This window comes from Vreelandella songnenensis (genome assembly GCF_003002925.1).
GTDB lineage: Bacteria > Pseudomonadota > Gammaproteobacteria > Pseudomonadales > Halomonadaceae > Vreelandella > Vreelandella songnenensis.
Map to the genome: position 1 here is coordinate 1 of NZ_PVTK01000009.1, position 57671 is coordinate 57671.

Below are 57671 nucleotides of genomic sequence, written 5' to 3' on the forward strand. Positions count from 1 at the left end.
AACAAAAGCGGATCAAACTTGGCTCAAGGTTCAAACGAATTATACTGTGATACTCCGAAGAGTATCGCTGTGTTCGTCTGCCTTGATATTTGGTGACTTGTCACCCTCATCGGCAAACGCCCACATGAATTACCTGATCAAATTGTTAAAGAGCGGTTTCGCTTGAAGAAAGTATCGACTCGATGACCGGAGCCGCTTGCCTCAGCGAGGAAGGCGTATTCTACGCATTTCCTGGTGTTTGTCAAGGGCGTTGTTTTCGATGTAAAACCTGCCACATCCAAAACCGCTAACTACCTGACAAACCGAAGGTTTTCACCTTCGTGCACCGCTGGTAACGCTTGGCGTCCCCGGCAGCGGATGCGTACTTTACGGATTCGCCGCCGGTTGTGCAAGGCCTTTTTGCAAACAGGCTGAAAAAGTTTCAGTTCTTCGGCTTGGCCTTACGCATGGCTGCATAGACGGGGCCTGAAAGCACATAGGCACCAAACAGCAAAAGCAGCATTACAGACGGCTCAACCGAGATCATGACGAAACCGAGCACCACCGCCAGCAGCACAACAAAGGGTACGGGCTTCTTGAAGTCGAGATCCTTGAAGCTGTAGTAGCGGATATTGCTGACCATCAGAATGCCCGCGGCGGCCACGACGACCAGCATCAACAGTTTGAAGCCAAACGCATCGGCATCGAAGCTGTGAAAGGTCCATACACTGGCCGCAACCAGTGCCGCTGCTGAAGGGCTGGGCAGGCCGATAAACCACTTCTTGTCGGTACTGCCGATCTGTACATTGAAACGCGCCAACCTGAGCGCGGCGCAGGCCACATATAGAAACGCCACCACCCAGCCGGTCTTGCCGATATCCTGAAGTATCCAGGTAAAGGCGACCAACGCCGGGGCCATGCCAAAGGAAATCATGTCGGCCAGGCTATCGTACTCGGCACCAAAGGCGCTTTGGGTATTGGTCATGCGCGCCACGCGTCCATCCAGACCATCAAGCACCATGGCAATAAAGATAGCGACCGTGGCCGAGGTAAACTCGCCATTGATACCCGCTACAACGGCAAAGAAACCTGAAAACAGTGCCGATGTCGTAAACAGGTTAGGCAGCAGGTAAATTCCTTTACGTCGAATCTTCTTGCCATCTTCCAGGGCTTCTTCGACGACTTCTGTATCACGTAAGAAAGCAGCCGCCAGATCCTCGTTACCGACTTCATGATGGCCGTCGTTAGTTTCCGGCAAGGAAGGTTTGGCGTGCTCTTGATCGCGAGCGTCCTGAGTCATAGATGTCATCCGTTTGATATAGAGTCACACATAGTGAACACTTTCATTCTACACGGTGAGTCTTGCTCAGCCAGTCAATTGCATCAGGAAGCGTAAATTGAATACCGCTGGCAGCACATAAACAAACGGGGCGCGCCAAAGCGCACCCCGTCGAGCTACATAGATATTTTATTGTTATTAAGTTGATTCGTTGCAAAGCGTGTCAGCGCTGATGGCCACCTGCGCCGTCTCATGCAGCGTTAGGTAAGGCGTAAAGCCACTTTACGCCAGGAGCCACTTTGCGTAAAACGCCATATTTGCAATACACTGTTTCATCATATGAAATGACGATACTTGCATGGATTTTCGCCTACTCAAACATTTTGTGGTGCTTTCCGATACGCTGCACTTTGGGCGTGCCAGCGAGCTTTGTCACGTCAGCCCTTCGACCCTGAGCCGCTCGATCCAACAGTTGGAGAGCGAGCTTTCCACCCTGTTGTTCGAGCGTGACAACCGCCACGTAACGTTGACAGCCCACGGCCTTGGCTTTCAGCACTATGCCCGCGAGACGCTGGAACAGTGGGAGATGACCAAGCGCCGCCTGGCCAATACCGCACAGCTTAGTGGCGAAATCAGCATCTACTGCTCGGTAACGGCAAGCTACAGCTTTCTCTACGAGCTATTGAGCGATGTGCGTACGCGCCATCCGGGTATCGAGCTGAAACTGCATACCGGCGACCCCGCCGATGCCATGAAAAGAGTGATGGAGGGCGACGATGACATGGCCATCACGCCGCGCCCACGCATTCCCCCCAACGCCCTGGCGTTTAAATCGCTCACCCGCTCGCCGCTGGTCTTCATCGCCCCCACAGAGCCCTGCGAATGGCTGCCCGCCAGCCCCGAGAGCTCGACCGCCGGGCAGTGGCAGCAAGTGCCCATGATTCTTTCTGAAGCGGGATTATCGCGGGAACACGCCAATACCTGGTTCAAGGCGCTGGGTGTGAGCCCGCGTATCTATGCCCAGGTTGCGGGTCACGAGGCTATCGTGAGCATGGTGGGGTTGAGCTTTGGCGTAGGCGTGGTGCCTAAAATCGTGCTGGACAACAGTCCGCTCGCCAACCGGGTCAGAGTATTGAACGTGAAGCCCGAACTCCCCCACTACGATGTCGGCCTGTGCGTTCTCAATCGGCGGCTGAAAAATCCGATTATCGATGCGCTGTGGACGGCGATTAGCGAGCGCTGAGCCAAACCCGGAAAAGAAAGCCATAAAAAAAGCGCCACCTCAAAGAGGCAGCGCCTTAAGTACTCACTCAATAAAAACCCACGGATGGCTTAGAGCGAAAGCACCTTATCTCCCCGCGCGATGCCAGACACCCCGGTACGCGCCACTTCAAGTATCCCTACCGGCGCCATGGCCTGCAGGAAAGCGTCGAGCTTGGCGGCGTCGCCGGTAATCTGCACCGTGTAGAGGCTTGGCGTCACGTCGACGATCTGCGCGCGGAAGATATCCACGGTGCGCTTCACCTCGTCGCGGGCCGCGCCCAGCGCCTTGACCTTCACCAGCATCAGCTCGCGCTCGATGTGGTTGCCCTCGGTAAGATCGACCAGCTTGACCACATCGATCAGCTTGTTGAGATGCTTGGTGATCTGCTCGATCACCCGGTCATCGCCTACCGTGGTCACCGTCAGCCGCGAAAGCGACGGGTCTTCGGTGGGCGCCACGTTCAGCGTTTCGATGTTGAAATTGCGCTGAGAAAACAGTCCGACCACACGCGACAGCGCACCCGGTTCGTTTTCCAACAGAATCGAGATGATATGTCGCATCAGGTACGCTCCGTTTTAGACAGCAGCATGTCGCGCATGGAGCCAAGCGGCACCTGCATCGGGTAGACGTGCTCAAAGGGATCAACCTTCACGTCGAGGAACACAAGCTCGTGCTTGTCGGCAAACGCGCGCTCAAGCGCGGGTTCGAGTTCCTCTTTCGTAGTGACGGTAATGGCGGTAAATCCGTACGCCTCGATCAGCAGATGGAAATCCGGCAGCGACTCCATATAGGAGTGCGCGTGGCGCGACTTGTAGTTCAAGTCCTGCCACTGGCGCACCATACCCAGCGATGCGTTGTTGAGGTTGAGGATCTTGACGCCCACCCCGTACTGCTTACAGGTCGACAGCTCCTGCATCATCATCTGGAAGCTGCCCTCACCGGTCACGCACACTACATCGTCGTCCGGGAAGTTCTGCTTGATGCCCATGGCGGCCGGGAAGCCAAAGCCCATGGTGCCAAGCCCGCCAGAGGTAATCAGACGATTGGGCTTGTCGAACTTGTAGTACTGCGCGGCAAACATCTGGTGCTGGCCGACATCCGTGGTCACGTACGCTTCACCGCGGGTGATGCGACACAGCGCTTCGACCACTTCCTGAGACTTCAACGCCTCGCCGGGCTTGGAAGGCTCATACAGCTTGCCGTGACGCTCGGCGCGCCAGCCGTCGATTTTTTCCCACCACTCTTTCAGCGCTTCAGGATGCGTGATCGGTTGCCCCTGCACCAGGCTGATCATCTCGCTGATGACGCTGTCCGCCGGGCCCACGATGGGCACATCAGCACGCACCGTCTTGGAGATCGAGCTTGGGTCCACGTCCACGTGAATGATCTTGGCCGTGGGGCAGAACTTGGACGTGTTGTTGGTCACACGATCGTCAAAGCGCGCGCCAATGGCAATGATCAGATCCGCATGGTGCATGGCCATGTTGGATTCAAAAGAGCCGTGCATGCCAAGCCAGCCAAGGCTCTGCTGGTCGCTTTGCGGGTAGGCACCAATGCCCATCAAGGTAGTGGTAATCGGGAAGCCCAGCTTCTTGACCAGATCGGTCAAGCCTTCGCTGGCCTTGCCGGTCACCACGCCACCGCCGGTATAGAACACCGGGCGCTTGGCCTTGAGCATCAGCTCGACGGCTTTCTTGATCTGCCCGGTATGACCACGCGTCACCGGGTTGTAGGAGCGCAGCTTGACCTTTTTCGGGTAGATGTACTCGTAGCGCTCGGTGGGGGCGGTCATGTCCTTGGGGATATCCACGACCACCGGGCCAGGACGGCCGGTAGACGCAAGGTAGAACGCCTTCTTGAGCACTTCAGGAATTTCTGACGGATGACGAATCGAGAAGCTGTGCTTCACGATCGGGCGCGTCACGCCCACGATATCGGTTTCCTGGAAGGCATCTTCACCGATCAGATGACTCATTACCTGGCCGCACAGCACGACCATGGGAATGGAGTCCATGTAGGCAGTGGCAATGCCGGTAACCGCATTGGTAGCGCCAGGACCGGAAGTCACCAGCACGACGCCGGGCTTGCCCGAAGCGCGGGCGTAGCCGTCAGCGGCGTGGGTGGCGGCCTGTTCGTGGCGAACCAGGATGTGTTTTACCTTGTCCTGACGGAAGAGCGCGTCATAGATATGCAGCGCTGCGCCGCCGGGGTAACCATAAATGTATTCGACGCCCTCATCTTGCAAGAAGCGGGCAATCATATCTGCGCCGGAAAGCAGTTCCACTGTGTTTCTCCCCTGGAGGTCTCGAGTGCGATCCGCAGGACATCCTGCGGTGTCGAGTGCGGCGGTATGCCGCTGCCGGCCCATGCCGGCACCTGATGCCAAACCCTGGCATACGGCCCGGTTAGGGCCTGCACTCTCTGAGAGCACCGGCTCATGTTGATATGAGCCGGCAACTCCCTATCACGGCGGATTGCCGCGTCGGGGCGTTGGCCAGGTCGAGCGGTTAGCCCAAGCCCGGAAGTCCTTCGGCGGGTAAAGGCGCTTGCCTACCCTTCGCGCGGTAAATAGGGGTTACCCGTCAGGTCCGCGCCCGCAAATCAGGAACTGTTAAGATTCCATTAGCATCCAAGCATGTCAACCTCCAATGCCCCATGAAGGGGCAAAGCCTGGGCATAAGCGCAAAAAAAGCCCCGCTGGCGAGGCCAAGCGGGGCGTATCGAGTCATAAAAGCTTATGCAGTAAACACAAGCTTGCCCTCTTCAGCGCTGATATGAATGGTATCGCCCGGCAGGAACTTGCCGGCCAGCAGGTCCTGGGCCAGCGGGTTTTCGATGCGGCTTTGAATGGCCCTCTTGAGCGGACGCGCGCCGTATACCGGGTCAAACCCCACCACCGCCAGCTGGGCCATGGCATCGTCGCTGATCTCAAGGCTCAGGCTGTGCTCGGCCAGACGAGCCTTCAGGCGCTGGAGCTGAATACCGGCAATCGCCTGAATCTGCTCCTGGCCCAGCGCGTGGAAGACCACCACTTCATCGATGCGGTTGATCAGCTCCGGGCGGAAGTGGTTACCCACCACCTCCATCACCGCATTTTTCATCAGCTCGTAGTCGCTGTCCTGATCATCGCTGGAGTTACCGCCCATGCGCTGAATGATGTCCGACCCCATATTGGAGGTCATCACGATCACGGTATTACGAAAATCCACCGTGCGGCCCTGGCCATCGGTCAAGCGGCCATCTTCCAGCACCTGCAGCAAGATGTTGAACACATCCGGATGCGCCTTTTCCACCTCATCGAGCAGCAGCACCGAATAAGGCTTGCGGCGCACCGCTTCGGTCAGGTAGCCGCCCTCTTCATAGCCCACGTAGCCCGGGGGGGCACCGATCAGCCGCGCCACGGAGTGTTTTTCCATGAACTCCGACATGTCGATACGCACCATCGCATCAATGGTATCGAACAGGAAGTTGGCCAGCGACTTGCAAAGCTCGGTCTTGCCCACCCCGGTGGGGCCGAGGAACAGGAACGAGCCGTTGGGCCGGTTAGGGTCGGAAAGCCCGGCCCGCGAGCGGCGTACGGCGTTGGCCACCGCTTCCACCGCCTCGTTCTGGCCAATCACCCGCTGGTGCAGCGCCTCTTCCATGCGCAGGAGCTTGTCGCGCTCGCCTTCCAGCATCTTGGATACCGGAATGCCGGTCCAGCGCGAGACCACTTCGGCGATCTCTTCTTCGGTGACGTTGGAGCGCAGCAGCTGGTGGCTGGCGGTATCCGCCTCGCCTTCGCCGCTTTCCGCAATCTTCTTCTCGAGCTCGGGAATCTTGCCGTACTGAATTTCCGACATGCGCCCCAGGTCGCCCTGGCGGCGGGCCTGCTCCAGATCGATCCGCGCCTGCTCAAGCTCCGCCTTGAACTGCGCTGAGCCCTGAATGCTGGCCTTCTCTGCCTTCCATATCTCGTCGAGATCGGCGTACTCGCGCTCCAGCTCATGAATTTGATTGCTGAGCGCCTCAAGGCGTTTTTTGGTCGCCTCGTCGGTCTCCTTCTTGAGCGCCTCGCGCTCCATCTTGAGCTGAATCAAGCGGCGGTCGAGGCGGTCCATGGATTCAGGCTTGGAATCGAGCTCCATGCGAATCCGCGAAGCCGCCTCGTCGATCAGGTCAATCGCCTTGTCCGGCAACTGGCGGTCGGTGATGTAGCGGGTGGAGAGCTTCGCCGCAGCAATGATCGCCGAGTCGGTGATATCCACTCCGTGGTGCACCTCGTAGCGCTCCTTGAGGCCGCGCAGGATGGCCACGGTATCCTCTTCACTGGGCTCATCGACCAGCACCTTCTGGAAGCGGCGCTCGAGCGCCGCATCCTTCTCGATGTACTTGCGGTACTCGTCCAACGTGGTGGCGCCCACGCAGTGCAGCTCGCCGCGCGCAAGCGCCGGCTTGAGCATATTGCCCGCGTCCATGGCGCCTTCGGCCTTGCCGGCGCCCACCATGGTGTGCAGCTCGTCGATGAACAGGATGACTCGCCCTTCTTCCTGGGAGAGTTCCTTGAGTACCGATTTCAGGCGCTCCTCGAACTCGCCACGGAACTTGGCGCCGGCCAGCAGCGAGCCCATGTCCAGCGAGAGCACGCGCTTGTCTTTCAGACCTTCGGGCACTTCCCCGTTCACGATGCGCTGGGCCAGGCCCTCCACGATGGCAGTCTTGCCCACACCCGGCTCGCCGATCAGCACCGGGTTGTTCTTGGTACGCCGCTGGAGCACCTGAATAGTGCGGCGAATCTCGTCGTCGCGGCCAATGACCGGGTCGAGCTTGCCGTCCAGCGCCCGCTGGGTGAGATCAAGCGTGTACTTGTTGAGCGCCTCGCGCTGGTCTTCGGCGTTGGCGTCGTCCACCGTCGCGCCGCCGCGCAGGCTGTTGATGGCCGCTTCGAGGCTTTTACGGCCAAGTCCTGCACCTTTCAGCAGTTTGCTTACCGCGCCGTTCATTTCAAGCGCGGCCAGCAGCACAAGCTCACTGGCGACAAACTGGTCGCCACGCTTTTGCGCTTCGCGGTCGGTCAGGTTGAACAGCTTGATGAAATCCCGCGAGGGCTGCACTTCGCCGTCGAACTGGCTCACCTTGGGCAAGTTGTCGAGCTCTTGTACCAGCGCTTCGCGCAAGCGTGTGCTGCTGCCTTCGGCCTTTTCGATCAACGCCTTGATGCCCGTGTCTCGGGTATCCAGCAGCGCCAGCAGAAGATGAGAGGGTTCCAGCTGATGATGGCCGCGGCCAACGGCCAGGGATTGTGCTTCGGCGATGGCCGCCTGAAGCTTGGCAGTAAACTTGTCAAAACGCATAGCGCTCCTCCTGGGGTAGCCCTGCGTTCGGACGCACGGCGTGGCCCAATAAAGTCGTTTAACGTGCTAATGACGATTAGCTTGACAGGTTAAATGGCGCCGTTTTGCCGATTTTCAAGAGGTGAAGCGCTTATCCCGACTAATGCTTGATCCAGATCACGCTGGCCATGCGGCCGGTCTTGCCGCCATCGCGCCGGTAGGAGTAAAAGCGCGACTCGCAGGCGGTGCAGAAGTGTCCGCCGCTGATGTTCTCGATACCCAGCGCTTCCAGACGAAACCGCGCCAGCCGGTAAAGGTCGGCCATGTAGTGGCCCATGCGGTAGGGGCTATGATCAAACGCTTCGGCGGTTTCCGGGTGCACGGCCACAAAGGCGCCGTACACTTCAGGGCCTACTTCAAACTGGGCGTTGGAAATCGCCGGGCCCAGCCAGACCAGGATGTCATCGGGTTCGCAGTTCATGGCGGCCACGGCGGCTTCCAGCACACCACCCGCCAGGCCGCGCCAGCCGGCATGGGCCACGGCCACCTGGGTGCCGGCGCGGTTGCAGAACATCACCGGCAGGCAGTCGGCGGTCAGCACCACGCAGGCGTAATCGGCAGAGGTGGCCATCGCAGCGTCCGCCTCCGGCACATCCGCCTGGTAGCCCTGCTGTACCCGCGCCCCGTGGGTCTGGTTCAGCCATAAAAGCGGGCGCTCGTCGCCGATCTCCTTTTGCAGCAGACGGCGGCAAAGCGCGACATGGTCCGGGTTATCCCTGACGTGAGCGGCCGGGTTGAAGGCGGCAAATTCACCCTGGCTCGGGCCGGTTTCGCGTGTGGTAACAAAGGCACGCACACTGTCAGGCGCCGGCCAGTCAGGGATCAGTAGTGTCGGCCGTAAATCGATGGCATCACTCATTGCATGGTCTCGTTGTCTTCGCGCAGATAGTCCAACAACATTAGTAGATCATCGGGCAGGTCGGCATGAAACGTCATGGTTTCACCGCTTACCGGGTGCACAAAGCTCAACTTGCGGGCGTGCAGCGCCTGGCGCGGGAACTCACGCAGAATCTCCTTGAGCGGGCCGGCGGCACCCGGCGGAAGCTTGGCCCGGCCGCTGTAGAGCGGGTCGCCAATCAGCGGATAGCGGGCATGAGACATATGCACGCGAATCTGGTGGGTACGCCCGGTTTCCAGCTGGCAGCGCACGTGGGTGTGGGCGCGAAAGCGCTCGACCACCCGAAAGTGAGTCACGGCGGGCTTGCCCGAAGCGGTCACCGCCTGGCGCTTGCGATCCTTGGGATGGCGGCCAATCGGGGCATCGATAGTGCTGCCCGACACGGGCTTGCCGATCACCACCGCGTCGTACTGGCGTGAAACGCTGCGCGCCTGGAGCTGCTCGACCAGCACCGTTTGCGCCTGAATCGTCTTGGCCACCATCATCAGGCCGGTTGTGTCCTTGTCCAGACGGTGCACAATGCCCGCCCGAGGCACCTCGGCAAGCACCGGATGATGATAGAGCAGCGCATTGAGCAGCGTGCCGTCCCGGTTGCCCGCCGCTGGGTGAACCACCATGTTGGTAGGCTTGTTGATCACCATCACCGCGTCATCTTCATAGACGATGTCGAGCGGAATATCCTGAGCCTCAAAGCGCAGGTCTTCTTCGATGGTGGCGTTGAGCTCAAGCACTTCATGGCCGTGCAGCTTTACCCTGGGCTTGACCTTGACGCCATCCACGGTCAGTTCGCCGGCGTTGATCCATGCTTTCAGCCGTTCGCGGGAGTAATCGCTGAACAACTCGGCGGCGGCTTGGTCCAACCGCGCACCTGCAAGCGTCGCTGGCACACGCTGCGTGGCTTCAACTATCCGGGACATGACGTTACTTCCTTTGACGACACCCGACAAAACGTTGCTAAGCCTGCGTTTTGTGTCGAGGTGATTTATAGTGGGCTGATTGCGACCTATTCTACCATTTCTACTTATGGCCATCGTCGCTTTTCGGTGATTGAGGCTTGCTTGCAACGAGGATGATGATGCGCGTTTTTTCTGCTGCCAACCGCTTTGGTGCCCTTGCGTTGAGCCTTGCCCTTTTGGCAGGCTGCGCCAGTAACGACACGACCCCGGAAGAGGAAGACGAGTTTGCCGGCGTACAGGAGCGCGAACTCTACGAACTGGCGCGTACAGCGCTGGACAGCAACCGCTACCCCATTGCCATCGAGCGCTTAGAGGCGCTGGATACCCGCTACCCGTTTGGCCCCCACGCTGAACAGGCCCAACTGGAGCTGGTATACGCCTACTACGAAAACGGTGACTGGGAAGAAGCGCGTGCCGCCGCCAGCCGATTCATTCGCCTGCACCCGGACCACCCCCAGGCCGACTACGCCTACTACCTGCGCGGGCTTTCCGCCTGGCAGGCGGGCCGATTCAGCCTGGAGCGCCTGCGCCTGATCGATATTTCCAAGCGCGACCTGGGTGCCTCCCGCGATGCCTACAACGACTTCCGCGAGCTGATTCAGCGCTTCCCGCAGAGCGAATATGCCCCGGACGCCCAGCAGCGTATCGTCTACCTGCGCGACCTGCTGGCACGCCATGAGCTGCACGTGGCCGATTACTACCTGCGCCGCGGCGCCTACCTGGCCGCGGTCGAGCGTGGCCGTTGGGTGGTAGAGCACTACCCGGAGTCCAGCGCTACGCGCGATGCCCTGGCCACCATGATCGAAGGCTACCAGGGCCTGGGCATGGATGACCGTGCGGGCGAAGTGCTGGCCGTGCTGCGCGAAAACGCCCCGGACCACGAGCAGCTTCAAGGCGGGCGCTTCGTACCCAAGCATCTCGACTGATCTCGATATCGCGGCGTACGTAACGCCTGGTTTATCCAGCGCGCTACCTCTTCTGAAAACCACGCTTCGGCGTGGTTTTTTACTTTAGCGATATATAGCAAAAATTAATTGATACAATAATTGTACAAAAAATAGATAGCGTATTAGTATCCTGAACGCCTCCCAGTAAAAGCGTCTCCCCCCGCGCTCAAGGAACTGATTATGTCCACGTTAAACGCCCGATTTGCCGGCGCCAAGATAAGCACGCGCCTGATACTCGCCTTCTCTACCCTGCTGGCGCTATTGATTGCGCTGACGGCCGTCGGTATCTATCAGGTAAACCAGATTGACCGTGGGCTTACTGCCATCAACGATATCAATGGCGCCAAGCAGCGTTTCGCCGTAGACATGCGTGGCAGCGTGCACGACCGAGCCATCGCCCTGCGCGATATCGTCATGGCAAATGACAGCAGCCGCCAGAGCGCTCTGCGTGGCGATATTCAGCGCCTGCAGGATGATTACCAGACCGCCACGGCGGGCATGCAGGCAGTCATTGGTCAGTACTCGACAACGCCCAGCGAACAGAACCTGCGTGAGCGCATTGAAAGCCAGGCGGTGATTGCCCGCGACCTGACCCGGCAGGTCATCGACGCCCACGATACAGGCCCTGATGGCCTTGACCGGACGCTGATGCTCGACCAGGCAGGGCCGGCCTATAGTGAATGGCTGAGCCGCATCAATCAGTTCATTGACCTGCAAGGCCAGATCAACGACGCCAGTACGGCTGAAGCGCGCGCAACCGCATCAGGCTTTCAGATGCTGATGCTCGGTTTGACGCTGTTTGCACTAGTGGTAGGCGGCGTAATTGCGATGTTTCTCTCCCGTCAGCTACTGCGCGAGCTGGGAGCCGAGCCGCATGAGGTCAAAGCGTTTGCCGAGGCTATCGGCCGAGGCGAGCTGACCACGAAGGGGCAGCTCAAAAAAGGCGACACGCGCAGCATCATGGCGTCTCAGGTCGCCATGGCCCAGCAGCTGCAAACTATCGTTACCCAGGTACGCGCGTCGGCTGAGGCCGTGGCGTCCAATAGCGAGCAGATTGCCGAGGGCAACAACGACCTGTCGGCGCGCACCGAACAGCAGGCCAGCGCCCTGGCGGAAACCGCCTCTGCCATGGAGGAGCTCAACAGTACGGTAAAACTCAATGCGGAGAACTCGGTGCAGGCGAGTCAGGAGGCACAGAGCGCATCGCACATCGCCACCAAAGGCGGTAATGCGGTGCATCAGGTCGTGGATACCATGAACGAGCTGAACCAGAGCTCCCAGGAAATCGCGGGCATTACCTCGACCATCGACTCCATTGCCTTCCAGACCAACATTCTGGCGCTTAACGCCTCCGTCGAGGCCGCACGCGCCGGCGAGCACGGCCGCGGCTTCGCTGTGGTGGCCGAAGAGGTGCGCAACCTTGCCCAGCGCAGCGCGGAAGCCGCGCGGGAAATCAATCAGCTGATCGCCAGCAACCTGGAGCGCGTCAAGCACGGCAACCAGCGTGCCGAAGAGGCAAGCAGATCCACCGAAGAGATCGTGGCGGCCATTGATCGCGTGACCACCATCATGCAGGAGATCAGCAACGCCAGCGCCGAACAGAGTGCCGGTGTACAGGAAATCGGCCAGGCCGTGACCGAAATGGATCAGGTGACCCAGCAGAACGCGGCACTGGTGGGGCAAAGCGCCAAATCTGCGTCAAACCTGCGCCACAATGCCCGTCAGCTTCTGCAAATGATGGAAGCCTTCAAACTTCCTCAAGCGACGCAAAGCTCTGTTCAACCGGCGACTCAACACCCAGCGCCCGCCACCGCCACCGCGCCTGCTGCCCGCCAGCCGGCGCTGAGCCCTGCCCAGCGCCAGCCGGAACCCGAGTGGGAAAGCTTCTGACCCGTTGCTGCCGCAATAACAAAAAGGCTCCTGACATCAGGAGCCTTTTGCGTTGGGCATGGCGAACGTGCTATTCGCCGGGCTGCCAGCCGTTGACGATCGGGTAGCGCCGGTCGCGCCCGAAACCGCGTGGCGTTACCCGCACACCTACCGGCGCCTGGCGACGCTTGTATTCGCAGCGGTCGACCAGCTTGACCACCTTGTAGACATCTTCTTCGTCAAAACCGGCCGCAATAATCGCCTCAGCGCTCATATCGCCTTCGATATAGCTCAACAGGATGGCGTCCAGCACGTCGTAATCCGGCAAGGAGTCGCTATCCTGCTGGCCGGGCGCCAGTTCGGCGCTTGGCGGACGCTCGATTACCCGCTCGGGAATTGCCGGCGACTGCGTATTGCGCCAGCGGGCCAGCCGATATACCCAGGTCTTGTAGACATCCTTGAGAGCATTGTAACCACCCACCATGTCGCCGTAGAGCGTGGCGTAGCCCACCGCCATTTCGCTCTTGTTGCCCGTCGTCAGTACCATCAGGCCCTTCTTGTTGGACAGCGCCATCAGCAGCACACCACGACACCGCGACTGCAGGTTCTCCTCGGTGGTATCACGCGCGGTGCCGGCAAAGCTTTCCGACAGCGTGGCCATGAACGCCTCCACCATGGGTTCGATGGGCATCACTTCGTAATGTACGCCGAGCATCTCGGCCTGCTGGGCGGCATCCTGCCGGGAGATATCAGCGGTATAGTGATACGGCATCATCACCGCCTGCACCCGCTGCGGGCCCAGAGCGTCCACGGCAATCGCCAGGGAAAGCGCCGAGTCGATGCCTCCGGAAAGCCCCAGCACCACGCCTTCAAAACCGCTCTTGTTGACGTAGTCGCGCACGCCGGTCACCAGCGCGCAGTAGAGGCTCTCTTCGGGGTCCACGTCCGGTTCGATCTCGCCAGCCTGAGGCTCCCAGACGTTCGCGCTGGTCTGCAACAGCTGCACCGGCATCAGCCCCGCCTGCCAGTAGGGTGCCAATACCTTGAGCTGCCCCTTGGCATCCACGCATTTGGAACCGCCGTCAAACACCAGCTCGTCCTGCCCGCCGATGGTATTCACGTACACGATCGGACGGTCCACCTCTTGAGCGCGCTGTTCCAGAAGCCGCAGGCGCTCGCCGGGCTTGTTCTGATGGTAGGGCGAGGCGTTGAGGCTGATCAGCACTTCGGCGCCGGCGGCCTTGGCCGCCTTGACCGGCGCGCCTTCCCACAGGTCTTCGCAGATCAAAAGCCCAAGGCGGGCGCCCTTGTGCTCGTACACCAAGGGTTCGGTGCCCGAAGTGAAGTAGCGCTGCTCGTCGAACACCTGGTAGTTGGGCAGGGCCTGTTTGGCGTACTCGGCCTCCCACTGACCGTTGTAAAGCACCCCCGCCAGGTTGTAGCGCTTGCCTTCGCGCACGCCCGGATAGCCAATGATCACCAGGACATCACGGGCGACCTTTTCGGCCATTTTCGCCCGCGCTTCGCGCAGACGCGTTTCCATGGAGGCACGCAGCAATAGATCTTCCGGCGGATACCCGGAGAGAAACAGCTCAGGGAAGATAACGATATCCGCCCCATGCTCAATGCGCGCTTCGCGCACGGCTTCGATAGCGCGCGCCGCATTGCCGGGAATATCCCCGACAAGCGGGTCAAGTTGGGCCATTACCAGCGTTAAATCTTGCATGGGCGTTAAAATCTCTTGAGAATCTTGAACATTGTCACCTGCATCAATGCATTGTCCCGCAAGGGCCGCCCGCTGGCAAAGCCTGCACCGCATTGAACGCTTTCATCTCCGTACCGGAGGGCCTACAAGGATGAACCTTTTGATCATTCGTCTGATTATTTTTGCCGTGGTGTTTTACGCGGGCCTGAAACTCTACAGCATGTACCGCCAGCACAAACTGGCCCGCGACGCCGAACACCAGGCGTTGAACCGCCATGACGGCGGCCAGATGGTGCGCTGCCGCTGGTGCGAGGTGCACGTGCCGGAAACCGAAGCGCTGCGCGACCACGAACAGTGGTTCTGCTCAAGCGCCCACCGCGACCGCTTTGCTCAGGAGCAAGCGGACAAGAACGGCGGCGTCTAGGCGTGGCTCATTAACCGGACTGGTTCAGCCTTTCAGACGTAGGCAAGAACGGGGCGGGGTCGATCAGTGGCGTTCGCGCCAGCAGCTGATCGGCCAGCAAGTGCGTAGAGGCAGGCGCCAGCACCAGACCGTTGCGGTAGTGCCCGGCGTTGATAAACACGTTGGGCCTTTGTGGCAAGGCACCCATGAATGGAAGGCCCGCAGGCGACCCCGGACGCAGCCCCGCCCAGTGGTAGGCTACCGGGCACTTCTTGAGCGCAGGCACGATACGCTCGGCGCTCTGCTTTAAAGAGGCCAGCGCGGCGTCATCGGTGGTCTTGTCGAACCCGGTTTCTTCAAGGGTGGAGCCTACCAGCAGCAGGCCGTCGCTTCTGGGGATGACGTAACGGCCATCTTTCAATACCACGCGCTGCACCAGGCCCAACGGGGCTTGATAGGCAATCATCTGCCCTTTTACCGGGCGCACCGGCAGGCGCACCTCCAGCATGGCCAACAGCCTCGCCGTCCAGGCGCCGCCGCAGATGACGAGCCGCTCGGCTTCAAGTACTCCCTGCGCGGTATTCACGCCGGTAACCTGCGCGCCATGCTGACGAAAGCCCTGCACCTCGCACTGCTCGCGCAGCGTTACGTTGGGCATGGTTAACAGCTTGGCGCGCAGCGCCTGGCCAAGGCGTGGGTTGCGCACGCTGCCCAGCGTCGGCATCCATAGCGCGTTTTCATGGGTAATCGCCACGTCGGGCTCTTTCTGGCGCACGAAGTCGGCCGCCACGCGTACCAGTGGCTTGCCCATCTGGCGCGCCCAGCCAAGCGCACTTTCCTCGTCATCCACATTCAGGTACAAAAGACCTTTCTGGCGGTACTCGGGGTCGATACCGGTCTCTTCGAGCAGGCGCAGAGCCAGAGTCGGGTAGGCGCCTTCTGACCAGCGCGATAGCTGCGAGATAGGCTCGGCATAGCGCCAGGGGTAAAGCGGCGACACGATGCCGCCACCGGCCCAGGAAGCCTCTTTTCCGCAGATGCTGCGCTCCACCAGGATGACCTGCTGGCCGGCATCGGCTAGCTGCAGCGCGGTCATCATGCCGATGACACCGCCGCCAATAATTAGAACATCGCTCACTCGGGTTGCCTGCTCTGGCTGACTGGATAACCGGCCAAGGCCGGATGGGGACACAGAGGATAGCGAGCCGGCTGAACAGGTCAAGCAATCGGGAGCGTGTCATGCCCTACCCCACTAGCGTCAGATACCCGGCACCAGGATTCACCCTGCTGGAACTGCTGGTGGTGCTGGTGCTCATCGGCGTGCTGGCCGCCTGGGGCGTCCCCAGCTTCAATGCGCTGGGCGAGCGCACCGCCGTGACCAGCGAGATAAACCGGCTGCAGTCAGCGCTTTCGCTGGCGCGCAGCGCGGCGATCACCCACCGCGCGCCGACCACCCTATGCCCGGCCAACCGGGACCGCACGGCCTGTGCCAGCGACTGGAGTGGCGAGCTGATGCTGGTAAGTGCCGACAAGCTGCGTGGCATTGCGCAAGGCGAGATAGTGCGGGTATTTCCGGCAACCTTTGGGGTGAGCGTTGCCAAGAACGGCCATGACCGTATCAGGTACACCCCGCTTGGCCATGCCACGGGGTTCAACAGTACTTTTTCCATCTGCCCGGCCAGCCGCCAGACCAGCGCTCAAGGCGCCAGCCTGGTGCTCAGCACCCTGGGTCGGGCACGGGTGGAGGGCGCACCGAAGGGCTGCTAAGCCCTCGTTACTCGGTCGAAGCCTCAGGCCAGGCAATGCCGTCCAGGTAGCGCTCGGCATCCAGCGCGGCCATGCAGCCGCTGCCCGCCGAGGTAATCGCCTGACGGTAGATATGATCCATGACATCGCCACAGGCAAACACACCGGGCACGCTGGTCGCGGTGGCGTTGCCTTCAAGCCCGGAGTTCACCTTGATATAGCCATCGTTCATGCTCAGCTGGCCTTCGAAGATCCCCGTATTGGGGCTGTGGCCGATGGCGATAAACAGCCCCGGCGCGTGCAGCTCCTTGGTGCTGCCATCGCGGGTTGACTTCAAACGCACGCCGGTAACCCCGGTGTTATCACCCAGCACTTCGTCGATTTCCTGGAACCACTCGAGCGCCATGGTGCCCGCAGCCACTTTTTCAAACAGCCTGTCCTGTAGAATCTTCTCAGCGCGCAGCGTATCGCGGCGGTGCACCAGGGTTACCTTGGAGGCAATATTGGAGAGATACAGCGCTTCTTCCACCGCCGTATTTCCCCCGCCCACCACGATGACCTCCTGGTTGCGGTAGAAGAATCCATCGCAGGTCGCGCAGGCCGAAACACCCTGACCCATGAACTGCTGCTCGGTGGGCAGGCCGAGATAGCGGGCGCTGGCGCCGGTAGCCACGATCAGCGCATCACAGGTATAGGTCGCGCTGTCGCCTTTCAGGGTAAAGGGTTTTTCACCCAGGCTGACCTCGTTGATATGATCAAACAACACCTCGGTGTTAAAGCGCTCGGCATGAGCCTTCATGCGCTCCATCAGCTCCGGGCCCTGAACGCCCTCGGCATCGCCCGGCCAGTTATCGACGTCTGTCGTGGTGGTCAGCTGGCCACCCGCTTGCATTCCGGTAATCAGCAGCGGCTTCAGATTCGCCCGCGCTGCGTAAACGGCCGCTGTGTACCCCGCAGGGCCGGAACCAAGAATAATCAAACGTTCATGACGCGTTTCCATGACACCACCTTGTAAATGTCTAGCTGATAAAGTCGCACTAACGGACTATGCGTAACGGACTATGCGTAAAGGACTAAGAGTCGCCAAGAGTCTGCCTGAAATGGCGCCAAGTACAAGCTATTGCAAGGGTTGACCTTCGCTATTAGGCGAAGACACCTTGAAACGGCCTTTATAAACACGCATGTACTACTACTATGTAGGTCATACTAAAAGGAAAACAGTGACCGTCGCGTTGCGTTAGACGCCGCACAATGAAAGGAGAAAGGCATGAGCAGCACACCCGACACCCTCCAGACACTTGATGTAGGCAGCAAGCAGTACCGCTACTACAGCCTCCCCAAGGCAGCCGATGCGCTCGGCAATATCGACCGGCTGCCCAAGTCACTCAAGATTCTACTCGAAAACCAGCTGCGCTTCGCCGATGACGAAAGCGTTGACCAGGAAGACATGCAGGCGCTGGTCGACTGGCAGAAAGAGGGTAAATCGAGCCGTGAGATCGGCTACCGCCCCGCCCGGGTATTGATGCAGGATTTCACCGGCGTGCCCGGCGTGGTGGACTTAGCCTCCATGCGCGCCGCGGTGGAAAAGCTCGGCGAAGACCCGGCCCGCATCAACCCGCTCTCCCCGGTCGATCTGGTCATCGACCACTCGGTGATGGTCGACAAGTTCGGTAACGCCGCCGCGTTTCAGGAAAACGTGGATATCGAGATGCAGCGCAACCGCGAGCGCTACGAGTTCCTGCGCTGGGGCCAGCAGGCCTTTGACAACTTCAGCGTGGTGCCGCCCGGCACCGGCATCTGCCACCAGGTAAACCTTGAGTACCTGGGGCGCGCGGTCTGGACCAAGGATGAAGATGGCGCCACGTTCGCCTACCCCGATACCCTTGTAGGTACCGATTCTCACACCACCATGATCAACGGCCTGGGCGTACTGGGCTGGGGCGTGGGCGGCATCGAGGCGGAAGCCGCCATGCTGGGCCAGCCGGTGTCCATGCTGATTCCGGAAGTGATCGGCTTCAAGCTGACCGGCAAGCTGCGCGAAGGCATTACCGCGACCGACCTGGTACTCACCGTTACCGAAATGCTGCGCAAGAAGGGCGTGGTAGGCAAGTTCGTCGAGTTCTACGGCGATGGCCTGAAAGACCTGCCGCTGGCCGACCGTGCCACCATTGCTAACATGGCCCCGGAATACGGCGCCACCTGTGGCTTCTTCCCGGTGGATGACGAAACGCTCAACTACATGCGCCTGACCGGCCGTGAAGATGACCAGGTCGCGCTGGTGGAAGCCTACAGCAAGACCCAGGGCCTGTGGCGCGAGCCGGGCGACGAGCCGGTATTCAGCGATACCCTGCACCTGGACATGACCGAAGTGGAAGCAAGTCTGGCAGGCCCCAAACGCCCGCAGGACCGCGTTGCGCTGAAAGACATGACCGCCGCCTTCGACAAGATCATGCAGGACGATGCCAAGGCGCAGCCCACTACCGAAAAGGGCAAGTTCGACTCCGAAGGTGGCCAGACGGCGGTGGGTATCGACCGCAGCCTTGAAGGTGATTTCAAGCACGCAGACAGCCAGGACGTCACCCTCGGCGATCACTCCTTCAGCCTCGATCCGGGGGCCGTGGTAATTGCCGCGATCACATCCTGTACCAACACCTCCAACCCCAGCGTGATGATGGCCGCTGGCCTTCTGGCCCGCAAGGCGCGTGAAAAAGGCCTCACCACCAAGCCCTGGGTAAAGACCTCGCTGGCGCCGGGCTCCAAGGTGGTGACCGACTACCTGGCCGCCGCCAAGCTGGACGGCGACTTGAACGAACTGGGTTTCAACCTGGTGGGCTATGGCTGCACCACCTGTATCGGCAACTCCGGCCCGCTGCCGGAAGCCATCGAAAAAGCCGTCAACCAGGGCGACCTGACCGTGGCCTCGGTACTTTCCGGTAACCGCAACTTCGAAGGCCGCGTGCACCCGCTGGTGAAAACCAACTGGCTTGCCTCGCCGCCCCTGGTAGTCGCTTACGCCTTGGCCGGTAACGTGCAGCGCGATTTGACGAAGGACCCGCTGGGCGAAGACGAAAGCGGCAACCCGGTCTACCTGAAGGATATCTGGCCTTCCCAGGCCGAGATCGCCGAGGCGGTGGAAAAGGTCAATACCGAGATGTTCCGCAAGGAGTACGGCGAGGTCTTTGAAGGCGACGAGACCTGGCAGGCCATCAACGTCTCCGAGAGCCAGGTATACCAGTGGCCCGACTCCACCTACATTCAGCATCCGCCCTTCTTTGAAGGCATGGGCCGCGAGCCGGATGCGATTGAAGATGTACACAACGCCCGCGTGCTGGCCATGCTGGGTGACTCGGTGACCACCGACCACATTTCACCGGCAGGCTCGATCAAGCCCGATAGCCCCGCTGGCCGCTATCTGCAGGAGCACGGCGTCACGCCGGTGGATTTCAACTCCTACGGCTCTCGCCGGGGTAATCACGAAGTGATGATGCGCGGCACGTTCGCCAACGTACGTATCAAGAACGAGATGCTGGACGGCGTGGTGGGCGGCGAAACCCGCTACGTGCCAAGCGGCGAGCAGATGTCGATTTATGACGCGGCCATGAAGTACCAGGACGCCGGTACGCCGCTAGTCGTGATCGCTGGCAAGGAGTATGGCACGGGGTCCTCACGCGACTGGGCCGCCAAGGGTACACGGCTTCTGGGCGTGCGCGCCGTGATTGCCGAATCCTTTGAGCGCATTCACCGCTCCAACCTGATTGGCATGGGCGTGGTGCCGCTGCAGTTCCCGGAAGGCGAGACCCGCGAAACCTTGGGGCTGACGGGGGATGAGGAGATATCGATTGCCGGTTTGAGCGATTTGAGCCCCGGCAAGACGGTCAAGGTGGTAATCAAAAACGGTGAACAGGAACGTAGCGTTGATGCCAAGTGCCGAATTGATACGCTCAATGAGCTGGCTTACTACCGCCACGGTGGTATCCTTCACTACGTGCTGCGCAAAATGATCGGCGCAGCCTGAGTAACACCTACCAATGCTTGCATGCCCCCACCTCGGTGGGGGCTTTTTTTGCCTCGCTATTTCTTGAGCAGCGTCTTAAACGGCACGGCGGCGATAGGTGCGGTACTCAGGCGACCAGCTGGCTTTCTCTATCGCTTCGCGCAGCTTGGTGCCGCTGGTCGTCAACGCAACGCCATTATGCTGGGCAGTGGCGGCCACTTCGAAGGCAATGGACTGGCTGATTTCACGAATCCGCGACAGCGGCGGCAACAGCGCACCTCTACCTTCCTTGACGATGGGTGCTTCGCGGGCAAGCGCCCGGGAGGCGCTCATCAGCATCTCATCGGTAACCCGGTTGGCATTGGCAGCAATGACGCCAAGGCCGATGCCCGGGAAGATATAGGCGTTGTTGCACTGGGCGATCGGGTAGGTGCGGCCGTTATACACCACCGGCGCAAACGGACTGCCGGTCGCCACCAGCGCCTGGCCGTCGGTCCAGCGGATCACGTCTTCCGGCACGGCTTCCGCCTGGGAAGTCGGGTTGGAAAGCGGCATGATCACCGGGTGCTCGCAGCCAGCGTGCATGGTCTTGACCACCTGCTCGGTGAAGATCCCGCGCTGACCGCACACGCCAATCAACACCGTGGGCTTCATCTGAGCGATGGTTTCTTCCAGCCCCTGACCGTTCCAGTTGGCCACCAGCGCAGGATCATGGGCCAGGCGGCGCTGGAAATCGCGCTGCCAGGGCTGGTCCGTGGTCATCAGGCCTTCGCGGTCGACGATAAAGATACGCGCGCGCGCTTCACTTTCCGTGAGCCCTTCGGCTTCCATGGCAACCACCACCTGCTCGGCAATGCCGCACCCCGCCGAACCGCCGCCCACGAACACCACGCGCTGCTGAGCGATGGTCTCTTCACGCGCCTGACAGGCGGCCATCAAGGTGCCCACCACCACGGACGCCGTGCCCTGAACATCGTCATTGAAGCAGCACAGCTCGTTGCGATAGCGCTCAAGCAGCGGCACCGCGTTGGCCTGGGCAAAGTCTTCAAACTGGAGCAGCGCGTTGGGCCAGCGGCGCTTCAACGCCGAGATGAACTGCGCCATGAAGGCGTCGTACTCTTCCTGCCCTACCCGCTCGTGGCGCCAGCCCATGTACATGGGGTCATCCAGCAGCGCCTGATTGTTGGTGCCCACATCGATCATGATGGGCAGCGTATGCGCCGGGCTGATACCGCCACAGGCGGTGTACAGCGCCAGCTTGCCGATCGGGATACCCATGCCGCCGATGCCCTGGTCACCCAGGCCCAGAATGCGCTCGCCGTCGGTGACCACGATGACCTTGACGTTATCCTTGGTGGCGCTGCGCAGAATGTCGTCCATATGCTCGCGATCCTGGTAGCCGATGAACAGCCCCCGGTGATTGCGATAAATATTGGAAAATTCCTGGCACGCCTGGCCTACGGTCGGCGTATAGATGATCGGCAGCATCTCTTCAAGATGCTCGGATACCAGGCGGAAATAGAGGGTTTCGTTGTCGTCCTGAATGGCGCGCAGATAAATGTGGCGCTCAAGATCACTATTACACTGCTGGTACTGGCGGTAAGCGCGCTCTAGCTGGTCATCGATGGTTTCGACATTTTGCGGCAGCAAGCCAATCAGATTGAAGGCCAGGCGCTCCTCTTGAGTAAACGCGCTGCCTTTGTTCAATAGTGGCATTTCAAGTAAAGAAGGACCGGCATAAGGAATATATAAGGGGCGTTTACTCGTCGTGGACATAGGCGCTCTCATTCATGTCGATTTCTATTGCGATGCAGCAACGCAGGGCGTTGGCGGCGTTTGCCGATAATGTAACATGCTAGTACGACAAAGGTGGAAGCGACACGATGATCGCCATGAAAAACGCCCCGGCTTTGGGCCGGGGCGTAATATTCGCATAGCACGTTCCAGAGGCGGTCAGCTCGTCTTGGCAACGGGCTTGCGGCCTTCCACGCCATCAAAAAAGAACGGCCGGATCCTGACGCCCAGCATGTTGCCGGCAAAGGCCGCCACCAGCCATACCCAGCCGTGCAGGCTGCCGGATGCGATGCCGCTGAAGTAAGCCCCGATGTTGCAGCCAAACGCCAGCCGCGCGCCGTAGCCCAGCATCAACCCACCCAGCACGGCGGCCAGAACCGAGCGCAGCGGAATCCTGAAGTTGGGCGCAAACCGCCCGGCCAGATGGGCCGCCGCCAGCGCCCCCAGCATGATACCCACGTTCATGACCGTGGTGATATCGCTCCATACGCTGGCCTCCAGGGCCGCCGCATTGCCCGGCGCCTGCCAGTAGCCCCACTGGCTGACATCACCGCCCACCAGTTCAAACCCTTTGGCGCCCCACAGCGCAAACGCGGAGGTAATGCCCCAGGGGCGGCCCGCCAGTGCCAGAGTGGCAAAGTTCAAGAGCGCCAGAGCGACCGCGCCGGCAAGCAGTGGCCAGGGGCCAGTCAGCCAGCGCGCAGCGCCGTGCTTTTCCACCAGCGGCGCCTTTTCCAGCTGGCCGTGACGGCGCTTCTCCATCACCAGCGTAAAGGCGGCGATGGCGGCAAACAGCACCAGGCTGATCGCCATACCACCGCCTGTACCGGCAATATCAATCAGCGACACCGGCTGAAAAGCGGGCAGGCTCTGCCACCAGGCAAAATGCGCCGTGCCGATTACCGAGCCGACGATAAAGAACACCAGCGTTATCAGCATGCGCGCATTGCCGCCGCCGGCGGTAAACAGCGTACCCGACGCGCACCCGCCGCCCAGCTGCATGCCGATACCAAACAGAAAGGCACCAAACAGCACGGAGATACCGATAGGCGACACAAAGCCACGCACCTCGTTGCCAAACAGCGTGCCGGCACCCAGCGCCGGAAAGAACAGCACGACGGCAATCGTCAGCATGACCATCTGCGCGCGCAGGCCGCGCCCACGGCGCTCGGTAATGAATACCCGCCAGGCGGCGGTAAAGCCGAAGGCGGCGTGATACAACACCATGCCCAACAAACCACCCACGATCATCAAAAGACCTATGTTGGACCCAAACACCACGCCAATCAGTAGCGCGCCCAGTACGATTGCCGCCGTGGCAATCAGCGGCACCCGGTAACCGGTACTCGCCGCCGGTGTCATCGTTGACATATTTTCACCTTTTTGAAATGCCGAGAGCGCCTGCATGAAAACAGGCGCTCTCGGCGGTAGGGGTAATGGTTATAAGCTTAACGTTGCGCTCAGGGAGCGTAAAATCATTTATGCGACGATGGTTATTACCTTTGACGCTATCTACGGCGCGCCTTCCTCGCGCGTCACGTAGAGCCGGTTGACCAGCACGAACAGCACCACGGTCAGCGGGGCGGCCAGCAGCACACCGGCCACGCCAAACAAGGTGCTTGCCGCGAACAGCGAAAACAACAGCATCGCCGGTGGCAGGTTCACGGCCCGCTGCTGTATCAAGGGCTGCAGGATATTGCCCTCGATCTGCTGAATAATCGTATAGGCAATCAGCACGAACAGCGCGGTTTGCGGGCTGACCGTATAGGCCAGCAGCAGCGCAGGAATGGCGGCTACCATCGGCCCCACCAGCGGTACAAAATCCAGCAGCCCGGCAATCAGGCCCAGACCCAACGGGGCAGGCACACCCAGCAGCCACATGCTGATTCCCACCAGCAGCCCGGTAACGATCATGGCAATCAACTGCCCGCCCAGCCAGAAGCGCAGCGCCTTGCCACTTTCATCCAGCGCATCTGCTAATTTGGGGCGGCTCTTGACCGGCGCCAGCAGCAGCAAACCACGACGATAAACGCCGGGCTGCGCGGCCAGGTAGACCATGCCAACAATCAGCGCAAAGAAGTTGACGACGCTACCGCCCATGGAGACCACCACCATGCCCACCTGGGAAATACCGTTTTCAAACAGGCTACCCGCCCGCTCCGCCGCATTATCCAGAAGCGGCGCCAGGGAGGTTCCCTCGATGCGCTCCTGGAGCTGCGCCCAGGCGTCCGGCAGCAGAGAGGTCAATGCTTCAAGCTCGGATGACACCTGCGCTCCGAACCCCCAACTGATCAGCCCCAGCACCACTATCAATCCAAGAATCACGCTCAACAGCGCCAGCCAGCGCGGCGCCCCCAGCCGCAAAAGTGGTGCCATGCAGGTTTGCAACAGACAGGCACCCACTACCGCGCCGAAAATCAACAGCAGAAGACCAACCAGCTTCCAGAGCACCAATGCCACGACCCCCAGCATCAATACGATCAGCGCGTATTCCGTAAACGTCCGTTGTCGATCAGTGGTTTGCATTCACTCTTCCCTTTTTGATGCACACTATGAAAATACGGTTTTACTACTTAACCGGGCCACTCACCCACACAACAGTGTCCTGAGGTCTTTCTGACCCGCCGGGTGTAGTTTAGCGTGATAGCCCCAGGCTTCATCTCTATTTTGAATCCCGCGTTTTATGCCCTAAACCGATACCACTCACGACGTAGAAAAGTGAAAACGCGATGGCGCCATAACAGAGAATGGCATAGACCAGAAAATCCGCCGTGGATACCCCAAGCGTTGCTGCGGTGAAGGCACCCGTAACTCCCCAGGGGATGAGCGGTGAAAGCGTCGTGCCGGTATCTTCTAGAATCCGCGACAAGTTCTTGGTAGGCGTGCCGCTATTGGCCACTAGCGGGCGAAGCAGAGGCCCCAGGAGGGCGAAGGTTACATAGTAGCTGCCGGTCAGTAAAAAGGCGAGGCTATGCAGCCCCATGGCACTTCCCAGCACCTGCCGACGCCCTGCCTGGCGCTTGTTGAGCAGTATGATGGCCGCATCCAGCGTGCCCGCGCTTTTAAACGGCGCGCCCAATACGGCGGCCGCAATCAACACTGCCACCGTCGACATCATGCTCTGCAGGCCGCCCCGGGAAAGCATGCTGTCCACCATTTCCACACCGGTGCTGGAGCTGTACCCGCCATTCATTGCCTGGCCAATGGTGCTCAGGCTTGCGCCTTGCAGCAGCAGCGCAATCAAGGCGCCGCACACAATACCCACGGCAAAGGAAGGCAGCACCGGTTTTTTCAACAAAATGCAGATAAACACCACCACCGGTGGCAAGAACGTGATCACATTGGTGCTGAACACTTGATGGAGCGTATCCACCAGCAGCGCCGTTTGCGCCGGTGTATCGTCTTGAGTACCGCTGATACTGCTTCCCAGCCACGCGTATACCCCCAGCGCAATGAGATAGGCCGGCAGGGTGGAATACAGCATATGGCGAATATGGGTCACGATATTGACCTCGCAAACCGCAGAGGCCATGACCGTGGTATCGGAAAGCGGCGAAAGCTTATCGCCGAAGAAGGTGCCCGTCACGATGGCCCCCGCCGCCCAGGCAAGCGGTATGTCCAGCCCCGCCGCCACCCCCATCAGCGCCACACCAATGGTACTGAGCGTGCCCCACGAAGTGCCGGCCATCACCGACATCAGCGAACAGGAAAGACACGCCACTACTAGAAACAGCGCCGGCGTCAGCAGCTCAAGCCCCAGAGTCACCATCGCGGGGATCGTCCCTGAGAGCATCCAGACACCCACCATCATCCCGACACAGATCAGTATCAGGATGGGAATGAGCATCGCCTGAATGCCTGACAACAGGTCCGCCTCCAGGCGCTCCCAGGGGACGCCCCATACAAGGCACAGCGTGATCGCCAGGCTCCCCGCCACGATCAGCGCCACCGCCGTGGGTATGGAAAGCCACATGATCGCCGCCAGCAAGCTGCCGATGGCCACCAGCAGTAATACAAGATGGTGCACACCACTTAGCGCCGGGCTGACGACCGGCTCGGAACGATCATACGACATGGACACTCCTGGCTAATGCATTATGGTTGTTATGATGAGCACGACGGCTAGCAAGCCTCCGAAGGCCTCGGCTAGCGTAGCTGATGAGCATCTGATAAAGCCATAACACTGGTTGAGGAGCTTAAAAGCGAAAGATTTAACGGTGAGGGTTACGTAGTGATGGGGGCAAGCACCTGATGCGGCGGTTATTTCTGTACAGTGCTTCGGGTTGGCCCTCTACATGAGAGGGCCAATGGTGCACTTATTAGAGGGAATCTCGCGTACGAATGGTATAAAACATGGCAATGAATCGATTGATATCTTCTGTCACTAAAAAGTCACTGGGCTCCATTACCCAGAAGCTCGTGGCCTCTTGATCACTGGGTACAACCCCGACAAGTCCGAGGTTGCCGTCTTGATTCATGAAAATAGTCAGCGACCGCTCCGGCGCTTCCAGTTCAATTGTTTCCTGCACATCATCAGGCGAGATAATGCTTTTCCGAAAGGCGTCAGTATCAGCTACCAAATGCCCGATCAACAGCGTTGGCACCCCGAAATCGGTAGAGAACAGCAACCCTTCAGGCGCGAGTAAATCCGGCTTGGAAAGCGTAACGTCTTGGTCATTCCAATCAAATGGCGCATCGAATATGTAGGGTACTTCCCAATCTACCCAGTCAGACGTATCAGGTGACAGAGGCTCGACATCGAAAAGCTCGGCTAGACCTGATCCCTGCTGTTCCACTGCTGCCTGCTTGTGCTCCAGCCATTCATCCCGCGCGGATTGCAACGCAGCAAACTCAGCCCCGTTCTCATCTATCTGCTGGAAGGTGAAAGCCACTTCGAACGGCACGCCCTGGATCATCACAAATTGTTCGGGCGTTTGAAGCCGAAGCCCAGCAGTAGGGTTGTCAGGGCTTGTTGCCTGCCGGGCCTCAAAATCGAAATCGTAATGTAGCGGTTCTTCCTGCGCTTCCATATAGATCTCAGCGGTGCTGTTCTCGCGATCGAATCTGATCCAGGCGCGTTCCATGCTCGCTTCAATCTCGGGCAGCATGGAATCCGCCAAGGGATTCGCTTCTACCGCTTCTATCGAGTCCACGGCATAGACACCTGATTGAGGCATTTCCAAAGAGTCAGCCAGTACCTTTCCCATCACGGCTACCAACAAAAAAGGAGCAACAATCCACTGTTTCATGGTTCATCTTCCATACTATTTGATTAAACGTGGGCACGGCTGAACATCAGTCAGGCCGTGCCAGGACTTTTATGGGGCAACGCTTAATGACGGAATAAGCGCCCTTTAGCGTTAAAGCATGGTGTTGGCATTACGGCTCGACGTTGGCACTGCTGGAAGCGGTAATAATCTCACCGCCATGATCCGTCTTGCAGCCAAGATACGCCGTGGGGCGGCCATCGTGGTTGGAGTGGCTGGAACCTTCGATAATGGTCGCGCCGCAGCCGGTTTTATCGCCCACCCGCGCCACGGGCTGGCCCTCTACGCGAGAGGGCGAACCTGAGACGATTTCCGTGGTGCCGTGGCCAGGGATGGGGCAACTGTGCAGATCGCCTTGGCAGGCTATGGGTTTCATCGGCAGATTTCCCATTGACCGTCACGTTGGATGAAGTAGAGTCTGACGTTTGAGACTTGCTCATCACTTCCTGCGTGCCCAAATCGAATCGGCGCTGCTACTCCCTCACGGGTAAGCCAAGCCACACGATTATCCGCTGCTAAATTCAATGTCATCGGCTCTTCTGGAAAAGGGTCTAGCTGGAAAAGGTTAGGATTATCAAAGAACATGCTAAAACTGGCTCGCTGGCGCACGTAATCTTCGGGCTCTCCGGAAGCCAAAGCAAGCTCTTCAATCATGGTTTTCGAGGCATCCATGAGCGCATCGTTATCCTGGGCCTCAAAGAGCGTATATAGTCGGCGATATTCACGGGCTAGGCTATCACGGGTAGCATTACTGTCTCTTAATACGTCGCCTTCTTCCCAACACCAAGTGGGCATCGGCTGACGGTTGTAAAAAGGCACCTCCAGTCTGAAATAGTCATCATCCCAACGGATGGAACTAGCTACCACATTTAATGGAGCTTGATCATCTACATTAACAACTTCTGGCTTAAAACCTTCGAGACCAGGTTGTATAACAACCTCAAAGGCGGTTTTGGCTTCAGTGTTGGGGTTTTCCCCCTGCTCCCAATACTCCATGGAGAGGCGCAACTCATGCTGCTCTTCAAATGGTTTATCAGAGGGCACTGGCCATGCATAGAACTGGATTTCGTTACGACCATTACGTATGTATTGGGATGCTGGCAGCATTGTATTTTGATGCCCTGGCACCCCTGAAAAATTTAGCATTATCTCTTGCATGTCTACTGAAGATGCCACCCCATTCACGCTCCAGCGTACGCCGAACTGGTACTGTGTTTCTTGGGCCATTGCCTGTGTCTCCATCATAACTAAAAAAGATAGTAGTAACGCCACTAATGTTTTCATGAGAAAGTTATAAACTCCCCTGTATAGCCCTCTGCGAGGGGGTAAGTGTTAGTATTTTCTGAATCTTCAACCCAGTTGATTGTCATAGTGTTTAGTACGGCTTGTCGTGAATTATTAGAACTGGGGCTTGGGCGACCACCAGCATCTGATTGTCGACCACCTGACTCTACATTAACTTTCTTGAACGACTTTATTTTTAAGGCAGCGCCTTTATGATAAAGCTGATATCCCCAGCGGCCTTCATCTGTTTTGATTCGAATACCACCTTCGGTAACGACTTCAGCCTCGTATTTGAAAACATGTCTATCGGTGATGATCGAGTCAAAATAGCCAAGAATACCGCCCATAGCCTTAGCGGTAAGTTGGACTTCAACCTGACCTCTTACAGTTGATTCGTCGAATTTCCCCTCATGAAAGTCGTAAACGCCTCCAAGCAGTTCATCGGCAGTAGCATCCTCCGATGCCTTGAACCCCGCTCCAAGCGAGATTTCCATGAAAAGCGAAGGATCAATTTGATATTGGGCAACAAGCAGGTTTCTTCCTGTTTCCGCATCTTCCAAGAATGTGACTAGCGTATGAGCCGCTGCTCCTAAAGGAGTAACGACGGGCAGCCTTCTTAACGCACGCTTCAGCGCTAGATAAATATCGACCTTGACACCAAATGCAAAATCCAACGAAAGGCCTACATCTAGCTTCCACGTAAGCTCAGGGCCTCCATCCTGCTCAATCTGCTCGGTCCCAACTTGCATACTTAGCTTTGGGCCTACCGTAAAAATATTGGCTAATTTATCTGCATCATGTTCGGTACTCAGACTTTTTGCCAAGCGCTTGGCATTGGTTGTCAATGAATCAATAAATCGATCAATTGAACTCCCCTGCTGGCGAGCACCTTGTTGCCTGCGAAGCGACGGGGCACTATCGTAGGTCGAGGTTTCGCTACGATATTTGCCTACCTGGATCTTCTTGGTGTTACTACCGCAAGTCACTTCTATTTCTGCATCAACTTGCCATCCCTGTTCGTGCGTAACCTGCCTGGGGTTACTCCCCATATCCAATTCAACACGTAATCGCCTAGCCTCACTGCGTGGAATGTTCTCGGTGCCTATTTGAGGCGGCTGTACACTCACTTTTCCTTTGAATTTCAGGCTAGGCACAGTGACAGAGGTAAACAGAAAATCTCTGGTGCCATCGTAACTAATCCTGAATTGCTCCTCCTTCGCCATGATGCCTCGATTCATGATGATATCGAGGATAATGACGGCCGCCTCAAAGGCAAGACCATAGTCGCCTAACCGGGGAATGTTGGTCAGAGGAGAACGGGGATTCGTTTCAACGGTAAAAGGTATTTCAGTACCCGAGGTAATAGTCGTACCGTTTAACGCTCCAGTCCAATATAGCGTGTGTGCCTGATGTGGGCAGTCATCGGCAATCGTAACGGTGACGGTACCTTCATCCTTAAACGTCGAGCCGCTCAAGAACCCTTCAAAACTCAGCTCTCCCGCTACCGCCTTGTCGGCTACAAAATAGATCTTGCAGTCAGTATCTTCCAGCTCGTTGCGGCCTTCCAGCACTACACGATTGTTCTTGCCGGAATGACAGACCACCTCAACCTTTTCGATACAGGGTGTTTGCGAGGCGCATATAACACACATTGTGCCAAATTCAGGATCCTGGCGGCTCTCGCCGTCTGCTGGCTCTTGGGGAATCGGACTTTCAGTGAGCCGGTCGGCGCCGCTAGAAACATATTCACTATAGATACTATTGCTGACTTGCCCCTGAGTAACGGCCGAGCCTGGATGGCTATCGTCGTTCGCCATCGCATTTTGGATCCTGCTTAGTAGCCTTTCAGGCTGCCTAAAAGCCGTTGGCTGTTCTTGCACCAAGTAAGCCATGTCTTCAAGAGTAGGCTGGTAACTCATGGCTGCTCCTCACTGACAATGGGTCGATAATTATCGTGCTGCATATTGCCTTCCTCGTGACGATATGGTGCAAGTAACGTGTGTCGAATGCGTCCTCGCGGTAGCCAAGCGTCCAACTGGTCACGCTTTCGCCAGCCAGCCATTTTAGAATTTTGCAGAATGAGCTGAGCCTCAGTGTGGCCTTCGGGGAACGTTTCACCGAACTCGATCACGCACTTGGCCAACGTTCGCACTTGCTTTTTGGACCCCAGCCCGTAGCGTTGCCCCAGTTGTGCGGCGGTTTGAACAGCTGACAAACGTTGGCCAATCAAGGTTCGGGGGTATTGCTCACCAAGCGACAGGGCGAGGCGCGCCTGGGCTCGTTGCTGCATCAAGCCACCAAATCGCGCAAACTCTTCCTGGCCGATGGCAAACTGCCGTCCCTGCCCTCGCGTATCGCGAGCATCATCGCTGAGCGAGATCGTCAACAATCGCCCCTGTACCTGCTGAACGGGTGTCTCCAGCGCGATGGTGGGGATTAACGTCAACTCAGGCGGAAACACCATCAGCGGGGAAGCAGGAATAAAGACGGTCTCCAGCGGCGCCATGAAGGCGGCCAGCTTCCAGGGCTCGAGCGCCTGGCTCATATCCAGCGCCACCCGGGGGTCGTAGAAGCGGAAGTACACCGGGGCCTGGTCGTTGGCGGGCGTCCAGAGCATGGTGAACTTGCGCAGGTGCGTGCGAAGTTGCTTGAGCGTGGCATGGGAGTGAAACAGCACACCCCAGTGCTGATCCTGGGGCAGGCTTTCGAGCCAAGCGCGAATCTCGCTGTCGGCTTCAATGCGCACAAGCCACGGGGCATTGGCCTGAGTGGCGGTGTCCGTGGTGGCGTAAAGGCAGGCGTGCTGGGCGTCGGTCTGGCCCAGGCGCGCCATGGCTTCCCGGCAGTTGACGCCGTCAATGACGGCCCAGAGCGGCGGTTGGTCGCGGGCAAACAGCGCTTGCCAGGTCGTTTCCTGACAGCTGACCGGAGGAATCACTGGCGGAACGTTTTGCGGTTCGGGCGGCTTTTCTGGTAACAGGGGAACCATGTCGCCGTAGGCGACCGGGTATTTCGATGACGTCGTGTGGGCCAGTTCAACCAGCGTTTGCACCAGGCCTTCCCGGCGGCAGCGAGCAAGCAGCGTTTCAATACTCTCCAGGCGCACCAGCCCCAGGCCATCTTGGTGGCACTGCTGCTGTAAGCGCGCTCTTACGTCATCTTCACTGCTGGCCAATACAGCGGCGACCGTGATGGCCTCATCGGTGTCTTCTTCCCATCGCCGGGCGCTGGGAGTGTGGGCCATGACATGGCAGCGCGCCACCCAGTAGTCAGGCGTTGCCATGCGTCATGCTCCTTCCAGGGGGCAGTGGGAAACAAACGGGCTACCTTCGCCCGCAGCGGCTTCCAGCACCGCCGGAATGGGCGGAAGCGCTGCGGCACTGGGCGAGGCCGAGCCCACGTTCAATACCGGCGTCACATCGACACTGCCGCCTGACACCACCAGCGCCGCGCCACCGGCCACGAGCGTGATCTTGCTGGCATCCAGAATCAGCTCGCCATCGGCTTTAAAGGTGATATCGCCGTTGGCATGGGTGTGATAGCTGCCGCCGACCGTCAGCCCGCGCTCGCCATCGATCTGCTCGGTGTGGTTGGTATGTACGGTGACATCGCGGTTGCCGTCGATGGTCTCGACGCGGTCCTTGGCGACGGCCAGGTGGGAGTTGTTGCCAATGGTGGCGGTATCATCGAACTCGACGCGCTTCTGGCGGGAGTTAAGGACATGCAGTTCCAGGTTCTTCTGGGCGTGCATATAGATGAATTCTTCGCCCGCCTTGTCTTCAAAGCACAGCTCGTTGAAGCCTTCGCCCTGGTGGGTCTGGGTCTTGATCGCGGTGCGGGTCTTGTGTTCCGGCAGTGGATACGGCGCGGTATTGGCGGCGTGGTAGGTGCGCCCGGTAATCAGCGGCTGATCGGGATCACCTTCAAGACACGAAATAATCACCTCATGCCCAATCCTGGGAATGGCGATACTGCCGTAGCCGCCGCCCGCCCAGCCTTGGGACACGCGCACCCAGCAGCTGGCTTTCTCGTTTGGCTCGGCGTAGCGATCCCAGGGAAACTGCACTTTGACGCGGCCATGCTCATCGCAGTGAATCTCTTCCCCGGGCGGGCCGACCACCATGGCTACCTGGGGGCCATCCACACGCGGCTTGGGATTGGGCGTGGCACGCCAGGCGACATCGCCTGGCCCTAGTACCAAGGTGTTGTGGTAGCGCGTCATGTCGGCGGAATCGCCTACCGTAAAGCTGTCTTCTTCAAGTGCCTGGGGCTGCTCACCGTGGTGAATGACCTCGATCAGCTGCCAGTCACGATTGAGGCTTTCCACATCGTGGTCGCTCAGCGTAAAACGAACGCCGGGGGCGAGTTCGGGCAGATCGCTTTGTGCCTCGGCGGTCACGGCCTCGCGGCGCAGGTGCTCCAGACGAATCCGGGTGAAGGGCTTGCCGGAAGCATCCTGCTTGTAGCGGCCGGGGTAATCGTAATGCTCATAGTCCATCCGTTGGCCGTGCTGCTCGACGTTCGGCCCTAGATGCTCGTGCAACTGCGCGTAACCGGGGTTCTTGAACGTGTAATCCTTCAACGTGGCAGATGAGCTTGCCACGCGGGCGGTATGGCGCAGCTTACGCACGTGGCGGGTGGGCGCGGTGCCGCCAGCCCGATTATGATAGGTGCACTCGCCAAGGTTGGGCAGGAACTTGGGATCGTCGGTAAATACCAACCGGTGGGCGCCGGCTTCGAACGTATGGAAGTAGAACAGCCCCTCTTCGGCGGCCAGGCGTTCGATGAAGGCAAGATCGGTTTCGCGGTACTGTACACAGTACTCACGCTCGATGAGATCACGCGTTAACGTAAAGGTGACATCGCTGATACCCCGCTCATTACACAGCGTCGTAATGATGGCGACCGGGTCACGCTTCTGGAAAATACGTGAGTTGTGGCGCAGGGAAAGCCGCCACAGTGCGGGTCGCAGTATCAGTGAATAAATAGTGACTTGAAACGGTAGGGCAATACCCGATCAGTGCGTATCTGCAATGGCTTACATGAATGCAAGACATCTCTTACATAACCAAAGTTAACTTTTACTAAAACGCCTTTTCAAGCGCAAAGCGCGGCTGGGGGCTGCCCTCTTTACTCACTGCTTCCGTAAACATCTCAAGCGGGCGCACCCACAGCCCGTATTCGCCATACAGAGCGCGGTAGACCACCAGCGGCTCTTCGGTTTCACTGTGCTGGGCGGTACCCAGCACTTCGTAAAGTGCGCCTTTATAGTGGCGATAGATGCCGGGGACGGGCGTGGTCATGGAGTCTCCTCTTGAGGGGGTTGGTCAGCGGCAGGCTGATTGGCTTTCTTGGTGAGACGCTCAAGCACCTTGGACGCCGCCACAAAGCCGAAGGTGCCGGTGACGAAGGTAGCGGCGCCAAAGCCGGAAGCGCAGTCCAGGCGGGTGGCGTCGCCGCTGCCGGGCTTTTGCAGGCAGACTTCGCCGTCGCTTCCCGGGTAGACAAGCTGCTCATCAGAATAGACGCACTCCACCGAGAAGCGCCGCTTGGGGTTGCGCGAGAAGTTGTAATCCCGGCGCAGGCGCGAGCGTACCTTGGCCAGTAGCGGGTCGTGCTCGGTGCGGGTCAGGTCTGCCACTTGAATGCGCGTAGGGTCGGTCTGCCCGCCGGCGGCGCCGGTCACGGTGATGGGGATCTTGCGCCGCTTGCACCAGGCGATCAGCGCGGCCTTGGCGATCACGCTGTCGATGGCGTCCACTACGTGGTCGGCATCATCGGGAATGCGTTCAATCAGGTTGGTGGGTGTCACGAACGCCGTGTCGGCGACGATTTCGATCTCTGGATTGATCAAGCGGCAGCGCTCGGCCAGTACCTCCACCTTGGGCTGGCCAATAGTCCCATCGAGCGCGTGCAGCTGGCGGTTGACGTTGGAGACACAGACGTCGTCCAGGTCGATCAGGGTGAGCTTGCCGATGCCCGAACGGGCCAGCGCTTCAACTGCCCAGCTCCCCACTCCGCCGACGCCGACCACGACGATGTGGGCATGACGAAATGTGGCAAAGGCACGCTGGCCGTACAGGCGCCGGATACCGCCAAAACGGAAATCATAGTCGCTTGCTTGAGCAGGCGACGCATGTATAGAAGGTGTCGTCGACATGAAAACTCTACCTCAAGGCGTTTGAAGAGCAGAAGGCGCACCCAGCGCCGGCGTCTGCGCGCTATCGAGCGGCAGGTGGCCCGCCCAGCCCAGATGATCCAGCAGCGCGCTCATGGTGTCGTCCAGGCCACAGCTGATGACTAGCCGCACGCCCAGCAGCGGATGATCAAAGGCCAGATGCGTCGCCGCCAGCAGAAGCCGGGGCGCGCCGAGCTGTTCGGCGAAAAATCGGTTGTGGATACTTTTACCATGTTTGGCATCGCCGATAATGGGATAGCCCCGCCGGGAAAGATGGCGGCGGATCTGGTGACGCCGCCCGGTCAGCGGTCGGGCTTCCACCAGTGAATAGCGCGCGCTCGGGTAGCGGTCTACCTGCACCGGAAGCTCTACGCTGTCCAGGCGGCGGATATCGGTCATGGCGGGCATCGCCGGCATCTCTGCCTTGGGGCGCGTGCCATCCTCCTCACGCAGCGGATAATCCAGACGTGCCTGCTCCGGGGCCTTGCCCCGCACCACGGCAAGATAGCGCTTTTCCACCTGACGTTCGCTGAATGCCTCGCTTAACAGCGCCGCCACGCTTGAAGAGAGCGCCAATACCATCACCCCGGAGGTGGGTCTGTCCAGCCGATGCACGGGATAGACCCGCTGCCCCAACTGGTCGCGCAACTGCTGCACAAGAAACTGCGTTTCTCCGCGCGCCAGCGCCGAACGGTGCACCAGAAGCCCGGATGGCTTATGCACCGCGACAAGATGCTCATCCTGATAGAGGATTTTGAGAGGCGGCATAAGACTTCCTGCGGAAAAAACGAGGGCGCCATTGTCGCGGCTCGCTAGGCAGTTGTCACCTGAGTTGTAGGATAAGCCGGGTAACTGGCGTACACGCCGGCAAGCAGCTACCTTTTAATGGCACCCCTTCGGGGCTTCCATGGAATAGGAAAGGAGAAGAAACGATGCGTCTAGCAACTTCCTTAACCGGTATTGCAGCAGCCCTTCTACTGGCGGGCACCGCCCATGCACAAACCAGCGACGCGCTGGAAGTCAACATGCATGAAGTCAATGCCGACGGCGTGGAAGAAGCGCTGGGTACCGTGACCATCGAAAGCTCAGAGTTCGGCGGCGTGCTCCTGACGCCTTCCATCACTGGCCTGGAACCCGGTGTCTACGGCTTCCACCTGCACCAAAACCCGAGCTGCGAGCCGGCCGAGAACGATGACGGCGAAATGACCGCTGCTCAGGCCGCCGGTGGGCATTACGACCCCGATAGTACGGACACTCACCAGGGCCCTTACGGTGAAGGCCACCTGGGCGACCTGCCGGTGCTGACCGTCAATGAAGACGGCGAAGCCAACCTGCCGGTGCTGGCCCCGCGCCTGAGCATGGACGACATGACCGACCGCGCCTTGATCATTCATGAAGGCGGCGACACCTACTCTGACGAGCCGCATCTAGGCGGTGGCGGTGCGCGCATGCTGTGCGGCGTCACCCCGGCGTCTTGAAGGCTCAGGCCTGAAAACGAGTATGACGGGCAGCCACGCGCTGCCCGTTTTTTGTGAATAAAAAGAAAAGTGTGTCTGGAGGAAACTAAAGTCGTAGAGCGAATTTTGATACGAGTCGGTACATTCAGCCGAGTTCTACTGGGTTTAAGCTCTCGCGCTTGCAAGTGGTTACTTCTTCTACGACTAACCTACATCGAGTACCTCCATGATTACCTTTCTCGTATCGATACTGCTACTAATAGTGGGTTACTTCACCTACGGCAAGTTCGTCGAACGCGTGTTCGTGACCAATCGAAAACGTCAGACGCCAGCGTTCAGCATGCGTGACGATATCGACTACGTGCCGATGAACACCACGCGCAACTCTCTGATCCAACTTCTAAACATTGCCGGCGTCGGGCCTATCTTCGGGCCGATCCTGGGGGCGCTATACGGTCCCATCGCGTTTGTCTGGATCGTCATCGGATGTATTTTTGCAGGCGCGGTGCACGACTACCTCACCGGCATGATCTCGATTCGTAACCACGGCGCTCACCTGCCCCAGCTGGCGGGCAAGTTTCTTGGCAAGGCCATGAAGCACGTGGTGAATGGCTTTGCCATCCTGCTGCTGCTGTTGGTTGGTACAGTGTTCGTTACCTCGCCTGCCGCGCTTTTGAACAACATGATGCCGATCTCACTGACCGTCATCATCCTGGCGATCTTTGCCTACTACCTGATTGCCACGCTGCTGCCCATTGATAAGGTGATTGGCCGTATCTACCCCTACTTCGGCGCACTGCTGCTGTTCAGCGCGGCGGGTATCGGTATCGGCATGGTCGTCACCGGCGCGCCGATCCCCGAGCTTTCGTTCCAGAACATGCACCCTGAAGGCGCCCCCATCTTCCCGCTGCTGTTCTTGACCATCTCCTGCGGCGCGCTTTCAGGCTTTCACGCCACCCAGACGCCGATCATTTCGCGCACGACTGAAAACGAGACCAACGGGCGCAAGATCTTTTACGGCATGATGATCACCGAAGGCGTCATCGCCATGATCTGGGCGGCCGCGGCCATGAGCCTGTTCCACGGTGACCAGAGTCTTTCCGACGTGCTGGCAGCGGGCGGCCCGGCGGCGGTGGTCAACGAAGTGGCCACCACCATGCTGGGCGCCGTAGGCGGCACGCTGGCGGTACTGGGCGTTATCGTTCTGCCGATCACCTCGGGCGATACCGCGTTTCGCAGTGCGCGCATGATCATCGCCGACTACCTGAAGATCGATCAGCGCCCGATAGTCAAGCGTATCGTGATCGCCCTGCCGCTGTTTGCGATGTCCTATATCCTGACCCACATGGACTTCACCCTGCTGTGGCGCTACTTCTCCTGGGCCAACCAGACGACCGCCGTTATCGCGCTGTGGGTGGCCACCATGTACCTGGTACTGTCGCGCAAGCCGTACCTGATCACCTCGATTCCCGCGGTGTTCATGACCATGGCAACGTTTACCTACATCGCCTACGCGCCGATCGGTTTTGGCCTGCCGCTGCAGTGGAGCTATGCCGCCGCCGCCCTTGGCACGCTGGTCTGCATTGCGCTGTTCATGAAGCGCGTACGCCGCTTGAGCCGGGCTACCTTCGCGGTGGATGAGCCGGCCAATAACTTCGGTGAAGAAGCGCTGGCCACGGCCAGCAAGTAATTGCCATTGCCATTGCCAGGCAGCCTGCTGCCTGGCCGTTTTCAAGCGCTGAGTCTTCAGCGCTTTTTTTGTGCCTGTGGGTCAACGCCTCATATTGCTGAGCATGTTAAAAACGTTATATCATAACGATTATTAATGTTTCAGTAATTCAGCTTGAGATGTTGTCCATGTGCAGCGACCCCGTGTTATCCGTGCGTGATCTGCGCATTCAAATTGGCCGGCAGGCAGTGGTCGATGGCCTCTCGTTTGACGTGATGCCCGGCGAGCGTGTCTGCCTGCTGGGGGCTTCCGGGTCGGGTAAATCCTTTACCGCCAATGCGGTACTCGGGCTATTGCCGCCGGCGGCCAAGGTGCAGGGCAGTATCCGCCTTCACGGCCGGGAAGCTATCGCTACCCCCGCCGCGCGACGTTTGAACGAGTCGCGGGTTGCCATGGTATTTCAGGATTCGCTGTCGGCGCTGAACCCATTGGCGTCCATCGGCTCCCAGTTACGCGAGCCGTTTATTCGCCATCACGGCCTGTCGCGCAAGGCGGCTACTCAAGCGGCGGTGGCGCTACTTGAAGCCATGGACCTTCCCGACCCCCAGCGTCTTGTCAAACGTACGCCTGCAGAGCTTTCCGGCGGCCAGCGCCAGCGCGTATGCATTGCGCTGGCCATGGCCTGCAAAACGTCGCTGATGGTTGCCGATGAGCCCACCACGGCGCTGGACGTGGTAACCCAGGCCCAAGTGCTGCGCGCCCTGCGCGAGCACACGGATACTGCCCAGACGGCCCTTCTGTTCATCACTCACGATCTTCACGCGGCCGCGCAGCTTTGCCAACGGGCGGTGATCATCGAGCGTGGCATGATGATTGAAAGCGGCCCGCTCGATGCCTTGATCAACGCGCCCAGGCACCGTTTTACCCGCGAACTGGTCGCCGCCGCGCACAGCGTACAGCCTTCACTGACAAGCCACGCTGAACGTTACACACCCCATGCCCTGTTGAAGAGCGCCTAGATGCCAAGCCTACTCACGCTTAAACGCAGCGATGCGTTTCTCTCGGCGCGCGGCCTCAACAAAAGCGTCACGCTACCCCGTGAAGTGTTCTGGCGGGCGGGCGAACGCAAGCCGGTCATGCGCAATATCGATCTAACGCTTTACCCCGGCGAGCGCGTGGGGCTGGTGGGCCTTTCGGGCTCGGGCAAGACCACCTTATTGCGCTCTCTACTGGCCATCGAAGCGCCGGATAGCGGCTCGATTACCTGCCAGGATAAAACCGTGTGCCCGGCCTCCACGGCGAAGCTGCGCTGGTATCGCCAGGCGGTTCAGTACATTCCTCAGGACCCGGCCTCCTCTCTCGACCCACGCATGAGCGTACGCGCGCTGGTGGCCGAGCCGTTGATTCGACTGCGCGTTGAGTGCAACCCTGACGAGCGCGCCGTGGAAGCCCTGGAACAGGTAGGCCTGGGTACAGCGTTTCTAAAGCGCAAACCCCACGAACTCTCCGGCGGGCAGGCCCAGCGGGTGGCGATCGCCCGGGCAATCGCCACCCGCCCGCGCTTCTTGCTGGCCGATGAACCGCTGAGCGGCCTGGATTTACCAGTGCGCACTCAGGTAATCAACGTGCTGCGAACGCTTTGCGAAGACCGCGGCACCGGGATTTTGATGGTTTCCCACGACTTATCCGTTGTCACCAGGCTGTGTCAGCGCACGCTGGTAATGGATGACGGCCGAATTGTCGAAGACCGGCCTACCGCCGAACTGTGGCGCGCGCCGGGGCATTACATCACGCGGGATCTGATCAGTGCCGTCTCCCAACTGCCCACCTGCGTCTATCCAAGCTGTAATGCCGCCGAGGTAGACGCGCTGCTGTAATGCATATCGCCAATGCCACCCACTTCAGAGCCCCGGCGGCAGCTTTTTGCGCCGGGTAACGACTTGCCTTTTAGCCACGTATCATCAGGAAGCCTTATCATGTCACGCCGTTCGCTTAGCCTTTCCCTGCCCGTTGCTCTTGCCGCGCCGCTGCTGCTTGCCGGCTGTTTTGAACAGCAGCGCGATACCGTTACCTCCGAGGGTGGTGAGCGCATCAGCGTGGCCATGCTTCAGCCGCCGCGCTCAGGATTGACACCGCTTTCCGACGACGCTTTCAAGCTCTCGCGCTGGAGCAATGCCGAAACGCTGATTCGTCTGGATACCAACAGCGATCCCCAGCCGTTTCTGGCCACCGAGTGGGAGCAGCGTGATGCCAAGACCTGGCGTTTTGTGATTCGCGACGGCGTGGCGTTTCACGACGGTACGATGCTGACGGCCAGTGATGTGGTCAACTCACTCACGGCGGCGACCCAGGCCACCCCGAAGCCGCGCATTCTGGATGGCGTCAACATGACCATCGAGGCCGACGGCGATAACGCGGTGATCGTACGCACCGAGAAAGACGATCCGCTGATTCCCAACCGGCTTTCCAGCCCGCAGCTGGCGATTCTTGCCGCCAAGGCCTACGGTGACGACGGCCGGGTCAATCCTGTCGAAGCCGGCACCGGCCCGTTTGTATTGAAGGAAATCAACGGCACCACCAGCGCGCGCCTTGACCGCTTTGATGACTACTGGGGCGAGCCAGCGGCGGCCGCCGGCATCGATGCCGACTATGTGCCCGATGGCACGGCTCGGGCAGCCGCCCTGCGCACCGGTGCGGCAGATGTAGTAGAAGCCATTCCGGTTTCTCAGGTAGCGCTGCTCGACCCCGAGCTTGTGCATGAGGTGCCCATGCCGCGCACCAATACGCTCTACCTGAATACCGAGAAAGGCCCGATGGCGGACCCTGGCCTTCGAGCCGCAGCGCGTGAGGCGATTGATCGCGCCGCCATTGTAAACACCGTCTACGAAGGCCGCGCCGATATTGCCGCTGGCCTGCTGGGCCCGGCACTGGCCTGGGCCAGCGACTACCGCGAACCGCTTGAAGAGCGCACCGCCCCCGGCGTGCCGGACGGCACTGAAATCACTCTTGCAACCTTTACCGACCGCGCCGAGCTGCCCGAGGTGGCTGTGCTGCTGGAGCAGCAGTTGACCCAGGCAGGTTTCAAGGTCAATCAAGAGGTTCGCGAGTACGCTCATATTGAAGCCGATGCGCTGGCGGGCGAGTTTGATGCCTTTATCCTTTCCCGCGCCACGGTGCTCGATTCCGGCGACCCGGTGGCCTACATGTTCAGCGACTTTGCCTGCGCGGGTTCGTTCAACATCGCCCAGCTGTGCGACCCGGCCGTTGACGAAGCGCTTGCCTACGCCGCCGAGCAGCCCACCGGCGAAGGACGCCGTCAGGCGATCATTGACGCCGAAGCCGCTATCCTGCGTACCGACGCGGCGATCCCCATGCTGCATGAGCGGGTCATCCAGGGCGAATCGGCCCGAGTAGCCGGCGCCGAGCGCGACCCGCGCGAGCGGATGTTGATCACGGAAAAGACGGCCATCGATGCCGAGAGCGAGTCCTGAGGGTAGGCTGCCATGATGACGACCATCGCGCAGCGCGGCTGGCACCGCCTGCGTCTTGACCCTTTGATCCCGCTGCTCTCACGCCTTTTTACGCTGGCAGGCGTCGTGGTGCTGGTCGGGCTGCTGCCATGGCTTTCAGGCCGCGACCCGGCGCTCAGCATTCTGCGGGCACGCTCGGCCGAGCAGGAGGCAACGCCCGAAGCGTTGGCCGCCATTCGCGCCCAGCTGGGCCTGGAGCTGGGCCCGCTCGATAAGCTTCAGAGCTGGCTTGCGGGGCTGCTGCATGGGGATGCGGGCAACTCCTGGATCTCCGGCGCGCCGGTGCTGCCGGGCATGCTGAAAAGCGCCCAGGTGTCGATCACGCTGATGGCGTTTGGCATGCTGGTGGCGGTGGTAGTCGCCACCTTGATCTGCGTGCCCGTGGTGCGTCAGGGCCTGAACGGCCGCGTCAGCCGCTCCTCCGGCGCGGTGGGCGCGACCCTGACCGCGCTGCCCGAATTCCTGCTCGCCGCCGTACTGCTGGTAGTGTTTGCCGCCTGGCTCAACTGGCTGCCGCCTTACGGCTGGCGCGGCTTGAGTTACGCCTTATTGCCGGCGCTTGCGCTTGGCCTGCCGGCGGGTGGCCTGCTGGGGCGCCTGTTCAGTGATGGCCTTTCGGCAACGTTCACCGAACGCTGGGTGGCAACCTGGAGCGTGGCCGGCTTTTCGCGCCGCCGCATTACTCTGGCGGCCCTGCGGCGCACGCTGCCAAGCCTGATGCCCCAGGTGGGGATGGTCATGGTGGGGTTGACCGGCGGCGCGATTGCCGTCGAGCAGGTATTTTCCATTCCAGGCCTTGGCCGGGCAACGCTGGGGGCAGCGTCCGCCCAGGACATGCCGGCGCTGCAAACCGGAATTCTGATTCTGCTGATCATCGCCATCGTGCTGGGCAGCCTTGCCAATATTGGCCGTGCGCTGCTGCTGGGCCGGGCATTTCGGTTAGGCGCCCTGCCGGTTACACATAATGAACACGGCACCCAGCGTCGGGCGTGGGTAGTGCCCATGCTGGCGGTTACGCTGCTGCTGGTATTGGTAGCCGCCGGGATTACCCGCGACCCGTTCAGCTCAGCGTTCATGCGCCTGGAAGCGCCCAGCCTTGCCCTGCCGCTGGGCGCGGACGGCACCGGAAGGGATATTCTGGCTCGAGTGGCGCATGGTGCGCTTTCCACCATGGGCATGGCCACGGTGGTGGTGTTCTTCTCACTGGTACTGGGGCTTTTGATCGGACTGGCACCGCGCCTTGCCACCGGGCCCATCGAGATCACCAAGGCCACCCCGCCCACCATCGCCGGGCTGATCGTGGCGGGGTTGATGGGACCCAGCACCAGCGGTGCCATCATTGCCGTGACGGCGGTGGCCTGGGCGCCCCTGGCAGCGCATACCGCGGCGCTGGTCGCCGAAGTGAAAGCCCAACCCCACGTGCGCATTACGCCGATTCTGGGCGTGGGCCACGTTCGCCTGATGAGCCGTTATATTCTACCGGCAGTGCTTGGCCCGGTATTTCGCCATGCCATGCTGCGCCTGCCGGGCGTGGCGCTGGCCTTGGCGGCCCTTGGCTTTCTGGGCTTGGGGCCACGCCCGCCTTCGCCGGAGTGGGGGCTGATTCTCGCCGAAGGCATGCCCTATATCGAACGCGCCCCTTGGGCTGTGCTGATCCCGGCGCTGGCGCTGATTCTGCTGTCCATTCTTGCGGTATCGCTCTCAAGTCTTGTGGGTTCCAGCAAGGCATAGAAAAACGCCCCCGATAGTATCGGGGGCGTTTTTTTTCAGCAGGCAAACCCTTATTCGTGATCGCCGGCCAGCTGCATCTGACGCAGCATGTAGTTCTGGATACCGACCTGCTCGATCAGCTTCAGCTCGGTTTCGATGTGATCGATATGATCTTCTTCATCGGCTAGCAGATCGCGCAGCAGGTCGCGGGAAACGTAGTCTTTAACGCTTTCGCAGTAAGTGATGGCTTCGATGTAGTCGTTACGGCCATCGTGCTCGATGCGCAGATCGCTTTCCAGCATCTCCTTGACGTTTTCACCGATATGCAGCTTGCCAAGGTCTTGCAGGTTGGGAATGCCTTCCAGAAACAGGATGCGCTCGATCAGCTTGTCAGCGTGCTGCATCTCTTCGATGGACTCGTCGTATTCCCATTTGGCCAGGGCTTTGAGACCCCAATCCTTGTACATCTTGGCGTGGAGGAAATACTGGTTGATGGCAATCAGTTCGTTACCCAACGCTTTGTTGAGATGCTGAATTACCTGGGGATCACCTTTCATGACGTCACCTTTTCGTTGTAATGCTGACAGTTAATTTGATCAATCAAGCAGTTACGTTAATGAAGGAGTATAGGCCATGCAAGGTCATACTCCCAGCTTTCTGAGAGTATAAAGAAGGTGGTAAAAAATTCAAATAAATCAGCTATTTGCTAACGATAACCCTAACACGAGTGATTCGCGTCACACGGCGTAAGCGAGACTCATGTCGGCTTCCATCCGCGCCTCTTGAAGCGCCTCTTTCGTCAGCGACTTGGCAAAGCAGGCGCACTTGCCGCACTGGGTAGCGCAGCCGGTGGCTTCACGTACTTCTCGCCAGCTGCGCGCTCCATCGCTCACCTGCTGACGTATCTGATGATCGGTTACTCCCTTGCACACGCAAACGTACATGGCGACACCTCATGAATCACATGAGGTGAATGTAAATGATTCGCATACATTTTATCAAGTAAAAAAAGGTGCCAAATCGCAGCGATTACTGTTCACTGATTAACAAGCCAAATTATTACAGCGAGTTAGCTTTTACTTCCAGAAGTGCTAATGCATTGATCTAGGGTTGGAAAGCACGACAGTACGCGTGTTTGAGGCAATATCCGGCCAGCTGCGGCGCTGGCTATCGAAGACCACCCACGCGTAACCCAGGCCCAATGCCGCCAGGGAGAGCCAGGCCACGGTGCAGCGTATCAGGCATTGGCCAACGGCAGGCTGCCTGCCATCGGCCGTTTGCACACGCAGCCGCCATGCCTGCATACCCAGCGTCATACCGGCGCGGCGCCAGAAAAAACAGAAAAACAGGGTGGTAGCGGCAAGCAGTAGCGCGCGCAGGCTCCAGATACAAAAGCCACAAGCGCCCGCCGACTGGTCGGGTTGGTTGACGACCAGCCGCAAGAGCGCCAGATGCAGTGCGGTAAGCGCGAGCCAGAGCGCCAGCACCAGCGCGCCGTCGTAGGCAAGTGCCCCTAGCCTACGCGCAAGCCCGGCTGATTCAGCCATTGCGGCGCAGGAACATGATGCCGACGCCGGCACACACCAGGGTGGGCACCAGCACCGCCCAGATCGGCGAGAAGCCAAAGATGGTGGACGCCGGGGCCAGCAGGTCCTGGATATACTTGAAGGAGAGCCCCGTCACGACGCCGTAGAACACCCGCGTGCCTGCCGCCACGGTACGCAGCGGGCCAAACACGAAGGAGGCGGCAATGAGTACCAGAGAGCCCATGGTGAGTGGCATCAGCATCTTCTGCCAGAAGTAGAGAAGCGGCCTGTCTGCTTGAAGCCCCTGAGCCTGGAGGTAGTTGGCATAGGCCCACAGCTCACTGGGCGCCTGGCTTTCGATATCGCGCAGCAGGCGCTCGAGCTGGGTAGGGGTAATATGCGTTTCCCAGAAGGCGCTTTCCTGAGTATCCGATTCGGTATAATCATCATAGATGCGCGTGGTGGTAATGTTTTCAAGCCGCCAGGCACCCTCTTCCCAGTGCGCGCGCGAGGCGTGAGTCGCTTCCACCAGGCGGCGCTCGTCAAACCGGTAGCGGGTCAGATCAAGTACCACATCGTCAGCCCGAATGGCGCCAAACCGGTAGACGCTGTCGCCTTCAAACTGCCAGCCGCTGCGGCTGGCGGGCTGGGCGTTTTCACCCTGGCGCTGCTCAAGGCGCCAGGCCTCGGCAAACTGCTCGGTACGTGGGCTGACAAACTCGGCCACCAGCAGTACGGCGACCACCACTACCAGCACCGGCTTCATCACACCCCATACGATGCGCGCAAGCGACCGTCCGGCGGCGCGCATCACGGTCAGTTCGTTGCTGGAGGCCATGCTGCCCAGGCCAATCAGCGCGCCAATCAGCACGGCCACCGGGGCGTACTGATAAAACCGCCAGGGCGTACGCATCAGCAGGTAAAACAGTACATCCAGCGCCGAATAGTTCTCCTCTACATGGCTCAGTTCGCCAATGTAGGCGATGGTGATATCCAGGCCCAGCAGAACAAACTGCACAACGATAATGGCGCCCAATACGTTGCGAGCAATATAACGATCCAGACGGTCGGCCAGTGTCAGCATTAACGCATCCCCTTACGCTGTGAGCGCCATAAAAGCAGCAGACCCAACCCGAAGAACAACAGATGAACCGGCCAGACGCCTATCACCGTTGGCAGAGTTCCGCTGCCAATGGCGTCTACCGCGGCCAGCAGCAGGCTCAAATAGGCAACGTACAGAAAGACTGCCGGCAGCAGTTTGCCAAACCGGCCCTGGCGAGGATTTACCCGTGAGAGCGGCTGGGCAAGCAGGGCCAGAATGAACACCATCAGCGGAAGCCCTGATCGCCACTGGAACTGTGCCTGGGCGCGCGGGTTCGGGTCGTCCCAAAGCTCAGGCGTCGTGGCGTACTCAAGCGAATCGAGCTCCCGAAGGCTGCGGCTCAACCCCAGGCGCATGGTGTAGCGCTCAAAGGTCAGCCGTTGGGCATCGTTACGCCCCGGCACCACGCCGTAGCGCTCGCCATCCTCCAGCACCAGAAAGCGGCTGCCCGTTTCCACTCGGGTTTCCTGATATCCCGAGCCCGCCCGGGTCACGAAACTATGCGGGCTTTCAGGCCCCGGCTGCTCATGCACCAGCACTTCCTGCATTTCCGTGCCATCGCTGCTGAAATCGCTGATGTAAGCCGTCCGGCCGCCGCCAAAGTCCTGAAACCGCCCCGGCGCCAGCACCGAGACATCCAGGCGGCTGCGCTGCTCTTCAAGGGTGGCCGCCGTTTGCAGCGCCCCGGCCGGCGTCAGCCACAGGCTGCAAAGGCCGACGAGTACCGCAACGATAGAGGCCGGCAGCAGCGTGACCCGTAAAAGGCGCAGCGGACTCATGCCGCAGGCGACCATCACGGTGATTTCACTGTTCATGTAGAGCTGCCCGTAGGCCAGCAGAATGCCCAAGAAAAACGCCAGCGGCAGTACCAGCTCCATGAAACCGGGCAGGTGAAAGAGCATCAGGCTGCCCAGAATGGTGACCGGAAAGTCGCCCTCTGCGGCATCTGAAAAATAGCGGATAAAGCGGCTGCCCATGATGACCAGCAGCAAAATGCCGGCGACCGCCGACATGGTGAGTAACACTTCACGAGTTAAGTACCGAAATAAAATCAACGCCCTCTCCGGCTAATCATGCAGGATGCCATGCAATGCGTGCATGGCTTGGGTACACTAATCAAACGCCCAGTAAGGGGCATTATCCCGAATCCCTCGATGCTTGTCTTGTTGGAGACGTCATGGAATTTTCCGTTCAGACCGCCAATCCGGCCAAAGCCGAAACGGCTTGTCTCGTCATCCCCATCTTCAAAGGTAGTCAACTACTGCCCACGGCGGCCAGCCTGGACAGCGCCAGCGAGCGCCTGATCGGCCAGCTGCTCGAGCGCGGCGATTTCGACGCCGGCCTTGGCAACGTGCAGATGATTCCCTTCGCGCCGGGCCTGTGCGCCGAGCGGCTTCTACTTGTAGGCCTCGGCGAGCGCGAAAAGTGCCAGGAAGCGGCCTTTTTAAAAGCCCTGGACGCCGCCATGGTGGCATTGACCAAACTGCCGGTCGATGAAGCAAGCATCGCGTTTAACGATGTCGCGCTTGAAAGCCGTGACAGCAGCTGGAAAGCCCGCAAGGTGCTGGAAGCCGCCGAGCGGGCGGTGTATCGCTTCGACCAGTTTAAGTCGCAGCCTGCGCCTTTAGCGAGCCTTAAAGCCGTTACCCTGATCTGCGAGCCGGAAAACGCCACGCTTGCCAAGCAGGGTGCCCGCATTGGCGCCGCCATCGGTCAAGGCATCAACTACACGCGTACCCTGGGCAACCTGCCGGGCAACGTGTGCACACCGCGCTACCTTGCCGAGCAGGCCGAGGAGCTGGGCCGAACCTCCAACGGCGCGTTAGAGGTTGAGATTCTCGACGAAGAGGCGCTGGAAGCCCTCGGCGCAGGCTCACTGCTTTCGGTCGGCCGAGGCAGTCATGAGCCTACCCGCCTGATCGTCATGAAGTACAACGGCGCGGCGGAGCGTGACGAGGCGCCCCACGTGCTGGTAGGCAAAGGCATTACCTTCGATACCGGCGGCATTTCGCTGAAGCCCGGCGAAGGCATGGATGAAATGAAGTTCGACATGTGCGGCGCAGCCAGCGTGTTTGGCACCGTGAAGACAATGCTCGCCATCAAGCCCAAGCTCAACCTGGTATTCATCGTCGCCGCCGCCGAGAACATGCCGGACGGCCTGGCTACCAAGCCCGGCGATATCGTCAAGACCCTCAAGGGCCTGACGGTTGAAGTGTTGAACACCGACGCCGAAGGCCGCCTGGTGCTGTGCGACGCGCTGACCTACGCCGAGCGCTTCAAGCCGGCAAGCGTTGTCGATATCGCCACTCTCACCGGCGCGGTGATCATCGGCCTAGGCCACCACGCCACCGGCCTGCTCTCCAATGACGACGACCTGGCGCTCGACCTGCTCGAAGCCGGCGAAGCCGCCTGGGATCGTGCCTGGCACCTGCCGCTTTGGGATGAGTACCAGGAGCAGCTGGAATCCAACTTTGCCGACCTTGCCAATATCGGCGGACGCCCGGCGGGTACGATCACCGCGGCGTGCTTCCTGTCGCGCTTTGCCGACCATTTCCCCTGGGCGCATCTGGATATCGCCGGCACCGCCTGGCACTCGGGCAAGCAGAAAGGCGCCACCGGCCGCCCGGTTGGCCTGCTTTCCCAGTACCTGCTGGACCGTGAAGCCGATGCCCAGGTAGAAAGTAGCGCCAATTAATCTCTTGATCGAGCGTTCGATGGTTGCCTTTCAGGGCGACAACCGTTAAACCTGAAAGCATTGGCTTGGGGCGTTGTTTTCAAGCCCCACGCTGCTTCTGATGACACGCTTATATTCGCCCTTCGGGGCCTGGCTCTAGCGGAGAAAACACGCCGTGCCCACTAGTTTTGAAACCCTGCCGTCCAATCAGCCGACGGCCGACAGCATTCGTGACAACATCCTGACCAACCCAGGATTTGGCAAGCACTTCACCGACCACATGGTCAATATCCGCTGGACGGTGGACGCTGACTGGCACGGCCATCAGGTTCGCCCCTACGGCCCGCTGGTGCTCGATCCCGCCGCCTCGGTGCTGCATTACGGCCAGGAGATCTTCGAGGGTATCAAGGCCTACCGCCACGCCGATGGCTCGGTATGGACCTTCCGCCCGGAGAAGAATGCCGAGCGTTTCCGCCGTAGTGCCCGCCGTCTGGCACTGCCGGAACTGACTGACGAAGACTTCATTGGCTCCATCAAGGCGCTGCTGGCCCAGGACCACACCTGGGTACCCACACCGCAAAGCGATGCCGACGAGTGCAGCCTGTACCTTCGCCCGTTCATGATCGCCACGGAAGCCTTCTTGGGGGTGCGTCCGGCGCACGAAGTGGACTACTACGTCATCGCCTCCCCGGCGGCGTCCTACTTCAAGGGTGGCGTAAGCCCGGTGTCCATCTGGCTATCGTCCCACTACAAGCGCGCCGCCGCCGGTGGCACCGGCTTTGCCAAGTGTGGCGGCAACTACGCGGCCTCGCTCGCCGCGCAGAAGGAAGCCGAGTCTCACGGCTGTGGTCAGGTGGCGTTTCTGGACGCTGCTGAAAGCAAGTGGATCGAAGAGCTGGGTGGCATGAACCTGTTCTTCGTCTTCAAGGATGGTCGCCTGGTAACTCCGCGCCTGACGGATACCATTCTGGAAGGCGTGACCCGCAACTCGGTGCTCACGCTTGCCAAGGACATGGGGCTGACCCCGGAAGAGCGTCCGATCAGCATCGACGAGTGGCGCGAGGCCGCGGCCACAGGCGAGATCACCGAAGTCTTTGCCTGCGGCACCGCCGCGGTCATCACGCCGGTAGGCGAGCTGGTCACGGAGAACGAGCGCATTCGCCTGCAGGGCGACGGCGGCTCCGAGGTAGCCATGCGCATTCGCAAGACGCTTCTGGATATCCAGTACGGGCGCAGTGAAGACAAGCACGGCTGGCTGACCCAACTGGTGTAATGCCTCCCGCCGCCGCTCACCGCGGCGGCGACGTGTTTTGAAAGAGCTGGAGCCGCCATGGCGCGCATCGATTTCTATATCCTTCCCGACACCACCCTTGAAGCGCGGCTGGCCTTTGCCTGCAAGCTGGCGGAAACCATCTGGCGCAAGGGCTATCGTTTACACCTTCACTGCGAAGACAAGGCCCTGGCCGAGCAGGCCGACAAGGCCTTGTGGAATTTCCGTGAAGACGCCTACCTGCCCCACGCCCTGGAAGGCAGCGAAATGGCCGCAAGCGTGCCGGTCATCCTGGGCTGGCAGCAGCTTCCAGTACCCCGCGAAGAAACCGCGCTCTTGAACCTGCACCCCGAGATTCCTGATGGCGTCGAGCGCTACGCACGCATCGCCGAAATCATCAACCAGCACCAGGACGTGCTGGTCGCCAAGCGCGCCTGCTGGCAGCGCTACAAAGCGCTTGGGCATGAAGTGGTGCCGCATAAGCTTGGGTAACCGACACGAGTTTCCCTATGGACGACAAACCTATTTCAATGACACCACCGCCGGAAGGGTACGCCGACTGGCTGGCTGAACTGAAGGGCCGCATTCACAACGCCCAGCAGCGGGCGACGCAGGCCGTCAACCGGGAGTTGGTGCTGCTCTACTGGCAGATTGGGCAGGATATTCTTCGCCGCCAGGCCGAGCAGGGCTGGGGCGCCAAGGTAATAGATCGATTGGCGCGTGACCTGCGTACGGCCTTTCCGGAAGGAAAAGGGTTTTCCAGAGCAAACTTGATGTATATGCGCGCGTTTGCCGAGGCCTGGCCAGACGCCGAAATTGTCCAACAGGCTGTTGGACAATTACCCTGGGGTCACAACCTGGTGCTGTTGAGCAAGCTTAAAGAGCCCACCGAGCGCTTGGCTTATGCACGCGCTGCTTTGGAGCATGGATGGTCGCGCAACGTACTGGTGATGCAGATTGAAACCCGCTTGCTGGAACGCCAAGGAGCTGCGATCACCAACTTTGAGACCCGCTTACCCAAGCCACAATCCGATTTGGCGCGCGAGTCGCTGAAGGATCCTTACCGGTTTGATTTTCTGGGACTGTCTGCCGAGTCGCAGGAGCGCGAAGTGGAAGAGGCTTTAGTACGCCATGTCACTGAGTTCTTGCTGGAGCTGGGGGCGGGCTTTGCCTTCGTCGGCCGGCAGGTCGTCTTGGATGTGGGCGGCGAGGAGTTTTTCATCGACCTGCTCTTTTATCATCTCAAGTTGCGTTGCTATGTGGTCATAGAGCTGAAGACCGGCAAGTTCAAGCCCGAACACCTGGGACAACTGGGCTTTTATCTCACGGCGGTTGACCGCCAACTCAAAGGTAAGCAGGACAATCCCAGCATTGGCCTACTGCTGTGCAAGAGCAAAAACAAGGTGGTGGCGGAGTATGCGTTAAGCGATAAATCCCAGCCAATGGGCATTGCCGAATACAAGCTGCTGGAATCACTGCCTTCCGAGTTGCAGACCGGCCTGCCTAGTATTGAACAGATCGAGCAGGAGCTGGGGACGATAAAAGAGTAGGCGAAGTACACAGCCATTGCCGCCAGGCCGCCCCCAAACGCCTGCCTAACCGTTCAAGGCGTTAATAATAACTACTTGGAAGATTCATGATGCCCGCCTCCGTGATAACCCGCTACCCCCTCGCCATGATCGTCATCGCTCAGCTGTTCGGTACCTCGCTGTGGTTCAGCGTCAACGGCGTGGGCCTGGCGCTGCAGGAGGCCGTAGGCCTTGGCGAAAGCGACCTGGGCATGCTCACCATTGCCGTTCAGGCCGGGTTTATCAGCGGTACGCTACTGATTGCTACCACAGGCCTTGCCGACCGCGTGCGGGCAAGCCATCTGTTTGCGCTTTCCGCCGTGCTTGGCGCGCTGATCAACGCCGCGTTCATTGGTGTCGCCGAAAACGTGACGTTGGCCGCCGTGGCCCGATTTGCCACCGGGCTCTGCCTGGCAGGTATCTATCCGCTGGGCATGAAGCTGGTGGTAAGCTGGACCCCCAGGCACGCCGGGGCCGCGCTTGGCTGGCTTGTCGGCATGCTGACGCTCGGCATTGCCTCGCCCCACCTGCTGCGCGGCTTGACGCTGCATTTGCCCTGGCAGTGGCCGCTGCTGCTGGCATCGCTTCTTGCCCTGCTGGCCGCGGCGCTGATTCTGCGCCTGGGCGTTGGCCCTCATCTGCCCACCAAGGCCACCGGTGGCCGCCCCTGGGCCGGACTTGCGGCGTTCAAGCAACGTGCGTTTCGTCAGGCCTCGCTTGGCTATTTCGGTCACTGCTGGGAGCTTTACGCCTTCTGGGCCTTGGTGCCCTTTCTGGTGGCTCGCGAGCTTGGCAGGCTCGATGCCGCGGCAGGCCTTCAGCCGTGGCTCAGCTTTCTGGTGATTGCGCTGGGCCTGCCTGGCTGCGTGTGGGCGGGCAAGTGGAGCCGTCAGGCAGGCAGTGCCCGAGTCGCGTTTACCGCCCTGCTGATCTCCGGCGCGCTTTGTCTGGTGTATCCGCTGCTGGGCGACGCTTCCCCCTGGCTGCTGCTGATACTGCTGGGGGTCTGGGGGGTGAGCGTGATTGCCGATTCGGCGCAGTTTTCCGCTCTGGCCTCGGCCTGCGCCCCGCCGGAGCGGCTGGGGGCGGCGCTTTCGATGATGAACGCCATCGGCTTCGGGTTGACCATTCCCTCCATCGCGCTGGTCACCACGCTGTGGGCGAGCCACTCGCTGATGGTCATCTGGTGGCTGCTGCCGGGGCCAGTGCTTGGGCTGCTTGCCATGCGCGAGCTGAATCGGCGCCCCGCAAGGGCCTGACGCTTCACGTCTTATCGCGCTATACTTGTCGCCATTTTTTTCGACCCTATTATGAATTCCATGCTTTCCTTCGGGGAGCATCGATGCGGTGAGCCACTCCATGGAAAAGACCTACCAACCCGAACAGATCGAAACCCGCTGGTACCAGCGCTGGGAAGCCGATAACCGCTTTGCCCCATCGGGTAAGGGCGCGCCTTTCTCCATCATGATTCCGCCGCCCAACGTGACCGGCAGCCTGCACATGGGCCACGCGTTCCAGGACACCATCATGGATACCCTGACGCGCTACAAGCGCATGCAGGGCAACAATACGCTGTGGCAAGTAGGCACCGACCACGCGGGCATCGCGACCCAAATGCTGGTCGAGCGCAAGGTCGCCGCCGAAGAGGGCAAGACGCGCCATGACCTGGGCCGCGAAGCATTTACCGACAAGATCTGGGAGTGGAAGGAGGAGTCCGGCGGCCATATTACCCGCCAGCTGCGCCGCATGGGCGCCAGCGTCGACTGGTCCCGCGAGCGTTTCACCATGGATGAGGGCTTCTACAAGGCGGTGCAGGAAGTCTTCGTTCGCCTGCATGAAGAGAAGCTGATCTATCGCGGCAAGCGTCTGGTCAACTGGGACCCTACCCTGCACACCGCGATTTCCGACCTGGAAGTGGAGAACAAGGAGCAGCAGGGCAGCTTCTGGCACTTCCGCTACCCGCTGGCCGACGGCGTCAAGACCGCGGAGGGCAAGGATCACATTGTGGTGGCCACCACGCGCCCGGAAACACTGCTGGGCGATACCGGCGTGGCGGTCAACCCGGAAGACGAGCGCTACGCGTCGCTGGTGGGCAAGTTCATCGAGCTTCCGCTGGTCGGCCGGCGCATCCCGATCGTGGCCGATGAACACGCCGATATGGAAAAAGGCTCGGGCTGCGTGAAGATCACCCCGGCCCACGATTTCAACGACTATGAAGTCGGCAAGCGCCAGAACCATCTGCTGATCAACGTCTTCTCCAAGGACGCCACCATTCTGGAGACGGCGGAAATCTTCAACCTCAAGGGCCAGCCCCAGCCGGAAGAAGACGCCAGCCTGCCCGCCAAGTACGCGGGGCTTGACCGTTTTGAAGCGCGGCAGCAAATTGTTGCCGACATGGATGCGCTTGGCCTGCTGGTCGAGGTCGAAGCCGTCAACAACACCCTGCCCTATGGCGACCGCTCGGGTGATGTCATCGAGCCGCTTTTGACCGATCAGTGGTTCGTGGCGGTCGAAAGCCTGGCCAAGCCGGCGATTGAAGCGGTGGAAAAAGGCGATATTCAGTTCGTGCCCAAGAACTACGAGAACATGTACTTCTCGTGGATGCGCGACCTGCAGGATTGGTGTATTTCCCGCCAGCTGTGGTGGGGCCATCGTATACCGGCGTGGTACGACGCTGACGGCAACGTGTATGTAGCGCGCACCGAAGAGGAAGCCCGCGAGAAGCACGGCCTGGGCGCGGATCTCGCGCTGACCCAGGACGAAGACGTTCTGGATACCTGGTTCAGCTCGGGTCTTTGGACCTTCGGCACCCTGGGCTGGCCGGAACAGACGCCTGACCTTGAGACCTTCCACCCCACCAGCGTGCTGGTCACCGGTTTTGACATCATCTTCTTCTGGGTCGCCCGGATGATCATGCTGACGTTGAAGTTCACCGACCAGGTGCCCTTCAAGACCGTCTACGTGCATGGTCTGGTGCGCGACGGCCAGGGCCAGAAGATGTCCAAGTCCAAGGGCAACGTGCTGGACCCCATCGACCTGATCGACGGTATCACCCTGGATGCCCTTCTCGAGAAGCGCACCGGTAACATGATGCAGCCGCAAAAGGCGAAGGCAATCGCCAAGGCGACCCGCGACGAATTCAAGGACGGCATCGAAGCCCACGGCACCGACGCACTGCGCTTTACCTTCCTTTCCCAGGCGACTACCGGGCGCGATATCAAGTTCGACATGAACCGCCTGGAAGGCTATCGCAACTTCTGCAACAAGCTGTGGAACGCCTCACGCTACGTGCTGATGAACGCCGAGGGCGAGGATTGCGGCACCGACGGCAGCGAGGTCGAGCTTTCCCTGGCTGACCGCTGGATCATTTCCGAGCTGCAGAAGACCGAGACCCAGGTCACCAAGGCGCTGGACGAGTACCGTTTCGACCATGCCTCCCAGGCGCTTTACGAGTTCGTCTGGAACGAGTACTGCGACTGGTACCTGGAGCTTTCCAAGCCGGTACTGTGGGACGAAAATGCCGCCGCAGAAGCCAAGCGCGGCACCCGCCGTACGCTGGTGCGCGTGCTGGAAACCATCCTGCGCCTGGCGCACCCGATGATGCCCTACATTTCTGAAGAGATCTGGCAGCGCGTATCGCCTCTGGCCGGCACCTTCATGGGTGAAGGCGCCTCCTTGATGCTGCAGGCCTGGCCGGAAGCCGACGAGAGCAAGATCGACGAGCAGGCCAGCCGCGATATCGAATGGCTGAAAGGCGTCATCATCGCCGTGCGCAATATTCGCGCCGAGATGAACATCGCCCCCGGCAAGCCGCTGGACGTGCTGCTGACCAAGGGCAAGCCCGAAGACGCCGAGCGGCTCGAAAGCAACCGCCACTTCCTGGCCAAGCTTGCCAAGCTGGAAAGCGCCACCTGGCTTGCCAACCCCAGCGACGCCCCGCTTTCGGCCACCCAGCTGGTGGGCGATATGGAAGTGCTGGTGCCCATGGCCGACCTGATCGACAAGGATGCCGAGCTTGTCCGTCTGAACAAGGAGATCGACAAGCAGGACAAGCTGATTGGCGGCATCGAGAAGAAACTGGGCAATGAAGGCTTTATCGCCAAGGCCCCGGATGCCGTGATCGAGAAAGAGCGCGGCAAACTGGCCGAGTTCCAGTCGGCTAAAAAGTTGCTGGAAGAGCAGAAGGCCAAGATCGAAGCGCTGTAGTCTTCGATAGATTGATCAGGCCCATGATACCGCCCGGCTCCTGTGAGCCGGGCGTTTTTATAGGTCGGCCAGGTTCGTTAACTTGAGCATGGGGCTTTAGAGCTGCCTGATGGCCGCTTTGCTATAGGGATGTTTCAAAGGAGTAGGGTTATACCTTGCTGACTTCACCAGTCGAATACGCTCTGACGAACGTCTCCAGCACCTTGCGCACTACCTTGCGTTGGGCAGTGGGCAAGCTTCGGTACAGCGATAATATTTGCCGTTCTTCATTGCTGGACGATACCTCCCAAGGGGCAGAAGGCTCACTAACATTATTGGCACTACCTTCACCGTAGCGTAAATAATGAGGATCAATGCGTAACCACTTCGCCAATAGCTGAAGTTTGTCTTGATTAGGAATCGAATCGCCGCGCAGCCAACGCCTGACCGCTTGGAACGTTATCGGTTTTCCCCAATAGCGCAGATTGAATTCCCGCTCCAGCGTTGATGGACGAACATCATAGCCAGCCGACTCCATCGCTATTTTTAAGCGCTCCGCAAACATAGTTTTTTCATTCATGCCCCCAATGTGAATCGATTATCCAACGATAGTTGAATAGCGGTTCACTTTTTGATTGAATCAAAAATTCAATTGCAAGTCTTGCCTGAAACTAACGGCTCCGCGGAGGTGAAAGTAACAAGACTTGATGCTGCTGGAGGTTCAACATGAGTGAAATATCTTACCTACAGGATCGACATTCTGAGGATTTCCACAGCCAAAGCTTCTTACTCTTGTCGGCCACTAATCACGCCGAACTTTGTAAGCAGTTAGCCTCAACGCTCCATTCCATCTTAGTAGATAAACCCAGTCCGGTCGTTATCTATCAATGTCTCTCAGCAGAGGCATTGATGCCGGTTGGCTACTTTCCTATTGAAAGCATAAATAAATCGGATCATTGGATACTTTCCATTGGCTCCACACAAGAGTTGAACAGCTCCTCGCTTACTTATCATGGGTTAAAAGGAAAGCAGCAAATACTGGGCTATATAGGATACCCGTCAGCGACGGATGCAAAACCCGCACGGGAAATCGAGGCGCTCATTGAGATCGCCATTCATCAGTGGCGCCTTCTTGACGCCAGGCGCATGGCTGAGCAGCAGGCCAGATTAAACGTATCTAGAATACGATTTAGCAATGATATTCAAGGCTTTACCCATATCGAACAGATCATGGAGCGCTACGCTCAAAGCTGGTGCGATGCGTTCAAGGCCTGTGGGATAAGCCTTGTCTACCAGGATCATTCTTTCCGCTTTGGCAACTGTCCAACCGAACATGAACTGTCGATGCTATCTGCCTTGTTAAATGATGAGAGTGGTCAGACGCACAGCGATAAACGGGTAAGGTACGATCAAGGCACACTAGCGATTCAGCTAAGTGAAGCAGGCAAGCATTACGGGTGGTTAGTGCTATTCAGAGACAACCCGCTGATGGCTCAAACCGTTGACGCCAAGGTACACCAGTGGCTAAGTCATTGGTTGACTTGCGAAACGGATATAGCGTTAACGCTGGCTGATGATATAGCCACTGCAATCATTACATTAGAAGATACTCCTAACAAACCAGTTGTGCTGTAAATCCATCACGACTCTTTCGTTAATCGCCCACGCAATACAACCAATTCAAAGCCGCGCGCAGCTAAAACAAAGACCCTACTCCTCGCTAAAAAAGCCGTATTCTTTATTTAAATATTGGTTTTAATTTTAAAAAATTAATTTAAATCAACCTGTTATTTTTGCTGAAAACAGGCCCGCCGAGAGTTTGCTGGCGTCACACAGCGAACCGGCAGGCCCATTGGGCGACTGAAAATTTTTATTTACCCTCGCGCCAGCCGCCAAGTACACGGCTATCCGGTCCGAAAAAGACCAGGCGGTCATGATCGATCAGGTAGCGATAAGCGGTATCCAGCATATCCGTGACCCGCTTGGCGTCTGCCATGTTCGCACAGGCCATGCGCGTGGTGGCAAGCCCTTCAAAATCGATGCGG

At 59.4% G+C, this 57671-nt stretch carries 47 protein-coding genes and 1 pseudogene (1 of these 48 running past the window's edge); 19 read left to right on the forward strand and 29 right to left on the reverse strand.

All coding sequences use genetic code 11. The features are described from left to right. Nucleotides 1-421 precede the first annotated feature (421 nt). Entirely contained in the window at nucleotides 422-1279 is an 858-nt protein-coding gene (pssA, locus tag B0H98_RS13840; protein ID WP_106375656.1) for a CDP-diacylglycerol--serine O-phosphatidyltransferase, read from the reverse strand. Between the two features lie 337 nt (nucleotides 1280-1616). Between pssA and ilvY the strand changes: the two genes are divergently transcribed. After that, nucleotides 1617-2501: an HTH-type transcriptional activator IlvY gene (ilvY, locus tag B0H98_RS13845; protein ID WP_106375657.1), complete on the forward strand. Its 885-nt coding sequence runs from the start codon at nucleotides 1617-1619 to the stop codon at nucleotides 2499-2501. Between the two features lie 89 nt (nucleotides 2502-2590). Here ilvY and ilvN read toward each other — a convergent pair whose 3' ends face one another. From ilvN to rluD, 5 genes are all read right to left on the reverse strand, one after another. Continuing rightward, the gene (gene ilvN / locus B0H98_RS13850) at nucleotides 2591-3082 is read right to left on the reverse strand and encodes an acetolactate synthase small subunit (RefSeq protein ID WP_018918924.1); all 492 of its coding nucleotides are present in this window, start codon (nucleotides 3080-3082) and stop codon (nucleotides 2591-2593) included. Then, complete coding sequence (locus B0H98_RS13855) at nucleotides 3082-4806, reverse strand: acetolactate synthase 3 large subunit (protein WP_106375658.1); 1725 nt, start codon at nucleotides 4804-4806, stop codon at nucleotides 3082-3084. Before B0H98_RS13855 ends, ilvN begins: the two co-directional genes overlap by 1 nt. 451 nt (nucleotides 4807-5257) lie before the next feature. Further along, nucleotides 5258-7855, reverse strand: a complete 2598-nt coding sequence (gene clpB, locus B0H98_RS13860; protein ID WP_106375659.1) for an ATP-dependent chaperone ClpB — start codon at nucleotides 7853-7855, stop codon at nucleotides 5258-5260. Between the two features lie 139 nt (nucleotides 7856-7994). Further along, nucleotides 7995-8753, reverse strand: a complete 759-nt coding sequence (pgeF, locus tag B0H98_RS13865) for a peptidoglycan editing factor PgeF (RefSeq protein WP_106375660.1) — start codon at nucleotides 8751-8753, stop codon at nucleotides 7995-7997. Then, the gene (rluD, locus tag B0H98_RS13870; protein ID WP_106375661.1) at nucleotides 8750-9709 is read right to left on the reverse strand and encodes a 23S rRNA pseudouridine(1911/1915/1917) synthase RluD; all 960 of its coding nucleotides are present in this window, start codon (nucleotides 9707-9709) and stop codon (nucleotides 8750-8752) included. Before rluD ends, pgeF begins: the two co-directional genes overlap by 4 nt. A 158-nt stretch (nucleotides 9710-9867) precedes the next feature. On the opposite strand from rluD, the gene B0H98_RS13875 reads away from it, so the two are divergent. Together B0H98_RS13875 and B0H98_RS13880 are read left to right on the forward strand one after the other, a co-directional pair. Further along, the gene (locus tag B0H98_RS13875; protein WP_106375662.1) at nucleotides 9868-10674 is read left to right on the forward strand and encodes an outer membrane protein assembly factor BamD; all 807 of its coding nucleotides are present in this window, start codon (nucleotides 9868-9870) and stop codon (nucleotides 10672-10674) included. A gap of 201 nt (nucleotides 10675-10875) precedes the next feature. Further along, nucleotides 10876-12585 carry a methyl-accepting chemotaxis protein gene (locus tag B0H98_RS13880; protein WP_106375663.1) on the forward strand — a complete coding sequence of 570 codons (1710 nt, stop codon included), beginning with the start codon at nucleotides 10876-10878 and terminating at the stop codon, nucleotides 12583-12585. Nucleotides 12586-12655: 70 nt separating this feature from the next. Here the strand turns inward: B0H98_RS13880 and B0H98_RS13885 are convergent, their stop codons facing one another. Next, entirely contained in the window at nucleotides 12656-14290 is a 1635-nt protein-coding gene (locus B0H98_RS13885; protein WP_106375664.1) for an NAD+ synthase, read from the reverse strand. A gap of 130 nt (nucleotides 14291-14420) precedes the next feature. On the opposite strand from B0H98_RS13885, the gene B0H98_RS13890 reads away from it, so the two are divergent. Next, on the forward strand, nucleotides 14421-14693 hold the full coding sequence (locus B0H98_RS13890; RefSeq protein ID WP_106375665.1) for a PP0621 family protein: 273 nt from the start codon (nucleotides 14421-14423) through the stop codon (nucleotides 14691-14693). 10 nt (nucleotides 14694-14703) lie between these two features. Here B0H98_RS13890 and thiO read toward each other — a convergent pair whose 3' ends face one another. Then, nucleotides 14704-15810: a glycine oxidase ThiO gene (gene thiO / locus B0H98_RS13895; protein WP_106375666.1), complete on the reverse strand. Its 1107-nt coding sequence runs from the start codon at nucleotides 15808-15810 to the stop codon at nucleotides 14704-14706. A 101-nt stretch (nucleotides 15811-15911) separates the two neighbouring features. On the opposite strand from thiO, the gene B0H98_RS13900 reads away from it, so the two are divergent. Then, nucleotides 15912-16439: a GspH/FimT family pseudopilin gene (locus B0H98_RS13900; RefSeq protein WP_106375667.1), complete on the forward strand. Its 528-nt coding sequence runs from the start codon at nucleotides 15912-15914 to the stop codon at nucleotides 16437-16439. A gap of 7 nt (nucleotides 16440-16446) precedes the next feature. Here B0H98_RS13900 and trxB read toward each other — a convergent pair whose 3' ends face one another. Further along, nucleotides 16447-17418 (reverse strand): thioredoxin-disulfide reductase, encoded by a 972-nt coding sequence (gene trxB, locus B0H98_RS13905; RefSeq protein ID WP_106375668.1) that lies wholly within the window; start codon nucleotides 17416-17418, stop codon nucleotides 16447-16449. A gap of 267 nt (nucleotides 17419-17685) precedes the next feature. On the opposite strand from trxB, the gene acnA reads away from it, so the two are divergent. Continuing rightward, nucleotides 17686-20433 (forward strand): aconitate hydratase AcnA, encoded by a 2748-nt coding sequence (gene acnA, locus B0H98_RS13910; protein ID WP_106375669.1) that lies wholly within the window; start codon nucleotides 17686-17688, stop codon nucleotides 20431-20433. Between the two features lie 75 nt (nucleotides 20434-20508). On the opposite strand, the gene B0H98_RS13915 is transcribed toward acnA, so the two are convergent. From B0H98_RS13915 to B0H98_RS13975, 13 genes and pseudogenes are all read right to left on the reverse strand, one after another. After that, a complete protein-coding gene (locus tag B0H98_RS13915; protein WP_106375670.1) occupies nucleotides 20509-22188 on the reverse strand; it encodes an NAD-dependent malic enzyme in 1680 nt (559 codons plus the stop codon). Between the two features lie 177 nt (nucleotides 22189-22365). Further along, on the reverse strand, nucleotides 22366-23577 hold the full coding sequence (locus tag B0H98_RS13920) for a YeeE/YedE family protein (protein WP_106375671.1): 1212 nt from the start codon (nucleotides 23575-23577) through the stop codon (nucleotides 22366-22368). A gap of 141 nt (nucleotides 23578-23718) precedes the next feature. Continuing rightward, complete coding sequence (locus B0H98_RS13925; RefSeq protein WP_106375672.1) at nucleotides 23719-24732, reverse strand: AI-2E family transporter; 1014 nt, start codon at nucleotides 24730-24732, stop codon at nucleotides 23719-23721. A gap of 136 nt (nucleotides 24733-24868) precedes the next feature. Continuing rightward, nucleotides 24869-26281 (reverse strand): Na+/H+ antiporter NhaC family protein, encoded by a 1413-nt coding sequence (locus B0H98_RS13930; RefSeq protein WP_106375673.1) that lies wholly within the window; start codon nucleotides 26279-26281, stop codon nucleotides 24869-24871. Between the two features lie 244 nt (nucleotides 26282-26525). After that, nucleotides 26526-27455 carry a hypothetical protein gene (locus tag B0H98_RS13935; protein WP_106375674.1) on the reverse strand — a complete coding sequence of 310 codons (930 nt, stop codon included), beginning with the start codon at nucleotides 27453-27455 and terminating at the stop codon, nucleotides 26526-26528. Nucleotides 27456-27585: 130 nt separating this feature from the next. After that, entirely contained in the window at nucleotides 27586-27849 is a 264-nt protein-coding gene (locus tag B0H98_RS13940) for a PAAR domain-containing protein (RefSeq protein WP_106375675.1), read from the reverse strand. Next, the gene (locus B0H98_RS13945; protein WP_244183186.1) at nucleotides 27846-28757 is read right to left on the reverse strand and encodes a hypothetical protein; all 912 of its coding nucleotides are present in this window, start codon (nucleotides 28755-28757) and stop codon (nucleotides 27846-27848) included. The genes B0H98_RS13940 and B0H98_RS13945 overlap by 4 nt, the downstream gene beginning before the upstream one ends. Further along, nucleotides 28754-30676 (reverse strand): hypothetical protein, encoded by a 1923-nt coding sequence (locus B0H98_RS13950; protein WP_106375677.1) that lies wholly within the window; start codon nucleotides 30674-30676, stop codon nucleotides 28754-28756. The genes B0H98_RS13945 and B0H98_RS13950 overlap by 4 nt, the downstream gene beginning before the upstream one ends. After that, nucleotides 30673-32040: a DUF4123 domain-containing protein gene (locus B0H98_RS13955; RefSeq protein ID WP_106375678.1), complete on the reverse strand. Its 1368-nt coding sequence runs from the start codon at nucleotides 32038-32040 to the stop codon at nucleotides 30673-30675. The genes B0H98_RS13950 and B0H98_RS13955 overlap by 4 nt, the downstream gene beginning before the upstream one ends. A gap of 3 nt (nucleotides 32041-32043) precedes the next feature. After that, a pseudogene (locus tag B0H98_RS13960) lies at nucleotides 32044-33747 on the reverse strand (type VI secretion system Vgr family protein); the annotation flags it as partial. 94 nt (nucleotides 33748-33841) lie between these two features. Next, on the reverse strand, nucleotides 33842-34060 hold the full coding sequence (locus B0H98_RS13965; protein WP_106375679.1) for a DUF1653 domain-containing protein: 219 nt from the start codon (nucleotides 34058-34060) through the stop codon (nucleotides 33842-33844). After that, a complete protein-coding gene (tcdA, locus tag B0H98_RS13970) occupies nucleotides 34057-34917 on the reverse strand; it encodes a tRNA cyclic N6-threonylcarbamoyladenosine(37) synthase TcdA (RefSeq protein ID WP_106375680.1) in 861 nt (286 codons plus the stop codon). The genes B0H98_RS13965 and tcdA overlap by 4 nt, the downstream gene beginning before the upstream one ends. A gap of 12 nt (nucleotides 34918-34929) precedes the next feature. Next, nucleotides 34930-35703: a pseudouridine synthase gene (locus B0H98_RS13975; RefSeq protein WP_106375681.1), complete on the reverse strand. Its 774-nt coding sequence runs from the start codon at nucleotides 35701-35703 to the stop codon at nucleotides 34930-34932. Between the two features lie 164 nt (nucleotides 35704-35867). On the opposite strand from B0H98_RS13975, the gene sodC reads away from it, so the two are divergent. From sodC to B0H98_RS14005, 6 genes are all read left to right on the forward strand, one after another. Next, on the forward strand, nucleotides 35868-36413 hold the full coding sequence (gene sodC, locus B0H98_RS13980) for a superoxide dismutase family protein (RefSeq protein ID WP_106375682.1): 546 nt from the start codon (nucleotides 35868-35870) through the stop codon (nucleotides 36411-36413). Between the two features lie 205 nt (nucleotides 36414-36618). Beyond that, nucleotides 36619-38082, forward strand: a complete 1464-nt coding sequence (locus tag B0H98_RS13985; RefSeq protein ID WP_106375683.1) for a carbon starvation CstA family protein — start codon at nucleotides 36619-36621, stop codon at nucleotides 38080-38082. 167 nt (nucleotides 38083-38249) lie between these two features. After that, nucleotides 38250-39080 (forward strand): ABC transporter ATP-binding protein, encoded by an 831-nt coding sequence (locus B0H98_RS13990; RefSeq protein WP_106375684.1) that lies wholly within the window; start codon nucleotides 38250-38252, stop codon nucleotides 39078-39080. Beyond that, nucleotides 39081-39938, forward strand: coding sequence for an ABC transporter ATP-binding protein (locus tag B0H98_RS13995; RefSeq protein WP_106375685.1), 858 nt, complete (start codon nucleotides 39081-39083; stop codon nucleotides 39936-39938). It begins immediately after the preceding gene. A gap of 99 nt (nucleotides 39939-40037) precedes the next feature. Then, on the forward strand, nucleotides 40038-41552 hold the full coding sequence (locus B0H98_RS14000) for an ABC transporter substrate-binding protein (protein ID WP_106375686.1): 1515 nt from the start codon (nucleotides 40038-40040) through the stop codon (nucleotides 41550-41552). Between the two features lie 12 nt (nucleotides 41553-41564). Beyond that, on the forward strand, nucleotides 41565-43322 hold the full coding sequence (locus B0H98_RS14005) for an ABC transporter permease subunit (protein WP_106375687.1): 1758 nt from the start codon (nucleotides 41565-41567) through the stop codon (nucleotides 43320-43322). Between the two features lie 50 nt (nucleotides 43323-43372). Here the strand turns inward: B0H98_RS14005 and bfr are convergent, their stop codons facing one another. From bfr to lptF, 5 genes are all read right to left on the reverse strand, one after another. Continuing rightward, nucleotides 43373-43858 (reverse strand): bacterioferritin, encoded by a 486-nt coding sequence (bfr, locus tag B0H98_RS14010; RefSeq protein ID WP_087109927.1) that lies wholly within the window; start codon nucleotides 43856-43858, stop codon nucleotides 43373-43375. Nucleotides 43859-44038: 180 nt separating this feature from the next. Next, nucleotides 44039-44245 carry a bacterioferritin-associated ferredoxin gene (locus B0H98_RS14015; RefSeq protein ID WP_106375688.1) on the reverse strand — a complete coding sequence of 69 codons (207 nt, stop codon included), beginning with the start codon at nucleotides 44243-44245 and terminating at the stop codon, nucleotides 44039-44041. A gap of 147 nt (nucleotides 44246-44392) precedes the next feature. Beyond that, on the reverse strand, nucleotides 44393-44848 hold the full coding sequence (locus B0H98_RS14020) for an RDD family protein (protein WP_106375689.1): 456 nt from the start codon (nucleotides 44846-44848) through the stop codon (nucleotides 44393-44395). Beyond that, nucleotides 44841-45911, reverse strand: a complete 1071-nt coding sequence (gene lptG, locus B0H98_RS14025; RefSeq protein ID WP_106375690.1) for an LPS export ABC transporter permease LptG — start codon at nucleotides 45909-45911, stop codon at nucleotides 44841-44843. The genes B0H98_RS14020 and lptG overlap by 8 nt, the downstream gene beginning before the upstream one ends. Next, on the reverse strand, nucleotides 45911-46984 hold the full coding sequence (lptF, locus tag B0H98_RS14030; protein WP_106375691.1) for an LPS export ABC transporter permease LptF: 1074 nt from the start codon (nucleotides 46982-46984) through the stop codon (nucleotides 45911-45913). The genes lptG and lptF overlap by 1 nt, the downstream gene beginning before the upstream one ends. A 122-nt stretch (nucleotides 46985-47106) precedes the next feature. Between lptF and B0H98_RS14035 the strand changes: the two genes are divergently transcribed. The 6 genes from B0H98_RS14035 (at nucleotide 47107) to B0H98_RS14060 (ending at nucleotide 55647) form a co-directional block, all read left to right on the forward strand. Then, nucleotides 47107-48624: a leucyl aminopeptidase gene (locus B0H98_RS14035; RefSeq protein WP_106375692.1), complete on the forward strand. Its 1518-nt coding sequence runs from the start codon at nucleotides 47107-47109 to the stop codon at nucleotides 48622-48624. A 154-nt stretch (nucleotides 48625-48778) separates the two neighbouring features. Then, the gene (locus tag B0H98_RS14040) at nucleotides 48779-49876 is read left to right on the forward strand and encodes a branched-chain amino acid aminotransferase (RefSeq protein WP_106375693.1); all 1098 of its coding nucleotides are present in this window, start codon (nucleotides 48779-48781) and stop codon (nucleotides 49874-49876) included. Nucleotides 49877-49933: 57 nt separating this feature from the next. Continuing rightward, nucleotides 49934-50365 carry a DNA polymerase III subunit chi gene (locus B0H98_RS14045; RefSeq protein WP_106375694.1) on the forward strand — a complete coding sequence of 144 codons (432 nt, stop codon included), beginning with the start codon at nucleotides 49934-49936 and terminating at the stop codon, nucleotides 50363-50365. 17 nt (nucleotides 50366-50382) lie between these two features. Then, on the forward strand, nucleotides 50383-51423 hold the full coding sequence (locus B0H98_RS14050; protein ID WP_106375695.1) for a PDDEXK nuclease domain-containing protein: 1041 nt from the start codon (nucleotides 50383-50385) through the stop codon (nucleotides 51421-51423). A gap of 86 nt (nucleotides 51424-51509) precedes the next feature. After that, nucleotides 51510-52700 carry an MFS transporter gene (locus B0H98_RS14055; RefSeq protein ID WP_106375696.1) on the forward strand — a complete coding sequence of 397 codons (1191 nt, stop codon included), beginning with the start codon at nucleotides 51510-51512 and terminating at the stop codon, nucleotides 52698-52700. 100 nt (nucleotides 52701-52800) lie between these two features. Next, a complete protein-coding gene (locus tag B0H98_RS14060; protein WP_106375697.1) occupies nucleotides 52801-55647 on the forward strand; it encodes a valine--tRNA ligase in 2847 nt (948 codons plus the stop codon). A 148-nt stretch (nucleotides 55648-55795) separates the two neighbouring features. Here the strand turns inward: B0H98_RS14060 and B0H98_RS14065 are convergent, their stop codons facing one another. After that, nucleotides 55796-56191 carry a transcriptional regulator gene (locus tag B0H98_RS14065; RefSeq protein WP_279628403.1) on the reverse strand — a complete coding sequence of 132 codons (396 nt, stop codon included), beginning with the start codon at nucleotides 56189-56191 and terminating at the stop codon, nucleotides 55796-55798. 161 nt (nucleotides 56192-56352) lie between these two features. Here B0H98_RS14065 and B0H98_RS14070 point away from each other — a divergent pair, with 161 nt between their 5' ends. Continuing rightward, the gene (locus B0H98_RS14070) at nucleotides 56353-57261 is read left to right on the forward strand and encodes a hypothetical protein (RefSeq protein ID WP_106375699.1); all 909 of its coding nucleotides are present in this window, start codon (nucleotides 56353-56355) and stop codon (nucleotides 57259-57261) included. Between the two features lie 235 nt (nucleotides 57262-57496). Here B0H98_RS14070 and B0H98_RS14075 read toward each other — a convergent pair whose 3' ends face one another. Next, nucleotides 57497-57671: the 3' portion of an META domain-containing protein gene (locus B0H98_RS14075; RefSeq protein ID WP_106375700.1), read on the reverse strand. It continues 296 nt past the right edge of the window; 175 of the gene's 471 nt are visible here — the last part of the coding sequence; its start codon lies beyond the right edge, outside the window; the stop codon is at nucleotides 57497-57499.

Bases quoted from the DNA above. Each gene is read 5' to 3' on its own strand.
- pssA (WP_106375656.1), bottom strand. From the start codon at position 1,279: ATGACTCAGGACGCTCGCGATCAAGAGCACGCCAAACCTTCCTTGCCG.
- ilvY (WP_106375657.1), top strand. From the start codon at position 1,617: ATGGATTTTCGCCTACTCAAACATTTTGTGGTGCTTTCCGATACGCTG.
- ilvN (WP_018918924.1), bottom strand. From the start codon at position 3,082: ATGCGACATATCATCTCGATTCTGTTGGAAAACGAACCGGGTGCGCTG.
- clpB (WP_106375659.1), bottom strand. From the start codon at position 7,855: ATGCGTTTTGACAAGTTTACTGCCAAGCTTCAGGCGGCCATCGCCGAA.
- pgeF (WP_106375660.1), bottom strand. From the start codon at position 8,753: ATGAGTGATGCCATCGATTTACGGCCGACACTACTGATCCCTGACTGG.
- rluD (WP_106375661.1), bottom strand. From the start codon at position 9,709: ATGTCCCGGATAGTTGAAGCCACGCAGCGTGTGCCAGCGACGCTTGCA.
- B0H98_RS13875 (WP_106375662.1), top strand. From the start codon at position 9,868: ATGCGCGTTTTTTCTGCTGCCAACCGCTTTGGTGCCCTTGCGTTGAGC.
- B0H98_RS13880 (WP_106375663.1), top strand. From the start codon at position 10,876: ATGTCCACGTTAAACGCCCGATTTGCCGGCGCCAAGATAAGCACGCGC.
- B0H98_RS13885 (WP_106375664.1), bottom strand. From the start codon at position 14,290: ATGCAAGATTTAACGCTGGTAATGGCCCAACTTGACCCGCTTGTCGGG.
- B0H98_RS13890 (WP_106375665.1), top strand. From the start codon at position 14,421: ATGAACCTTTTGATCATTCGTCTGATTATTTTTGCCGTGGTGTTTTAC.
- B0H98_RS13900 (WP_106375667.1), top strand. From the start codon at position 15,912: ATGCCCTACCCCACTAGCGTCAGATACCCGGCACCAGGATTCACCCTG.
- trxB (WP_106375668.1), bottom strand. From the start codon at position 17,418: ATGGAAACGCGTCATGAACGTTTGATTATTCTTGGTTCCGGCCCTGCG.
- acnA (WP_106375669.1), top strand. From the start codon at position 17,686: ATGAGCAGCACACCCGACACCCTCCAGACACTTGATGTAGGCAGCAAG.
- B0H98_RS13915 (WP_106375670.1), bottom strand. From the start codon at position 22,188: ATGTCCACGACGAGTAAACGCCCCTTATATATTCCTTATGCCGGTCCT.
- B0H98_RS13920 (WP_106375671.1), bottom strand. From the start codon at position 23,577: ATGTCAACGATGACACCGGCGGCGAGTACCGGTTACCGGGTGCCGCTG.
- B0H98_RS13925 (WP_106375672.1), bottom strand. From the start codon at position 24,732: ATGCAAACCACTGATCGACAACGGACGTTTACGGAATACGCGCTGATC.
- B0H98_RS13930 (WP_106375673.1), bottom strand. From the start codon at position 26,281: ATGTCGTATGATCGTTCCGAGCCGGTCGTCAGCCCGGCGCTAAGTGGT.
- B0H98_RS13935 (WP_106375674.1), bottom strand. From the start codon at position 27,455: ATGAAACAGTGGATTGTTGCTCCTTTTTTGTTGGTAGCCGTGATGGGA.
- B0H98_RS13940 (WP_106375675.1), bottom strand. From the start codon at position 27,849: ATGAAACCCATAGCCTGCCAAGGCGATCTGCACAGTTGCCCCATCCCT.
- B0H98_RS13945 (WP_244183186.1), bottom strand. From the start codon at position 28,757: ATGAAAACATTAGTGGCGTTACTACTATCTTTTTTAGTTATGATGGAG.
- B0H98_RS13950 (WP_106375677.1), bottom strand. From the start codon at position 30,676: ATGAGTTACCAGCCTACTCTTGAAGACATGGCTTACTTGGTGCAAGAA.
- B0H98_RS13955 (WP_106375678.1), bottom strand. From the start codon at position 32,040: ATGGCAACGCCTGACTACTGGGTGGCGCGCTGCCATGTCATGGCCCAC.
- B0H98_RS13965 (WP_106375679.1), bottom strand. From the start codon at position 34,060: ATGACCACGCCCGTCCCCGGCATCTATCGCCACTATAAAGGCGCACTT.
- tcdA (WP_106375680.1), bottom strand. From the start codon at position 34,917: ATGTCGACGACACCTTCTATACATGCGTCGCCTGCTCAAGCAAGCGAC.
- B0H98_RS13975 (WP_106375681.1), bottom strand. From the start codon at position 35,703: ATGCCGCCTCTCAAAATCCTCTATCAGGATGAGCATCTTGTCGCGGTG.
- sodC (WP_106375682.1), top strand. From the start codon at position 35,868: ATGCGTCTAGCAACTTCCTTAACCGGTATTGCAGCAGCCCTTCTACTG.
- B0H98_RS13985 (WP_106375683.1), top strand. From the start codon at position 36,619: ATGATTACCTTTCTCGTATCGATACTGCTACTAATAGTGGGTTACTTC.
- B0H98_RS13990 (WP_106375684.1), top strand. From the start codon at position 38,250: ATGTGCAGCGACCCCGTGTTATCCGTGCGTGATCTGCGCATTCAAATT.
- B0H98_RS13995 (WP_106375685.1), top strand. From the start codon at position 39,081: ATGCCAAGCCTACTCACGCTTAAACGCAGCGATGCGTTTCTCTCGGCG.
- B0H98_RS14000 (WP_106375686.1), top strand. From the start codon at position 40,038: ATGTCACGCCGTTCGCTTAGCCTTTCCCTGCCCGTTGCTCTTGCCGCG.
- B0H98_RS14005 (WP_106375687.1), top strand. From the start codon at position 41,565: ATGATGACGACCATCGCGCAGCGCGGCTGGCACCGCCTGCGTCTTGAC.
- bfr (WP_087109927.1), bottom strand. From the start codon at position 43,858: ATGAAAGGTGATCCCCAGGTAATTCAGCATCTCAACAAAGCGTTGGGT.
- B0H98_RS14015 (WP_106375688.1), bottom strand. From the start codon at position 44,245: ATGTACGTTTGCGTGTGCAAGGGAGTAACCGATCATCAGATACGTCAG.
- B0H98_RS14020 (WP_106375689.1), bottom strand. From the start codon at position 44,848: ATGGCTGAATCAGCCGGGCTTGCGCGTAGGCTAGGGGCACTTGCCTAC.
- lptG (WP_106375690.1), bottom strand. From the start codon at position 45,911: ATGCTGACACTGGCCGACCGTCTGGATCGTTATATTGCTCGCAACGTA.
- B0H98_RS14035 (WP_106375692.1), top strand. From the start codon at position 47,107: ATGGAATTTTCCGTTCAGACCGCCAATCCGGCCAAAGCCGAAACGGCT.
- B0H98_RS14045 (WP_106375694.1), top strand. From the start codon at position 49,934: ATGGCGCGCATCGATTTCTATATCCTTCCCGACACCACCCTTGAAGCG.
- B0H98_RS14050 (WP_106375695.1), top strand. From the start codon at position 50,383: ATGGACGACAAACCTATTTCAATGACACCACCGCCGGAAGGGTACGCC.
- B0H98_RS14055 (WP_106375696.1), top strand. From the start codon at position 51,510: ATGATGCCCGCCTCCGTGATAACCCGCTACCCCCTCGCCATGATCGTC.
- B0H98_RS14060 (WP_106375697.1), top strand. From the start codon at position 52,801: ATGGAAAAGACCTACCAACCCGAACAGATCGAAACCCGCTGGTACCAG.
- B0H98_RS14065 (WP_279628403.1), bottom strand. From the start codon at position 56,191: ATGTTTGCGGAGCGCTTAAAAATAGCGATGGAGTCGGCTGGCTATGAT.
- B0H98_RS14070 (WP_106375699.1), top strand. From the start codon at position 56,353: ATGAGTGAAATATCTTACCTACAGGATCGACATTCTGAGGATTTCCAC.